Genomic DNA, 54603 nt, shown 5'->3' with positions numbered 1-54603 from the left:
GGCCATTCGGCGGGAGCCGGACGGTCAGCCGATGACCCGGTACCCCTCCGCACGCAGCGCCGCCTCGACCTCTTCGCAGTGGCGGGGGCCCTTGGTCTCCAGGTGGAGGTCGACCTCCACCTCGGTGAGGCCGAGGCGCGGATCGGTGCGCACATGGCTGATATCGAGCACATTGGCGTCGGCCACCGTCAGCGCGGCCAGCAGCGTGGCCAGCGCCCCCGGCCGGTCGGTGAGCCGCAGCCGCAGGCTCAGGTAGCGGCCGGCGGCGGACATCCCGTGGCGCAGAACGCGCTGCAGCAGCAGCGGGTCCACGTTGCCGCCGGAGAGCACCGCCACCACCGGTCCCCTGAAGGCCTTCGGGTCGCTCAGCAGCGCCGCCACCGGGCTCGCCCCGGCGGGCTCCACCACCAGCTTGGCCCGCTCCAGGCAGAGCAGCAGCGCGCTGGAGAGCTCGTCCTCCGTGACCGTGCGGACCTCGTCGACCAGCTCCTCGATCAACGCGAACGGGACGTCCCCCGGACGCCCCACCTTGATCCCGTCCGCCATCGTGACCGGATCGTCGAGCGAGACCGGGTGCCCGGCGGCGAGCGAGGGAGGGTAGGCGGCGGCGCCCTCGGCCTGGACACCGACGATCCGGATGTCCGGGCGCAGCGCCTTCACCGCGACGGCGATCCCGGCCGCGAGCCCGCCGCCACCGATGCCGACGACGATGGTACGGACCTCCGGGCACTGCTCCAGGATCTCCAGCCCCACCGTGCCCTGGCCCGCGATGATGTCGGGGTGGTCGAAGGGGTGGATGAAGACCGCGCCGGTCCGGGCCGCGTACTCCTGGGCGGCGGCCAGCGTCTCGTCGACGACCTGTCCGTGCAGCCTCACCTCGGCCCCGTACTCCTGCGTGGCGGCGACCTTGGGGAGCGGTGCCCCGACGGGCATGAAGACGGTGGAGCGGACGCCGAGGAGCGAGGAGGCGAGCGCGACGCCCTGGGCGTGGTTCCCGGCGCTGGCGGCGACGACCCCCGCGGCCCGCTCCACCGGGGTGAGGCCGGAGATCCGCACGTACGCGCCGCGCAGTTTGAAGGAGCCGGTGCGCTGGAGGTTCTCGCACTTGAGGTGGACGGGGGCGCCGACCAGCTCGGTCAGATGGCGGCTGCCCTCCAGAGCGGTCGCTCTGGCCACCCCCGCCAGCATTTTCTGCGCGCCCCGGACGTCGTCGAGGATCAGGGCCGGGTGTCGGGCGGTCGCGCGGAACATCATGGTCGCAAGTCTGGCAGCTCGGAGCGGTCCCGGCAGACTCGTCTCAGGCGGCCTGCGGTGGTGTCCGCGGGTTTGTGCGGCACTGGTACGCGTTGCCCCGGGGCCGCGTACTCTGTCCCCCACTCCATCCGACACCGTATGAAGAGAGCCCCCGGCCATGCCCCCTCAGGACATGACGACTGCTGCGTCTCCTTCCGGGGGCACCGCCCCCGAACACCCGGGTCCCGACCGCCTGCTGGACTCCCTCCAGCACCAGGTGGCGGTCTTCGCCCGCCGTGCCGAGCAGACCCGCCTCGGCGGTGTCGGCCAGGTCCGCAACTCCATGGACCGGGCGGCCTACCTGCTGCTCAACCGCCTGGACAAGGAAGGCCCGATGGGCGTCAAGGCGCTGGCGGCCGGGATGGGGATCGACTCCTCGACGGTGACCCGGCAGGTGGCCCCGCTCGTCGACACCGGCCTGGTCAAGCGCACGTCGCACCCGGAGGACGGCCGGGCGGTCGTGCTCCAGCTCTCCCCGCGCGGCCAGGCCCGCCTGGAGGAGGTGCGCGCCTCGCGGCGCGAGCTGATGTCCCAGGTGACCGACGGCTGGACGCAGGAGGAGCGGGACACCTTCTGCACGCTGCTCACCCGGTTCAACGGATCGCTGGCGGCCCGGCAGGCCGCGCACCAGCCGCAGCAGAACGACTGAGACCGGGCGGTACGTAGGTGAATGGGCCCGGGGTCGCGGACCTCCGGCCCTGTCCGGCCTCTTGACCCCGAAGCCGCCCCGGGCTCGGATGAGGTCCATGCGAGAGCGGCAGACCCACCGGGACCGGCTCCGCGCCCAGGAGTTCGAGGCCTTCGTGGCGGGCGCGGGCGGTCGGCTGCTGCACACCGCGACGCTGCTCACCGGCGAGCCGATCGCACCGGCGGGCACGGGGGCCCGGGCCGAGCGGCTGCTCTGCGCGGCGCTGGCCCGGACGTACGCGGAGTGGGACCGGCTGCGCGGCGAGGACCCGTACGACCGCACCCGCCAGGAGCTGGCGGTCCGCTTCGCCCGCGAGTCCTGGCGCCACCGCCGCCCGCTCGGCGGCGTACTGGACCGGCTCGCGCCGCTGGAACGGCTGGTGCTGGTGCTGCGCCTGCACGAGGAGGTCGGCGAGGACCGGACGGCGGCGCTGCTGGGCCTGCCGGCCGATCGGGTGCGGGTGGTCTGCGACCGGTCGGTCGCGACGCTGAGGTCGGCGGGCGGACCACGGGGCGACGGCGGGACGACGGGGCGGGACCAGCGCGGGGACCGCGGAGCGGCCCCCGGGGTGGCGCCGTGATTCCGGGCGCGGGCCGGGACCGGAAGGTGGACGAGGTCCGGCGGATGCTGGAGGGGCCCCACCCTCGCGTTCCGGTCGATCTGGCCGAGCGGGCCCGGCGGCGGGGTGCCCGCCTGCTGCGGCTGCGGCGCGGGGTCCGGCGTACGGCCTGGTGGCTGGCGGGGGCGGGGTTCGCCGCGTTCCTCGTCTGGGCGGGGATCGAACAGCCGTGGCTGCCGGAGCCGGCGGAGGTGACGCCGCCCCTGGAGGGGTGGTGAAGCTCTTGGGGCTCCGGGGAAACCGGCCTACCCTGGAGGAGCCGGTCGTCGTACGAGCCGAGGAGGCCGTCATGACACGGAAGATCGCCGACTGTCGCAAGTACCCGAGCGAGATGGACTGCTCTCTGGCCATCTCCGGTGAGGAGGACGAGGTCGTCCGCGCCGCGAGCGAGCACGCCGTGTCCGTCCACGGTCACCAGGACAGCCCCGAACTGCGGAGTCAGATCCGGGACATGCTGGAGGACGAGAAGGTCAGCGTGTGACCGTGCGGGCGCCCGCCGACCGGCGGGCGCCCGGGTGCGCCTGGCCGGTCAGCCCAGGGCCTGCGTGAGGTCGGCGACCAGGTCGTCGCCGTTCTCGATGCCGACGGAGATGCGGACCAGGTCGGCCGGGACCTCCAGGAGGGAGCCCGCCACGGAGGCGTGCGTCATCCGGCCGGGGTGCTCGATCAGCGACTCCACACCCCCGAGGGACTCACCGAGCGTGAACAGCTTCGCCCGGTTGCAGACCTCGACCGCCGCGTCCTCGCCGCCCGCGACGCGGAAGGAGACCATGCCGCCGAAGGCCTTCATCTGCTTGGCGGCGACATCGTGGCCGGGGTGCTCGGGCAGGCCCGGGTAGAGGACCTGGGTGACCTTGGGGTGGCGGGTCAGCAGCTCGGCGACCTTGGTGGCGTTCTCCGTGTGGCGGTCCATGCGGACGGCGAGGGTCTTGATGCCGCGCAGCACGAGCCAGGCGTCGAAGGGCCCGGAGACCGCGCCCATGGCGTTCTGGTGGAAGGCCAGCTCGTCGGCCAGCTCCGGGTCGCCGACGACGAGCGCGCCGCCGACGACGTCGGAGTGGCCGCCCATGTACTTGGTGGTGGAGTGGACGACGACGTCCGCGCCGAGCGCCAGCGGCTGCTGGAGGTAGGGCGAGGCGAAGGTGTTGTCGACGACGAGGCGGGCCCCGGCGTCGTGCGCGACCTGGGCGACGGCGGCGATGTCGGTGATGCCGAGCAGCGGGTTGGAGGGGGTCTCCACCCAGACCGCCTTGGTGCGCGGGGTGACGGCCGCCCGGACCGCCGCCACGTCCGAGGTGTCCGCGACCGAGAACTCCACGCCCCAGCGCGCGGCGACCTTGGCGAAGAGCCGGAAGGTGCCGCCGTAGGCGTCGTTGGGGATGACCACGTGGTCACCGGGGGTCAGCAGCGTACGCAGGAGGCAGTCCTCGGCGGCGAGGCCGGAGGCGAAGGCGAGGCCCCGACGGCCGCCTTCCAGGGCCGCCAGGTTCTCCTCCAGGGCCGTACGGGTCGGGTTGGCGCTGCGGCTGTACTCGTAGCCGCCGCGCAGTCCGCCCACGCCGTCCTGCTTGTACGTGGACACCTGGTAGATGGGCGGCACCACGGCGCCGGTGAGGGGGTCGGCGGTGTTGCCCGCGTGGATCGCGAGAGTCTCGAAGCTGTGCTGGTCGCTCATGGCCCCGAGCGTAGTTCGTCGCAAGGTCCCTTACCGGCCACTCGCCGCTCCGGGGACAATGGGTCCATGGAGATTCTGTTGTTCCTGCTCGCGATGTGCATGCTCGCCGCGATCGTCGGCCCCTGGGTCATGCGCCGGCGGGGCGGTATCCGCCAGGTCGAACCGGGCTCGCCCGACGCGGCGGACCCCGACACGTACGGCTTCGCACGCCAGGAGGAGCTGGACGTCCGGATGCCGGGCCCGGACCGGGACCTCCTGGACGTCCTCGACGTCGTGCAGGCCACCCAGGACTGGCGGGCCGCCTCCCAGCTCCTCGCCGGTACGCCGAAGGAGGGCGAGGAGCGCTGGCAGCGGGTGCAGGCCTTCGCGGGCGCGGCCTCGCTGGAGCTGGCGCAGCAGCCGGGGAAAGGCGGCTCGTGGCTGCGCGCCTGGCGGGCCGAGGCCCCGAAGGACGCGGGCGGGGCGGCGGTGCACGCGGAGTTCCTGGTGCAGCAGGCGTGGCGCTCCTCGTCCGTGGGGAGCGACGACTTCCGGATCATCCTGGAGGAGGCCCGTACGGTCTGCGGCGAGGCGGCCCTCCTCGCCCCCGGCGACCCGGTGCCGTACATCGTGGAACTGGCGGTGGCCCGCGGCCTGAACTACACCCCCGAGCAGTTCGACCGGCTCTGGGCGAAGATCATCGACCGGGCCCCGGCGCACATGGGCGCGCACATCGCGGCGCTGCACTTCCACTGCGAGAAGTGGCACGGCTCGCGCCAGGACGCCGACGCGTTCGCCACTGCCGCCGCCGCCCGCGCCCCGCAGGGTTCGCTGCTGGCCGCGCTGCCGCTCTTCGCGGTGTACGAGCACCTGCCGGAGGTCAACCTGGTGCAGGGCTTCTACCGCAGCCAGGTGGTGACCAAGGCGGTGGAGGGCGCGATGTACGCCGTCCACTCGGCCCGCCCCGACGACCCGATGCTCGCCCACGTCCGCCACCTGCTGGTCCTCTTCCTGGTCCACATGGAGCGCTGGTCGGAGGCGATGCACCAGCTGGTCCGCGTCGACGGCCACGTGGGCGCGCTGCCCTGGACGGCGGAGACGGACCCGGCCGCGCAGTACACGGTCTACCGGGCGCTGGCGGTGGCGGGCTACGAGGCGAACGGCGGCTCCCCGGCGACGCTGCCGCACTGAGGCGTCGCGGCCCCCGCCCGGGCCCCAGGGCTTCACGGCCGCTGAGCCGCACTCCGCCTGCGGCCCCGCCCGGAATCCGGGCGGGGGCCACTTTGTTGTACGAAGCGAACCCGACCGACCCCGGAGGAGCCCCCGCATGTTCCTGAACAGCCGCACCCCCCAGCTCCCCACCCCGGAGCAGGCCCTGCGCGGCCGCCCCGTCCCCGAATTCGCCGTCCCCTCCCGCCACACGGTCCTCGGCAACCCGCTGGTGGGCCCGTACCCGGAGGGCCTGGAGGTGGCGGACTTCGCGCTCGGCTGCTTCTGGGGCGCGGAGCGGAAGTTCTGGCAGACGGAGGGCGTCTGGACCACGCTGGTCGGCTACCAGGGCGGGTACACGGAGAACCCCACGTACGAGGAGGCCTGCTCGGGCCTGACCGGCCACACGGAGGCGGTCCGGGTCGTCTTCGACCCGGCGGTCGTCTCGTACGGGGAGCTGCTGAAGCTGTTCTGGGAGTCCCACAACCCCACCCAGGGCTTCCGCCAGGGCAACGACGTGGGCACCCAGTACCGCTCCGCGATCTACACCCACTCCCCCGCCCAGGCGGCGGCGGCGGACGCCTCCCGCGAGGCGTACCAGAAGGTCCTGACGGCGGCCGGCCACAAGGAGATCACCACGGAGATCCTCCCGGCGCAGGGCCGCCCGTTCTGGCCTGCTGAGGCGTACCACCAGCAGTACCTGGACAAGAACCCGGACGGCTACTGCGGCATCGGCGGGACGGGCGTGGCCTGCCCGATCGGCGTCGCCGAGGCTCCTGGGGAGTGAACGACGCCCCTCTCCCCGACCCGGCGCACGAGCGGCTGACCCGGCTCTGGCATGCCCACAGGCCTGCCGGGCCGATGCTGCCGTGGGAGCTGAAAACGGTCTACGGGGACCGCTGGGTGCGCTTCCACAGCCTGCCGGAGTCGAAACGCTACGCGGAGGATGAGGCCGAGTACGCGGTCCTCCTCAACCGGTACAACACGGTCCTCGACGACCTCTTCTCGGACGGCGAGGCGTACGTGGTGACCACCGACTGGGCCGACCCGTCCGAGCCCACGGACTGGTCGGCCCACGCGCCGCCCTCCACCCGGAGGGCACGCTGTGGACCACCCTGGACGACACCGACGACCCGGATCAGGCCTTCCACACCCGCTGGTACTTCTACGCCGACCGCCGCCCCTGGCAGCACGGCTGCCTGGACCCGCTCCTCCGCGCCGTCGCTGACGACACGCTGCCCGGCATCTTCGTGACGGACACCGAGCTCACACGTATCCACCATCCGTACGACGGCGGCGCGGACGTTATCCTCCCCACCCCCGAGGAAAGAGACCGCCTGCGCAACCGCCACTCCGCCTGGCTGTCCACGCACCCCTCGGGCTACTGATCAGGACGGGGCGTAGCCGTAGACCCGCTTCCCGTCCAGATGGAGTTCGTACGGGCCCCAGCAGTCTGCGGCGAGCGTGGCCACTCGGGCGCCACAGGGACAGGCACGGTTGAGTCCGCTATCTCCGGACGGTCCGCAGCATCCGCTGCTGTTTTCCCAGTCCGGCAGAGGCTGGATGTCGGGCGCATCCCCGGGGTGGATCACGATGTTGTTGCGCGGCCCGGCAGAGATCACTGCCACCCCTTCGACACTCCTCCAGGGGCCACGCGGCTGCGCAGGCCCGCCCTCTTCCTGGTCCGGATGCGGCACGTACGGGGCACCCCATGGATCGGTCTCGATGGCGTAGTGCCCCTGCGGCACCGTGGCCGGCGCCCGCCGACTCTCCTTGTCCCGTTCTTCGTCGTCGGGTGCTGAGGGAACGGCGGGCAGTGGCGTCAGGTCTGGCGTAAGACTGCCGCCACACTTGGCACACAGGAAGAGGGTCATGCTGCCGTTGTACTCGCCGAGTACGTGCCAACGCATCCTCGATTCCAACCGAGACGGCTGCTTTCCTGTTCTGGAAAGGATCAGCGCTTGACCCCACGGCAACCGGCTCGGGAGCATCGAACGCGACAGGCGTACGCCGACATGCGGGGGCAGGGATGCTGCGGAAGCTGTCCGGTGACCCGGAGTGCAGGAACGGAACGTGCCCGACGCTGTGGGGCACCGAGGACGCCAAGGACTACGTGGTCCAGGGGTACGTCATCACCGACCCCGAGCGGCTGGCGCAGCTCGATCTGCCAGAGGGCGAGACCGCCGTCGTGGTCCCGGCCGCAGTGCTGGAGGAGTACTTCCGTGCTCAACGGTGAGGAGTTCGGCCGTCTCTTCGAGACCTTCGAGCGGAGCGCCTTCAGGCTGGAGACTCTCTCCGTCTACAGCGTGGAGGAGGAGCGCGAGGAGTTCGAACGCTTCCTGGGCGGCGGCGACATGGGACCTGGCTGGGACGACAACCCGTGGGTACGGTCGATGACCGACAAGGGCAAGGAGGTCTCGCGTGTCCATGTGCTCAGGTCCCCGCTGACCGACTACCTGCGGTACGAACTGGCCGCCTACCCGGGCAACATCACGGCTGGCGAGACCATCGGCATCATCGACCAGGCTGACCAGGAAGTGGCCGACCTGCCCGATCACGACTTCTGGTTGTTCGATGACCAGGACGTGTACCGGATGCACTACACGCCCGAAGGTGCGTTCATCGGCGCCGACCTGCTTCCTGCCCACTGCCTTGCCGAGTATCAGGACTACCGAGACCGCGCCTTGGCCGCAGCGGTGCCGTTCGCGGACTACTGGGAGCGGCACCGCTGACCGCCGACTCGATCGGGAAAGCCCTGCGGGCGCTGCGCGACGCATCCGGACTCACGGGTGACGCGGTGGCCCGCAGGGCTTCCATGTCTGCCGGGAAGCTCTCGAAGATCGAGACGGGCAAGGTACGACCGACCGTCCAGGACGTGGACCTGGTCCTCACCGCTATAGGCGTGAGCCAGGAAGTCAAGGAAGAGTTCCTGTCGGCAGCCCGCGCCGAAGCCACCGAGGCCACCGCCTGGCGCCTGCTGCGCCGCATGGGCCCGTGGAAGCACCAGAAGACCATCCGCGCCATCGAGGCCGGCACCACCACGCTCAGGCTCTTCCAGGGACAGCTCGTCCCCGGACTCCTCCAGACACCCGAGTACGCCTCCGCCGTCTTCTCCCTGCCTCCGGCCCTGCCGGAGGAGACCAGGACCAAGACCGTGGCGGCCCGCCTCGAACGGCAATCGGTCCTGTACGAGCCGGGCAGGTCCTTCCGCTTCCTGATCTGTGAGCACGTCCTCCGGTGGCGCGTCAGTGAGCCCGTGGTCATGGCGCTCCAGCTCGACCGGCTCGTATCCGTGTCCCGTCTGCCTAACGTCTCGCTGGGCGTCGTCCCGTCCGACCGCCGGATGCCCGACTTCCCCATGACCTGCTTCAGCCTGCACGACGACCGGCTCGTCATCGTGGAAACGTTCCACTCCGAGGTCACCACCCGCGACCCGAAGGACGTCCAGCTCTACCTCGACACCTTCGAACGGTTCGCCGCCGTGGCCGTCTACGGCGACGCCATGAGAGCCCTGGTCGAGGGCATCCGGGACGGATTCTTGCCCCAACAGGAAAGGTCCTAGAACGAGCTGCTCACCGGGTGAAGCATCAGCGGTGCCGACACCCCCGAGGGAGGGAATCCCAGTGAGCAGCCCCAGCACCACGATGGACCCGCCGGTTCACCTGTCCCTTCCTCGCACACCTCCTGCGCCTGCGCCGGGTTGCGGCGTCTGCGCCGCCCTCGCGGAACAGCGCACAGCGGCGTACGGCGCCGGGGACCTGTCCGCCGTCTCGGACTGCAACGTCGAGCTGACCGCGCACCCAAAGAAGCACCCCGGGGCGCGGTAGTGGACATGCAGACCTGGAGAGACGGACGTACAGCGGCTCTGAACGCCTCCGGTGCCATGCGCGAGGTGCTCGCTTCCCTGGGCCTACCGGAGAGCGCCTACGCGGCGATACGGCCGCAGGTGACCCCCGAGGCCAGCCGCTCGTGCACCTGGGCTCGATCCCCGCTGCTCACGTCGAGCAGATCGCAGAGGCGCTGCGAGGCACCCGGACACACCGCGAGCGGGACAGCGGTGCCCTTCCCATCTGAATCAAGGAGGACCAGATGACCGACCTGTACGGACTCGACATCTCCGGAGCTCACTTCAGCAAGGCGTGTGGAGGCAACACCCACCCGGACGGCGAGGCGTGCGTGACCCTCGCGAAGATCGGGCCGGACGCATGGGCGATGGGCGACAGCAAGCGCCCGGACGTCGAGCCGCTGCGCTTCACTACGGCGGAGCTGGACGCGGCGGGGATCGACCCTGCGCGCTTCGACCTCTCCGCCTGATCCATAGCACCACTGAACTGACGGCCCTGCCCTCACGCCGACGGGTGGGGCCGTCGTCATCTCTGGGAACGGAGCGGCAGTGCACCACCACGGCTATGCATGGCTCGGGGAGAAGAAGACGTTCGACAAGGGGAGCAGCCGCAGACCGGCCGGACAGGCCCCGACGGCGACCAGCGAGAAGGAGGTGCACGACCGGCACCGAGAAGCCGTTGCCGTCTTTCCGACTACCGACGTGCCCCCGATCCAGACGGCGCACTGGCTCATGAAACCGCCCTCTGTGATCCGAGGGACATGGCAGGAACCCAAGGAAGCCGGCGAATGGCTGGGGCTCCAACTCGCCGAGTTCGCACCCCGGTTCGCTTCTGAGGAGGATCGGGAAGTGACCAGGCTGGTTCTCCTGGTGAGGGGTGCGGTCGAGCGGCTGACGTGGGGAGGAGACGTATCCCTTGGCCACTACCTGAGTGGCACTGCCTTCCACTCTGTCGCCCTCGTGACGTGCTCCCCGAACCGTGCTGCTCCCGACCTGCCCTGTCCGGCGGGCCAGTGCGTGACAGAGACCCCCGACGAATGCCGGGGGTCTGGGTGAACGCCTGTGCGCCCGTCTCGGGCGCTCTCCTGTGTCGTGAGGTCTCAGCCTGCCGTGCCGGTAAGCGCCCGGTAGACGGTCGCCTGACCTGCACCCAGCGCCTTGGCGATGGCGCCGTAGCTCTCGCCTTCTTCCTTCAGCGCTTGCGCCTGCTTGACCATCTTGGAGTCCATGGCCTTGGGTCGGCCCCCGACCTTGCCTTGTGCCTTGGCTGCGGCGAGTCCGGCTATCGTCCGGCCCTTGGTCAGCGCCCGCTCGAACTCCGCCATGGACGCGATGATCTGGAAGAACAGGCGTCCGTCTGCGGACGTCATGTCCACGGAAGACAGGGCGCCGGTCAAGACCTTGAAGCCCACACCCTTGGCGCGCAACCCGTCAACGATCGTCACCAGGTCGATGAGGGAACGGCCGAGCCGGTCGAGCTTCCACACGCACAGCGTGTCCCCCTCGCGGAGGTAGTCGAGTACGGCTGTCAGCTCGGGCCGGTCGGTGTTCTTCCCGCTGGCCTTGTCCTCGAAGATGCGGGCGCAGCCCGCCTCTGTCAGCGCGTCGCGCTGTAGCTGGGCCTCCTGATCCTCGGTGCTGATACGTGCGTACCCAATGAGGTGACCCGTAGGAGTGATGATCTTCGGCATGAGCCGGACTGCTCCATAACTCGTTCCGAAACGGCAAGCGTTCCAGAACATCGGAAGCGTGAGTTTCCACGGGGGTCGAGCTGAGCGGCCCGTTCGAGACGAACTGGGGCGTCTCCTGCCCGACGGGCCTGGCCCCCGCTCCCACGGACGGCTGACGGCCCACCCGTCGGACTCCCGAGGACCGGCACCACCGCGCCCCGGCGCCCCCGCTGGAGGAAAATCCGGATGCCGGGGGCGGTGCGTGCCGTTTAGGGTGCCCGGATGGCAGCCCTCAGGAAGATCCAGGTCACGTTCGACTGCGCCGAGCCCGAGCGCCTCGCCCGCTTCTGGTGCGAGGTGCTGGGGTATGTCCCCCCGGAGCCGCCGGAGGGGTTCGGGACGTGGGCCGCGTACAACGACTCGCTGCCGCCGGCGGAGCGGGACGCCTGGTTCGCCTGTACCGACCCGTCGGGGGTGGGGCCGCGGCTGTTCTTCCAGCGTGTGCCGGAGGGCAAGACCGCCAAGAACCGGGTGCACCTCGACGTACGGGCCGGGACCGGGCTCGTGGGCGCCGAGCGGCTCGCCACGCTGGAGGCCGAGCGCGACCGGTTGGTGGCGCTCGGGGCGGTGTGCGAGCGCGTGATGGTGGCCGACGAGGAGAACGAGTCGTGCATCGTGATGCAGGACATCGAAGGCAACGAGTTCTGCCTCGACTGAGGCGTCGGGCCGTCGGCGCGGGGCCCCGAGGCCCCTGCGCCGACGGCCGGTGTGGCGCTACGGTGCCCAGGGGCCGAGCATGTCCTTCATCGCGTCCGTCAGGGCGAGTTGCAGCAGCGGGCCGTAGGTGACCCTCCTGACGCCGAGGCGGCGGAAGCGTTCGAGGTCGTGCTTGACGGGGTGGGCCGTGGAGTTGACGGGAACGGAGACCGCCGCCGTCACCGCCCTGAGCAGTTCGTCGTCGTCCTGGATGCGCACCGGGTAGACGCTGTCCGCGCCCGCCTGCTCCATGGCCCGCAGCCGCTCGATCGCCTCGTCGAGGACGCCGGCGGCGTCCTGGGCGTGCACGAAGAGGTCCGTGCGTCCGTTGATCCAGACCGGAACGCCCGCGGCGTCGGCCGCCGCGCGCAGGTCCGCGACGAAGCTCGCGTGCTCCTGCGTGGTGCGCACCCGTCCGCCCTCCGAGTGGACGGTGTCCTCGATGTTGAGGCCGACACCCCCGATCTCGGTGAGCCCGGCGATGAGGTCCGCGGGCTTCTGCCCGTATCCGGCCTCCAGGTCCACGGAGACCGGGATGTCGACCGCCGCGATGATCGGCCTGACGGCGGCGAGCACCTCATCGAAGGTCTGCCCCTCCCGGTCCTCCGCTCCCCGGGAGTCGGCGAGCGGGTGGCTGCCGACCGTCAGCGCGGGGAACCCGGCGGCGGCCGCCGTCCGGGCGGACCAGGCGTCCCAGACGGTGGGAAGCACGAGCGGCTGGTGGTCGGCGTGCAGTTGCCGGAAGCGTTGAGCGCGCTCAACTGTGGTTGCAGAGTCCATGTCGAGGACGGTACCTCCGGATCGGCCCTGACACCCGCTCAGGCCGCCAGCCGGACAGGGCCCATCGCTCCCGGCCCCACCCCGGGGCCCGCCGGGCGACCCGGGTGGCCGGTGCTTCGGGAGCGGGCGGCGGAGAGTCTGATCAGCTCGCCCTGGGCCAGGGCCAGGAGGTCGGCCAGGGTCAGGCCGAGAGCCCGGGCGGCGGCGGCCAGCACCTCCGAGGAGGCCTCCTTGCGGCCGCGCTCCACCTCGGAGAGGTAGGGCATCGAGATCCGTGCGGCGGCGGCCACGTCCTTCAACGTCCGCCCCTGGGAACGCCGTTCCCTGCGCAGCACGTCACCGACGAGGTCGCGCCAGAGCGGCTCCGGGGACGGCGTGGGGCCCGGCGGGGCCGGGAGCGGGCGCAGGGGGACGACGTGGGCACGGGGCTGGTTCGTCTGCGTCTTCGTCGCTCGGGTCGTCACCGCTCCAGCCTAGGAGTACGGGACCGGAAGGGCACGGAGCGGACGTTGCGCTCCCGGCGGATCTGCCGAGGGCGAAGGGGCGTTGACGAACAGTCGGCGGACCGGAGGGGCGTCGGCCCGGCGGGAGTTCCCGCCGGGTCGGCACCTCCGTACGTACGGGGACACCGGCCCGCACGTGGGGTCAGGCCTGCGTCCGTACGCTCAGATCAGCCCCTGAGCCAGCATCGCGTCCGCCACCAGCTCGAAGCCCGCGATGTTGGCGCCCACCACGTAGTTGCCGGGGCTGCCGTACCGCTCGGCGGTCGTGTAGCAGGAGTCGTGGATGTGGCGCATGATCTCCGCGAGGCGCTCCTCCGTGTGGGCGAAGGTCCAGGAGTCCCGGGAGGCGTTCTGCTGCATCTCCAGGGCGCTCGTCGCGACCCCGCCCGCGTTGGCCGCCTTTCCGGGGGCGAAGGCGACGCCCGCGCTCTGGAGGACCTGGACCGCCTCCGGTGTGGTGGGCATGTTGGCGCCCTCCGCGACCGCCTTGACCCCGTTGCGTACGAGTTCCAGCGCGTCCGCCTCGTGCAGCTCGTTCTGGGTGGCGCAGGGCAGGGCGACGTCCACGGGGACCGACCACACTCCCGTGCCGGCGACGAACCGGGCGTGGGCGCCGCGCCGTTCGGCGTACTCGGAGACCCGGCCGCGGCCCGCCTCCTTGATCTCCTTGAGGAGGGCGAGGTCGATGCCCTTCTCGTCGACGACATAGCCGCTGGAGTCCGAGCAGGTGATGACGGTCGCGCCGAGCTGCTGGGCCTTCTCGACGGCGTAGATGGCCACGTTGCCGGAGCCGGAGACCGCCACGGTCTGGCCCTCCAGCGACTCGCCCCGGCTGCGCAGCATCTCGGCGGTGAACAGGACCGTGCCGTAGCCGGTGGCCTCCGTGCGGGCCTGGGCGCCGCCCCAGCCGAGGCCCTTGCCGGTGAGGACGCCGGACTCGTAGCGGTTGGTGATCCGCTTGTACTGGCCGAAGAGGTAGCCGATCTCCCGGCCGCCGACGCCGATGTCACCGGCGGGCACGTCGGTGTACTCGCCCAGGTGGCGGTGGAGTTCGGTCATGAAGGACTGGCAGAACCGCATGATCTCGGCGTCCGAGCGGCCCTTCGGGTCGAAGTCCGCCCCGCCCTTGCCGCCGCCGATGGGCATGCCGGTGAGGGCGTTCTTGAAGATCTGCTCGAAGCCGAGGAACTTCACGATGCCGAGGTTGACGGAGGGGTGGAAGCGCAGGCCGCCCTTGTACGGGCCGAGCGAGCTGGAGAACTCGACCCGGAAGCCCCGGTTGACGTGGATGTCGCCGGAGTCGTCGGCCCACGGCACCCGGAAGATCAGCTGGCGCTCGGGCTCGCATATCCGCTCGATGATGCGGGCGTCCACGAACTCGGGGCGCTGGGTCAGCACGGGTCCGAGCGTCTCCAGGACCTCGCGGACCGCCTGGTGGAACTCCTTCTCGCCCTGGTTGCGCCGCAGGATCTCGGCGTAGAGCGGCTCGATGACACGGTCCGCGGCATCGTGCGAGCGGGCGGAGTCGGTGGCGTCGGGGATGACCGGCATCTGATCAAGACCTTCCGTGGTCGGCTCGTGCGCGTCGGCACCCCCGCACCGGAGGGGCACTCCCGTCCCGGGGGGCGCCTTTGATCCGCCCGGCTGCCCTGGCGGCCGGTGGGTGGGACCGTCGTACGCCCCGATTGTCCCGCGTCATCCGATGATCTTGAACGGCCATCCACATAGTGGCCGTCACGCACGCCTCCGGGGCGGGGCCCCGCCCCTGACAGCCCCGCCCTTCCGCCGAGGCCCCCCTCACAGCCCTTCCTCCGAGAACGGGCGTCGCTCCACCGGAGCCAGGCCCGGCCCCCCCAAAGGTGCAGCGGGAACTCCGCCACCGCCGCCGCACCACTCGCGCACCTGTTCCCGCGAAGGTGAAGGGGCAGTGAAATCGAAGAGAGCGTGGGGGTTACCCGTCAGGAACCACGACACCTCGTCCGACGATCAGCCATGATGCTCCCCATGACGAAGCCGCGGGGGCGTCGGAGAGCGCAACCTCCTTATCAGTCAAGGTTGTTGTACGGAATCGGCCGCATCGCCGCGCCTCCCGCGCCCCTACGTCCCGACCCCTACGGCGCCCCCGGGCGGCAGCCCCGTATCCCGAGAGGCACGGGGGAGACACGCCGCTATCTGGCGGTCGGGCTCGACTGCTACCTGTGCCTGCTGGTCGTCGGTCTGCTGCTGCACTCGTGCCTGAACGCGGCGGACGCGGGGGTGGGGCGGACTGCCGCGGTGCTCCTCGCCCAGCTGACCGTGCTGTCCTTCGCCAACCAGGTGCTGCTCACGATGGCCGTACGGGCGAGCGCCGGAAAGCTGATCATGGGTGTACGGGTGATCCGGCTGCCCGACGCGGGGCGGCCGGAGTTCCGCCGCCTGGTGGTGCGCTGGCTGTACGGGCTGTTCTGGCTGCCTCTCCAGCCCTGGCGCCACCTCCGCCGGGCGACCGCCGAGCCCCCGCCCCATAAGCGCCTGGGCGGCTGTCCCCGGGCCGCCGCCGCGCACCCGGACCTGGCGGGCGTGCGCCAGGTGCACCGCGGCGACCTGCGGTCCTACCGGGAGGCGGTGGCGCGGCGCCGTGGCTCCACCGGAGGGCCGTCCCGGTCGCAGGGACCGAACCGCCCACCATCATCAGCAGGGGCGTCATCCCTGGGCGCGTCATGGTGCCGCAGGCCGGCGCCGTTGGGTCGGACCGCACCGCCGGCCGAGGGCCGGGGGCAGCGGGCCGAAAGCTGAGGGCGTCTCCTCGATCCGCCACCGGGCCGCGGCAGGGGCGCCTGCCGCCCTCCGCGCCTCCCCCGCCGCTGCTACCCCGCCGCCCGGTCCCGCGCCGCCCGCATCGCCGCCGCCGTGGCCGACGCGTCGTACTCCGGGCCGACGCCCGGCACGATCACCATGTCGCCGTCGAAGTGCCGGGTGCGCAGGGGCAGGATCTCCTGATAGGCCGGGGAGGCGTACCAGGCACGGATCTCCTCGACACCGGGAAAGGCCACCAGCACCAGCGCCCCCGGCCACTTCCCCTCCACCACCTCCACCTCGGCCCCGTGGACCAGGAAGCGGCCTCCGTAGGGCTCCATGGTGGCCTGGATGCGCTCGATGTAGCTCAGCACCTCGTCGTGGACGGGGCCGTCGGCGGGGCGCAGGTGGGCAAGGGCGTACGCGGTCATGGTGCGGTCCTCTCGATGTCGGCGTCGGGGGGGCGTCGGACGGTGGCCCCGCCACGTCTCCGGGTTACGTCTTCGATGCTGCCGGGCGGGGCGGCGGGCGTCGATTACCTCGGAGGTCATGGCCGACGGCAGCGGCTACGCCGAAGGCGGCGGCCCCCGGGACGTTCCGAGGTGCCGCCGCCTTCGACGCGGGGAGAGGGGAGTCAGGGGATCAGACGGCGGAGCCGGCCTTCCACTGGGCCCAGTCCATGTTCCAGCCGTTGAGACCGTTGTCCGGCTTGATGGTCCTGTCCGGGGAGTTCTTCACGATGACCACGTCGCCGATGAGCGAGTTGTTGTAGAACCACGCGCCCGGGGCGTTGGGGTCGTTCGCGCCCTTCACGTCGGCGAGACCCACGCAGCCGTGGCTGGTGTTGGCGGTGCCGAAGATGCCCTTGCCCCAGTAGTTGCCGTGGATGAAGGTGCCCGAGGTGGACAGGCGCATCGCGTGCGGCACGTCCTTGATGTCGTACTCGCCCTTGCCGGTGTCATCGGTGAAGCCGACGGTGGCGCCGTTCATCCGGGTCTCCTTGTACTTCTCGGAGATCACCATCTGACCGTTGTACGTGGGGGTCTCGGGCGAGCCGGCGGAGATCGGGATGGTCTTGACCGTCTTGCCGTCGCGGGTGACCGTCATCATCTTGGACTTGGCGTCGACGGTCGAGACCTGGTTGCGGCCGACCTTGAACGTAACCGTCTTCTGCTGCACGCCGTACACGCCGTCGGCGCCCTCGACGCCGTCCAGTGCCAGCTTCAGGGTGACGGTGGAACCGCCCTGCCAGTAGCTCTCCGGGCGCAGGTCCAGGCGCTGGTTGTTGAACCAGTGCCCGACGACCTCCTGGCCGCTGCTGGAGGTCACGGTGATACCGGCCTGGACGGCCTTGCGGTCCGTGATCGGCTTGTTGAAGTTGATCGAGACGGGCATCCCGACGCCGACCGTGGAGCCGTCCTCGGGGGTGAAGTTCCCGATGAAGCTGTTGTCGGGCGAGACGGTGGTGAAGGAGCTGTTCTCGTAGGCCTGGCGGCCCTTCGCGTCCTCGGCCGTCGCCTTGATCTTGTACGTGGTGGAGCGCTGCAGCGGTCCGGCGGGCTTCCAGCTGGAGCCGTCGGCCGCCAGGGTGCCCTCGACCGGCTTGCCCTCCGCCGTGGTCATGGCGACCTCGGTCAGCTTGCCCTTGGTGACGGAGATCCGTGCCGCGTTGTTGATGCTGGCGTTGGTGGCGCCGTTCTTCGGCTCGATGGCTATCTGGGCTTCGGAGGCCTCCTCGGCCGCGGCCTTGTCCACCTCCTGCGCCTGCGACGACTCCGAGCTGCCGGCGCCCGTCTTCTTGTCTCCGCCGTCGTCGGTACAGGCCGAAAGCACCAGCACGCCGCCGAGCAGTGCGGACACGGCCGCGAGGCCCCTGCGCCGCTTGCTGTCCGTCATCACACGCTTCTCCATCGTTGCCGATTCCCCAAGATCCCCGGACGGGGCCGCCAGGCGGCGATTCCCCGTCAGTGTGTGAAGAACACCTGGAACGGACGCTCCGTTCCGCATCCACCAGGGATGTGGGGAACACCACTCATCGACGCGGCCGTGCCGACGGTGGTTCCCGCCACCGGGCCCGGACACGCGCCGCCGCACAGCGCGGCCCCGGTCCGCGGTCCAGCGGGGCCGGGGCCGACGTCTTCACACGTCAGGCCCGCTGTGCGAGGTCACCGTCCTCGCCGTCATTCCTCCCATTGTGCGCGACCGTGTCGCCATACCCCTCCTCGTCGTCCCCGGTGCCGGTGGGGAAGGGACCGTCCTCGTCGTCGTCCCAGTCCTCCGCGTCGGGGTCGTACTCGACGCTCTCGCTGCTCCACGAGGCCTGGGCGAGCTCGACCCCGGGCACCTCGCCGACCAGGTCGAACGGGTCGATCAGCGAAGCGAGTGCCTCTGCTCCGTCTGCCCGGACCGCGGCCTCGGCATGCATCCGCTCCTCGGCACTGTCGCTCTCGGTGATACCCGCCACGGGTTCCCCGTATTCGGCGGCGATGGATTCCAGAGCCGTGCCGGTGAGGGCGTCGAGATCGGTGATCTCCAGCACCATCTCCACGCGAACGCGAACAAATCCGGATGTCTCTTCTGTGGTCATGGTGCGGAGCGTAGGGGTCGGCCAGGCGGCGACTTTCCTCCGACCCGCCGCTCTGCTTAGCATCGGCCCACGGGGCTAACTCATGGTTGTCACAAGGGGATCGAAACTGTGTCCGTCACTCGCCGCACACTCCTGACCGCCACCGCCTCGGGAACGCTGCTGACCGCGCTCTGGTTCGTCCCGTCCGCCAACGCGACCGTCGAGCCCGCCGCCCGGCCGGCCGCTCGGGGCGCCGCTCCGGCCGCCGGCGAGGACACCGCTGCCGCAGGCCCCCAGCTCGCGGAGACCGGCCCGGGCGTCGACACCACCCCGTATCTGATCGGCGGCACGGCGCTGCTCGGCATCGGGGCGGGGTTCGTCGCCTACTCCGTGCGCCGCGGCGGTACGCGTCCGGTGATCTGAACCCGTACGCGTACCTGAACCCGTGAACGCGTACACGTACCGTTACGGAGAAGAGGGCTGCCGCACCCCCCGATGCGGCAGCCCTCTCGCGTTCCGGAATCGGACCGGACCGGAACCGGCGTCACGTGACGCGGCGCGACTCAGGCCAGCGGCCCCGTGACCGGCTCCACCGCGGCCACCAGGCGCCCTTCCCGCACGAACGCGTCCGCGGCGGCCAGGTCCGGCGCCAGGAAGCGGTCCGGGCCCGGCCCCTCGGCACCGGCGGCCCGCAGCGCTGCCACGGCGGCCTGCGAGGCGGGGGCGGGGACGAGTCCCTCGGCGGCGCGCAGTTCGACGGCGCGGGTGGCCGCGTACAGCTCGACGGCGACGATCCGGGTCAGGTTGTCCACGGCGGTACGGAGCTTGCGCGCGGCCGACCATCCCATGGAGACGTGGTCCTCCTGCATCGCGGAGGACGGGATGGAGTCGGCGGAGGCGGGGACCGCGAGCCGCTTCATCTCGCTGACCAGGGCGGCCTGGGTGTACTGGGCGATCATCAGGCCGGAGTCGACCCCGGCGTCGTCCGCGAGGAACGGCGGCAGCCCGTGCGAGCGGTTCTTGTCGAGCAGCCGGTCGGTGCGGCGTTCGCAGATCGAGCCGAGGTCGGCGGCGACGATCGCGAGGAAGTCCAGGACGTACGCGACGGGCGCCCCGTGGAAGTTGCCGTTGGACTCGACCCGGCCGTCGGGCAGGACCACCGGGTTGTCGACCGAGGAGGCCAGCTCGCGGCCCGCCACCACGGCCGCGTAGTCGAGGGTGTCGCGTCCGGCGCCGTTGACCTGGGGGGCGCAGCGCACCGAGTAGGCGTCCTGGACCCGGGGCGCGTCGTCCTGGTGATGGCCCGTCAAGCCCGAACCGGCCAGCACCCGCAGCATGTTGTCCGCGCTGGCGCCCTGACCGGGGTGCGGGCGGATGGCGTGCAGTTCGGGGGCGAGGACCTTCTCCGTGCCGAGCAGCGCCTCCAGGGAGAGGGCGGCGGTGATGTCGGCGGAGGTGTAGAGGTTCTTCAGGTCGGCGAGGGCCATGACCAGCATGCCGAGCATGCCGTCGGTGCCGTTGAGGAGGGCCAGGCCCTCCTTCTCGGCCAGCTCCACCGGCGCGATGCCGTGCGCGGCGAGCAGTTCACCGGCCGGGCGGACCGTGCCGTCGGGGCCCTCCGCCTCGCCCTCGCCCATGAGGGTGAGCGCGCAGTGCGAGAGGGGCGCGAGGTCGCCGGAGCAGCCGAGCGAGCCGTACTCGTGGACGACGGGCGTGATGCCCGCGTTGAGCACGTCCGCCATGGTCTGGGCGACCTCGGGGCGTACGCCGGTGTGACCGGAGGCGACCGTCTTGAGCCGGAGGAACATCAGCGCGCGGACGACCTCGCGCTCGACGCGGGGGCCCATGCCCGCCGCATGCGAGCGGACGATGTTGCGCTGGAGCTGGGCGCGCAGTTCGGTGCTGATGTGGCGGCTGGCGAGTGCACCGAAGCCGGTGGAGACGCCGTAGACGGGCTCGGGCTTGGCGGCGAGCGCGTCCACGATGAGGCGGGAGGCGGCGAGTGCGTCCACGGCGGCGGTGGAGAGCTCGACCCGGGCGCCGTGGCGGGCCACGGCGACGACGTCATCGGCGGTGGTTCCGGACGTCCCCACCACGACAGTGTGCATATCCATATTCAGCAGCGTACGGATTGAAACCCGCTATGTCACTAGTCGTCGCACAGAGGGCCCCTTACCTCCCCGCCCGCCGCCGGGACGCCGTTCGGTCCCGGCGGGTGCGGCGGGCGGGGCGGGTCGGGGCGCCTTCCGCCGCCTCAGCGACAGGCGGCCACGTTGTCCGCCGTGCCGGGCCGGGCAGCGGCGCGCACCTCGGCGAAGTTGCCCGCGAAGGCGTCGTACACGGACGGAGTGGTGATGCGGAGCATCGCCTCGTCGTTGTCGCGCAGGGCCGGGCCGCTCCAGTTGTGACTGCCGGTGAAGACCAGCTTCTGGCGGACGCCGGCGTACATACCGTCGATCATCAGGTTCTTGGAGTGGACGATCCGGTTCGGCGTATCGGGGTTCGCGTCATGGTCGTGCTGGTAGCAGCGGGTGGTGAGCCGGGTCTGGCCGTGGAGGGCGTTCCATGTGCCGGTGTCCGTCTCGCTGTAGACGATGTCGACGGTGCAGCCGGCCGCGGCCAGGGAGCGCAGCTTGTCCGCGACGGCCTGGCGGGTGATCTTCAGCATCGCGACCCGGACGGCGGTGCGGTGGGTGCCGTTCGCGTCGCTCCAGGTGCACCCGACGTTGTCCAGCGTGTTGACGACCGTGTCGGTGTCGGCGGTGCTGCCCGCCCGGGGGAAGAAGTACACCTTGTAGGCGCCCGCGTTCGCGTGGGTGTAGCTCCAGTCGCCGCGGTTCTGCTTGGCCAGCTTGGCGAAGTAGGCCGTGTACGCGGTGTACAGCTCGGCGTTGCCCGCCACGCCTACCGCGCTGTTCCAGTAGCGGGAGTAGTTCGACGGCGTGAGGTTGGACGTGGTCTGGAAAACCACCTGCCGGGCGGCCCCGCCTCCGAGGCTGCTGAAGAGCAGGAACTTGTTGTGGTTGATGCCCGTACCGGTGGAGCCGAGGCAGGACGTGCCGCTGCGGCACAGCGTGACGTACGAGGCGCGGCTGATGTCGGTGCCCAGAGCGGACTTGAGGACGTTGTACGCGGCGGGGTGGTCGAGCGACGTGCTGTTCAGCACGACGCGCACGTTGACGCCCCGGGCCGTGTGCGCCGCGGCGAGGTCGTCGGCGATGGCGGTGTCCCAGAAGTGGTACATCGCCATCTGGACGGTGGAACCCGCGTCGGCGGCGGCGATGAGCGCACGCACCCGGTCCTTGATGGAGTTCTGCTGGGCCGGGTCGGCCGACGTGGGGTCGTTGAAGAGCGGGCCCATGGGCGGCACGGGGACCGCGGCGGCCATGGCGGACCCGTCGGCCGGAGAGGCGACGGCGGACTGCTGGCCTCCCGCCGCCCCCAGGGCTCCGGCCGCTGTCAGCAGGGCCAGACCGGCGGCGAAGAGGCGTCGGCGTACTCCTGAGAACAAGGTTCCCCCCTGTGATGTCCGCGCACTGACGTGTGCCGGTGCGCACGTATGGAAAGCACAGGATTCTGCCAGCTCGTCAGGTGTCGTCCCGTACCGCATGCCGGGAGCTGCATGCGGTACGGAACGACAGAATTCAGGGGCGGTTGCCGCGCAGCCTGCGGCGGTCGTGGGCCGACTTCGGCGGGGAGTCCGCGAGCCGGACGACCTCGCCGTCCCGCCCCGCCACCACCGGCCGCAGCGAGCGGGCGGCCTTGGCGCGGTACTGCGCGGCGTCCGCCAGCCGGAACAGTCGGCGGGCCGAGCGCACCGGCCCGATCGGGTCGCCGGTCGACGCGACCCCGCAGGCCACCCCGTTGCCCAGCTCGATCACCGCCGCCCGGTCGCACAGCTCGGTGGCCACGCCCACCACCTCGTCCGCCGGGGGCCCGTCCGCCACCAGGCAGAACTCGTCCCCGCCGAGCCGGGCCGCCAGCGCGTCCGGCAGCATCGCGCCGCAGCGGGAGAGCACTGAGCCGAAACGTTCCAGCAGGCGGTCACCGACCGCGTGCCCATGGGTGTCGTTCACCGCCTTGAGGCCGTTGAGATCGCAGACGACGAGGCTGACCACAACCCCCGCCGTGCGGTGCGCCTCGATCGCCTCGTCGAGCCGGATATCGACGGCCCGGCGGTTGGCGAGGCCGGTCAGCGGGTCGGTGAAGGCCAGCTTGCGGACCTCCTCCAGGCGTTCGGTCTGGGCGATCCCGGAGGCCACGACGGCGGCGAGCACGGTCGCGAAGTCGGCGTCGTCCCGGTCGAAGACCGGCTTCCCGGCCTGCCGCGCCACATACAGCTCACCCCAGGCCCGCCCGTGCAGCACGATCGGGGCGACCACGCAGCAGCCCCGGCCGCGCCGGCGCAGCGCCGCCACCCGCTGGTGGCAGTACGGCCGCGCGCCGCGCGCCGGGCCGCCCGCGCCGGGCAGGCCGTCGGCGGTCTCCACCCAGGCGTCGGGCTCCCCGCCCCCGGCCCACCGCTCGTGCAGGAACTCGGTGATCTCCGGGAACTCGTGGACCGGGTAGGCCTCCTCCTCGGGGAACTCCTCCTCCCCCTCGGCCCGCTGCCCCGCGTTGACCAGGACCCGCAGCCTGCCCCGGTCCCGCTCCCACACGGAGAGGGCGGCGAAGCTGCCGCCCAGCGCCTCGCAGGCCCCCCGTGCGGCCGCCCGCCACGACTCGCGCGGCGTGTAGGCCGCGGCCATCGCCTGCGCCAGCGAAACCACGGCCCGCAGCCGGGCATCCTTTTCAACCATTCACCTAGTTTAGGTAGTTTTGTTCCTTTTTGATCAATTTGATGCGCAACTAATCTCCGGCGTCACGCGGCGGGCCGCCCGGGGCGTGCGGAAGCGGTCACTCACCCGGCCACCGCGGGCTCCGCTTCTCGTTGAAGGCGGCCACACCTTCCGCCCGGTCGCCGGAGAAGGCCACCGACCGCCAGGCCGCGTCCTCCACCTCCAGGCCCGCCCGCAGGTCCAGCCCGTGCCCCAGCCGCAGCGCCTTCTTGGCCGCCCGCAGCCCGACCGGCGAATTGGCGGCCATCCGGGCCCCCAGGGCGAGGGCCTCCTCCCGGTCCCGCCCCGCCGCCACCAGCTCGTCCACCAGCCCCAGCTCCCGCGCCTCGGCCGCCTCCACCCGCCGCGCGGTGAACACCAGCTCGGCGGCGCGGGCCGCCCCCACCCGACGCGGCAGCAACTGTGTACCGCCGCCGCCCGGGATGACGCCCACGGACACCTCGGGCAGCCCGACCACCGCGGTGGCGTCGGCCACGATCACATCGCAGGCGAGGGCGAGTTCGAAGCCGCCGCCGAGAGCGAAGCCGTGCACGGCGGCGATCGTGGGCATCGGCAGCTCCAGGACGCCGGTGTAGGCGGCCCGGGCGGTGGGCCGCTGACGCACCAGCTCGGCGTCGGTGAAGGAGTTCCGCTCCTTGAGGTCGGCGCCCACGCAGAAGGCCCGCTCATGGCTGGAGGTGAGCACGGTGACCCGCGCGTCCCGGTCCGCGCCGAGCGCCTCGCAGGCGGCGGCGAGGGAGCGAGCCATGTCGGTGGAGACGGCGTTCATGGCCTTCGGCCGGTCGAGCACCAGCTCGGCCACATGCTCCCGGCCCTCGTGACGCCGTACGACGACGAACTCCCCGAACCGCTGCTCGGACGTGACGGTCATGACTGCACCCCTGTCGGTCGACTGCCGGTGGACGTCACCCGCGCGCACCGGGAAGTCCGGTCGGCGCCGGTTAACGAGCGTTACCGACACGGATCCTAGACAGGGCCCACGGGAAACCGACAGGGACTGCCGGGTACGGAGACGTGGGAGATCCCGTGCGGGGGCGCAAGGAATCCGGGTCCCGGGACGGAGAGGACCCGGCGCGGAGACGCGAGGAATCCGGGTGCGGGATCGCAGAAGGCCGGGTGCGGGGGCGCGAGGAATCCGGGTGCCGAGACGGAGAAGGTGGAGCAGGGCTGACGGACTCAGGACCCCGTCTTCCCCCGTCGGGCCAGCAGCCACGGCTCCACGACCCCGAGCCCGCGGACCGGCCGCTGCCACATCGGCTGGAGACCGAAGCGGTACGTGGGCAGCGGCGGCTCCTCCACCACCTCGCGGCCTTCCTTCTCGGCCAGCCGGGCCCGCTCGGCGGCGGCCGCGGCCTCCTCGGCGGCCTGGGCCTCCGACTCGGGGGCCTCCCCGTGGCGGACCAGCTCCTTGGCGAACGCCCCGTCGACCAGGACGGCGTCCTTCGGAGCTATGGAGGTGAGCCGGCTGGCCAGGTTCACCGTGGTGCCGAAGACATCGCCCATCCGCGTGGTGACCGTGCCGAAGGCGATGCCGACGCGCAGGGCGGGCATCGTCTCGTCCTGGGACATCGCCTCGATCAGCCGGAGCGCTATCTCGGCGGCGGTGCCCGCGTCGTCGGCGGCGAAGAGGACCTCGTCACCGAGGGTCTTGATCAGCCGGCCGCCGTGCGCGGCGACCAGGTCGGCGGCGGTGGTCTCGAAGGACTCGACCAGCTCGCCCAGCTCCTCCTCCTCCAGCCGCCGGGTCAGCCGGGTGAAACCGACGAGGTCCGCGAAGCCGACGGCCAGGCGCCGGTCGACCATCTCGTCGTCGTCCGCCGCCTGCACGACCCGCCCGGTCGCGGCGGCCAGCTGGCGCCGCCACACGTAGACGAGGAACTCCTGGAGCTCCGGCAGCAACAGCTCGACCAGCGGATACGTGACTTCCGTACGGGTCATTCCCGGCTCGGGCGGCTCGGTGAGCCCCTCCAGGAACGAGTCGATCTGCCACTCGGCCAGCCGGGCGGTGGTCTGCCCGGTCGAACGGGCGACCTGGATCGCCATCGGCTCACTCAGCAGCCCGGCCTCCACCAGACCGGCCAGTCGGCGCAGCGCCAGCACGTCGGCCTCGGTGAGCGCCTTGGCCTGGCCGATGTCCGCGAAGCCCATGGCCCGCCAGAAGCGGGAGGCCAGGTCCATGGAGACCCCGGCGGTGCGGGCGGCCTGGAAGGGGGTGTAGCGGCGGTCCGCCCCGAGGATCAGGGCTTCGAGGCGGATCGCGAGAGGGTCGTCGGTCGGTTCGGCCGTGTGGTCGACCTCGTGATGCGGGGTGGCATGGACCGAGGAGTCCGGCGGGGGCTCCTCACCCGCGCCGGACGTGGTGTCGCCGACGGTCACCAGCCGCCTCCTGCCCGTTCCCTGCGCACTGCCTGCCGATCTGTCGTCGATCTGTCGCCGATCGCCTCGACAACGATCTGTCGCCGGATCGCCTCAACAATACGGCAGATGTGCCCTAGCTCACGTCCCAGGTTGCCCGATACGGGTGCGTCGCGCGTGACATCTGCCGGATAGGCGCTATGCGCCCCTTCTCCGGACCGCACGCGCCGATGACCGGACAAGGGCCCTCATGTCAGGCCGCCCTCCGTGCCCCGCAGATGCACGATGTCGCCCGCCGAGACCGGCTGCTGGAGTCCGTCCCCGGTGGAGAGCACCAGCCGCCCGTCGCCGTCGATGGCGACGGCATCCCCGACCAGGAAGTCCCCGCCCGGCAGCTCGGCCCGCACGGCCCGGTCCAGCGTCGCGCACCCGGCCGCGTACGCCGCCTGGAGCCCGCTGGCCGCCGCGTCGCCGTCGGCCGCCCTCCACTCCCCGTACCAGTGCTCCAGCGACCGCAGCACGGCCCGCAGCAGCGTCTCCCGGTCGGTGGAGACGGCCCCGGCGAGGGCCAGCGAACCGGCGGTGGGGGCGGGCAGTTCGTCCGCGCGGAGCGAGACGTTGACGCCGAGGCCGACGACGATGCCGTTCCCGGCGAACTCCCCGAGGATGCCGCCCGCCTTGCGCTCGACGCTCTCCACGTTCACCAGAAGGTCGTTGGGCCACTTGAGTGCCGTGTCGACGCCCGCCGCCTTGGCGAGGCCGGTGGCGGCGGCCACCCCGGCGAGCAGCGGCACCCACCCCCACCGCTCCACGGGCACGGCGTCGCCGGGCTCCAGGTAGACCGAGAAGAACAGCCCGGAGCGGGGCGGCGCGGTCCAGCTCCGCTCCAGTCGGCCGCGCCCGGCGGTCTGCTCCTCGGCGACCAGGACCGCGCCCTCGGGCAGACCGCCGGAGCGGGCGCGCTCCGCGAGGTCGGAGTTGGTCGAGCCGGTGGTCTCCACGACCTCCAGCTCGCTCCAGAGGCCGTCCGGCCGCAGCAGCCCGCGGCGCAGGGCGGTCACGTTCAGGGGCGGCCGGTCCAGGTCCGACCAGCGGTTGTGTGGCGCATCCGGTGGTGTCATGCAAGCCACCCTAGGTGTGGCAAAGGACGCACTGCCTTTCCGGAGAGGCGCCGATACCCTACGAGTCAGTAGCCGGAGAGTTACGTATCAGAGTTGCGCGACCACAGGTTACGAGCCAGTAGCCACAGAGCCGGACAGGCGACCGGTCCGTCCCCCCGTGACCGCCACCGATCGCCGTCCCCGTGATCAGGCAGGGAGCCGCCCCCCGATGTCCGAGCCGCAGAGCGACATCCACACCACCGCGGGCAAGCTCGCGGACCTGAGGCGCCGCATTGACGAAGCGACGCACGCGGGTTCGGCCCGCGCGGTCGAGAAGCAGCACGGCAAAGGCAAGCTGACCGCCCGTGAGCGGGTCGAGCTGCTGCTCGACGAGGGCTCCTTCGTGGAGCTCGACGAGTTCGCCCGGCACCGCTCCACCAACTTCGGCATCGAGAAGAACCGCCCGTACGGCGACGGTGTCGTCACCGGGTACGGCACGGTCGACGGCCGCCCGGTCTGCGTGTACTCGCAGGACTTCACCATCTTCGGCGGGTCGCTGGGCGAGGTCTACGGCGAGAAGATCGTCAAGGTCATGGACTTCGCGCTGAAGACCGGCTGCCCCATCATCGGCATCAACGACGGCGGCGGCGCGCGCATCCAGGAGGGTGTCGTCGCGCTCGGCCTCTTCGCGGAGATCTTCCGCCGCAATGTGCACGCCTCCGGGGTGATCCCGCAGATCTCGCTGATCGTCGGCCCGTGCGCGGGCGGTGCGGTCTACTCCCCCGCGATCACCGACTTCACGGTGATGGTCGACCAGACCTCGCACATGTTCATCACCGGCCCCGACGTCATCAAGACGGTCACCGGTGAGGACGTCGGCTTCGAGGAGCTGGGCGGAGCCCGCACGCACAACACCACCTCCGGGGTGGCGCACCACATGGCGGGCGACGAGAAGGACGCCATCGAGTACGTCAAGTCCCTGCTCTCCTACCTCCCTTCGAACAACCTCTCCGAGGCGCCGGCCTTCCCGGAGGAGGCGGACCTCACGATCACCGACGAGGACCGGGAGCTGGACACGCTCATCCCGGACTCCGCGAACCAGCCGTACGACATGCACACCGCGATCGAGCACGTGCTGGACGACGCCGAGTTCCTGGAGACCCAGGCGCTGTTCGCGCCGAACATCATCACCGGCTTCGGGCGCGTCGAGGGCCACCCCGTCGGGATCGTCGCCAACCAGCCGATGCAGTTCGCCGGTTGCCTGGACATCAACGCCAGCGAGAAGGCGGCCCGCTTCGTCCGCACCTGCGACGCGTTCAACGTCCCCGTCATCACCTTCGTGGACGTGCCGGGCTTCCTGCCGGGCGTGGACCAGGAGTACGGCGGCATCATCCGGCGCGGCGCCAAGCTGATCTACGCCTACGCGGAGGCCACGGTCCCGCTGATCACCGTGATCACCCGCAAGGCGTTCGGCGGGGCGTACGACGTGATGGGCTCCAAGCACCTGGGCGCCGACCTCAACCTCGCCTGGCCGACCGCGCAGGTCGCCGTCATGGGCGCCCAGGGCGCGGTGAACATCCTGCACCGCCGCACCATCGCGGCCGCCGAGGACCCGGACGCGAAGCGCGCCGAGCTGATGGCGGACTACGAGGACACGCTGCTCAACCCGTACGTGGCGGCCGAGCGCGGCTACGTCGACGCCGTGGTCATGCCGTCGGAGACCCGGGCCCACATCGTGAAGGGGCTGCGTCAGCTCCGTACGAAGCGGGAGTCCCTGCCCCCGAAGAAGCACGGCAACATCCCGCTGTAGCCGCCCGCCCTCCCACAGAGAGGTCTGCCCATGATCAGGGTCGTACGGGGCAACCCGACCCCCGAGGAACTGGCCGCCGCCCTCGCGGTGGTCCAGGCCCGCGCCGCGGCGGGCGCCGCCGTGTCGTCCGGTGCGCCGAACCCGCCCGAGCAGTGGTCCGACCCGGGCCGCATCGCCCGCACCGGCCGCCTCCGGCCGGGCCCCCGGGCCTGGGCCCGGACGTACTGGCCGGCCTGAACCGGACGGTGGGCGCCGGTGCTCTTGAGTACCCGTACTCAGGCGTGTCGGCGCCCCACGCAGCAGGATCGGAACCATGCTGTGGTCCGACCCCGAGAACAAGCCGCCGAAGGATCTGCGCGACGCCCAGGACATGATGCGCCGCGCGGGCTTCGTGCTCGCGCTGGCGATGCTGGTGGCGATGTTCGTGCTCGGCTCCCGTTGAGACCGGCGGGGAAGGGCTCCCGCCGAGACCGCCGAGACCGCCGGGCGGATCGGGGGTACGGGACAGGGGCGAGGGCAGGGGCAGGGGCGCGGCCCCCTGGGCACCGGACCCCGACGACGGGCGCCGGACCTCTTCTACGATGGCCGGTATGACTGATCAGCGCCGCCTCGTGCTCGCCTCCGCCTCCCCCGCCCGCCTCGGCCTGCTCCGCCAGGCGGGTTTCGCCCCGGAGGTGATCGTCAGCGGGGTCGACGAGGACGCCCTGAGCGCCCCGACCCCCGGTGAACTGGCCCTGGTCCTCGCCCGGGCCAAGGCGGCGGCCGTCGCGGAGCGGCCGGAGGCGACCGGGGCCCTGGTCATCGGCTGCGACTCGGTCCTGGAGCTGGACGGCGAGGCGCTGGGCAAGCCGGCCGACGCCGAGGAGGCCACCGCCCGCTGGAAGGCGATGCGCGGCCGGTCCGGCATCCTGCGGACGGGCCACAGCGTGATCGACACCGCCTCGGGGCGTACGGCCTCGGCGACGGCGTCCACCGTCGTACGGTTCGGGGAGCCGAGCGACACGGAGGTCGCCGCGTACGTGGCGTCCGGCGAACCGCTGCACGTGGCGGGGGCGTTCACGCTGGACGGCCGCTCGGCGCCGTTCGTCGACTCCATCGAGGGCGACCACGGGAACGTGATCGGCCTCTCGCTGCCGCTGCTGCGCCGCCTGCTGGGCGAACTGGGCATCTCGGTAACGGAGTTGTGGGCCTGAGAACGCCCCTGCACGCAGGTTCCCGCCGGCCCCGGCGGCTCAGGCGGCGGCCGGGGCGGCCGGGGCGGCCTTCCCGTCACCCGTACGGTCATCGCCGCCGGGATCGGGGCCGTACGCCAGAAGAGTGAGGACGAGCAGGGCCAGCACCACCATCATGAAGGCGAAGGCGCCCCACCCCGCCAGCCCCACGGTCACCGCGCCGAGCACCCCGTGGACCACCGCGCAGCCGATCAGCGCGATCCGCCCGAACCGCCCCGGCGCCCGGTCCCGGACCCCGGCCAGCAGCGGGATCAGCCCGCACCCGACGAGCAGCAGTGCCGAGGCCCCGCCCAGCGCCCAGGTCCCGGTGGTCATGGCCTTCGGGTCCATCCCCGCCAGGGACATGTTCTGGTTCTCGGTGACCGTGGCGAGGACGGCGTTGACGGCGAAGATGCCCACGGCCTCCCCGAACAGGACGAACGCGGTCACGATCGCCACCGCTCTGCTCAGCACGGCGCCTCCCCTGATTGCCTGCCCTGCCACCAGCCCTGTTACCTGCGGTATGCGCGTGTCGGGGACCTTACTCACCGGTATCCCCTCGGACAAGGGGTCGGACCGGGCCGTACGCCGGGCAAAGAATCCCTCGGGCGTTCGTAGGGACCCCACAAAGAAACGCCGTAAGGCGTTGACCCCACAGACAGAGACCTGCACCACACCGGGTGGCTACTGTGCGGTGGTACAACCCGGCGTACCGTGGTGCCACAAGGGATTTCACTGCTGGGCCAAGCCTCGGATCACACTCCGTGTGGGCAAGCTCACCATTGGGGACGGGTCGTAGCGCCGTGTCGGTAGTCCCTAAACTCAGCTTGTTTCCAGGAGGGAGTCATCGTGCGCAAGGTGCTCATCGCCAACCGTGGCGAAATCGCTGTCCGCGTTGCTCGGGCGTGCCGGGATGCGGGGATCGCGAGCGTGGCGGTCTACGCCGATCCGGACCGGGACGCGTTGCACGTCCGGGCCGCCGACGAGGCGTTCGCATTGGGCGGTGACACCCCGGCCGCCAGCTATCTGGACATGGCCAAGGTGCTCCAGGCCGCCGCGGACTCCGGCGCGGACGCCATCCACCCCGGGTACGGGTTCCTGTCGGAGAACGCCGAGTTCGCCCAGGCCGTGCTGGATGCCGGGCTGACGTGGATCGGCCCGCCGCCGCAGGCCATCCGGGACCTGGGTGACAAGGTCGCCGCCCGCCATATCGCGCAGCGCGCCGGTGCCCCGCTGGTGGCCGGCACCCCGGACCCCGTCTCGGGTTCGGCGGAGGTCGTGGCGTTCGCCGAGGAGCACGGGCTGCCCATCGCGATCAAGGCCGCCTTCGGCGGTGGCGGGCGCGGGCTGAAGGTGGCCCGCACGCTGGAGGAGATCCCCGAGCTGTACGACTCCGCCGTGCGCGAGGCCGTGGCCGCGTTCGGGCGGGGCGAGTGCTTCGTGGAGCGGTACCTGGACAAGCCCCGCCATGTGGAGACGCAGTGCCTGGCCGACACCCACGGCAACGTGGTCGTCGTCTCGACCCGTGACTGCTCGCTCCAGCGCCGCCACCAGAAGCTGGTCGAGGAGGCTCCGGCCCCCTTCCTGTCCCCGGCGCAGAACGAGGAGCTGTACGCGGCGTCCAAGGCGATCCTGAAGGAGGCCGGGTACGTCGGCGCCGGCACGGTGGAGTTCCTGGTCGGCCTGGACGGCACGATCTCCTTCCTGGAGGTCAACACCCGTCTCCAGGTCGAGCACCCCGTCACCGAAGAGGTCACCGGCATCGACCTCGTACGCGAGATGTTCCGCATCGCCGACGGCGAGGAGCTGGGCTACGGCGACCCGGCCGTGCGCGGGCACTCCTTCGAGTTCCGGATCAACGGTGAGGACCCGGGCCGCAACTTCCTGCCCGCCCCCGGCACCGTGACGACGTTCGCGCCGCCGACGGGCCCCGGGGTCCGCCTGGACGCGGGCGTCGAGTCCGGCTCCGTGATCGGCCCCGCCTGGGACTCCCTCCTGGCCAAGCTGATCGTCACCGGCGCCACCCGGCAGCAGGCGCTCCAGCGGGCCGCGCGTGCGCTGGCGGAGTTCCAGGTGGAGGGCATGGCCACCGCCATCCCCTTCCACCGGGCCGTCGTCACCGACCCGGCCTTCACCGCGGACCCGTTCACCGTCCACACCCGGTGGATCGAGACGGAGTTCGTCAACGAGATCAAGCCGTTCGCGGCGCCCGCCGGTGCGGACGAGGAGGACGAGGCCGGTCGCGAGACCGTCGTCGTCGAGGTCGGCGGCAAGCGCCTGGAGGTCTCGCTGCCCTCCTCGCTGGGCATGTCCCTGGCCCGTACGGGCCTCGCGGCCGGTGCCAAGCCGAAGCGCCGCGCGGCGAAGAAGGCCGGTTCCGCGGCCTCCGGCGACTCCCTCGCCTCCCCGATGCAGGGCACGATCGTCAAGGTCGCCGTCGAGGAGGGCCAGGAGGTCAAGGAGGGCGACCTCGTCGTCGTCCTGGAGGCCATGAAGATGGAGCAGCCGCTGAACGCTCACCGCTCCGGCACGATCAAGGGGCTCACCGCCGAGGTGGGTGGTTCCGTCTCCTCCGGCGCCCTGATCTGCGAGATCAAGGACTGACGGCTCGGAAGTCCGTACGGGAACCGTACAGAGGGGCCCGCCCGGCGTCGCCAGGACGCGGGGCGGGCCCTTCCGCGTGTCCCCGCACCCGTCCCGCGTACACGTTCCGGACCGTTCCTCACCCCTGCGCGGTCGGTGGCATCCTGGACCCACGAGAGGTGCTCGGACGGAGGGAGGGCGGGAGCCATGGGAGGGCCGATCTCGACTCAGACGGGCGCGGCACGGGCGCCGGAGCGGCCGATGCGCGCGGACGCCCGCCGCAACCACGCGCGGCTGCTCGGCGTGGCCCGTACGTCCTTCGCCGAGCACGGCACCGACGCGTCCCTGGAGGACATCGCCCGCCGGGCGGGCGTGGGCATCGGCACCCTCTACCGCCACTTCCCCAACCGCCACGCCCTGATGAACGCGGTCTTCCAGGACGCCCTGTGCTCCCTCCTGGACCGTTCCCGGGAACTGGCGGGCGCGGAGGCCCCGTGCGGGGCGCTGGTGGAGTGGCTGGGCGCGATCGTCACCCACGCGGGTGAGTACCGCGGCCTGGCCCGCGCGCTCATGTCGGCCTCGCAGGACGAGAGTTCGGCTCTCGCCCAGTGCCATCTGCCGTTGCGCGAGGCGGGGGCGGGGCTGCTGCTGCGGGCGCAGGAGAGCGGGGCGGTGCGGGCGGACGTCTCGATCGACGACCTGCTCCAACTGACGAACGCGATCGCCCTGGCCGCCGAACAGTCCCCTCACGATCCGGAGTTGGCGGGCCGGTTGCTGCGGTTGACGTTGCGGGGGTTGAAGTAGGGGGCGGGGCTCCGCTCCCGGCCCCGTTGATCGGACGGGGAGCGGGGCCCGGTGGGCAGCACCCCCCCGACCCGGGCCTACCTCCGCCGCAGGTCCGCCACCCGGGCCCGTTCGCCCGTCGACGGCGGTTGGTCGGAGGAGAGGGCGGACGCGCTCCGCAGCTGCGGCCCGAGGCCCCCGGCCCGGCCGGTCGTCCGGCGCTGGCCCGGCAGTGGCATGTCGCGGCGGGGGCGGCGCTCCCCGGACGGGCCGACGGACGTGTCCGCGTCGGGGCCCGCCACCGTGACCTCCACGCCCTGGTCCGCCAGGGCCTGGAGTTCGGCGGCGGCGCGCTCGTCGTGGAGCGGGGGTTCGTCCGTGACGAGGCGGGTGATCAGCTCCGTGGGCACCGTCTGGAACATGGTGTCGGCGCCGAGCTTCGTGTGGTCGGCCAGGACGACCACCTCCGCGGCGGCCTGCACCAGGGCCCGGTCGACGCTGGCCGAGAGCATGTTGGAGGTGGAGAGACCGCGCTCCGCCGTGAGACCGCTCCCGGAGAGGAAGGCCCGGGATACCCGCAGCCCCTGGAGGGACTGCTCGGCCCCGCTGCCCACCAGCGCGTAGTTGCTCCCGCGCAGGGTCCCGCCGGTCATGACGACCTCCACCCGGTTGGCATGGGCCAGGGCCTGGGCGACCAGCAGCGAGTTGGTGACCACGGTCAGCCCGGGGACCCGGGCCAGCCGGCGGGCCAGCTCCTGCGTGGTCGTACCGGCGCCGACCACGATGGCCTCGCCCTCACCGACCAGAGAGGCGGCCAGGTCGGCGATGGCCGTCTTCTCCGCGGTGGAGAGATGGGATTTCTGCGGAAAGCCGGACTCCCGCGTGAATCCGCCCGGCAAGACCGCACCGCCGTGCCGGCGGTCGAGGAGTCCTTCTGCCTCCAGTGCCCGCACGTCCCGCCGTACGGTCACTTCGGAGGTCTGGACGACGCGGGCGAGCTCACGGAGCGATACCGCCCCGTTGGCGCGCACCATTTCGAGGATCAACTGACGACGTTCTGCAGCGAACACGAAACTGACAGTAACCTGGCCGTCGTTGAGTTTTCAGCAGTTTGCGCCGAATAACGGAAGTTGTTCATGCGGCGGTCACGGAAGTGGTATAGGGGCCTCCGTAGTTGTCCGGGGGCGATCGCGGAGCGGCCGTCGTACCCGCCCGGACTGCCGGGAGTTGCCGGGCGTTGCCGCGATTGCCCGGCCACCTCATGGGCTCCGCAGAGCCGCCACAAGGCCTCCGCGCCGGCCCGGTCGGCCCGCGCGAAGGCCCGTACAAAGGCCCCTACGAAGGCCTGTACGCGGTCTTGACCCGGCGTCAGCCCTCGTCCGTCAGCTTCCGGGTGTGCAGCTGCCGGGCCACTTCTGCGATCGATCCGGACAGCGACGGGTAGACGGTGAACGCGTTTGCGATCTGTTCCACGGTCAGGTTGTTGTCGACCGCGAGCGAGATCGGATGGATCAGCTCGCTGGCGCGCGGCGCTACGACACAGCCGCCGACCACGATCCCCGTGCCGGGACGGCAGAAGATCTTGACGAAGCCGTCGCGGATGCCCTGCATCTTGGCGCGCGGGTTGCGCAGCAGCGGCAGCTTGACCACCCGGGCGTCGATCCGGCCCGCGTCCACGTCGGCCTGGCTGTAGCCGACGGTGGCGATCTCCGGGTCGGTGAAGACGTTGGCGGAGACGGTCTTGAGGTTGAGCGGGGTCACCGCGTCACCGAGGAAGTGGTACATCGCGATCCGGCCCTGCATCGCGGCGACGGAGGCCAGCGCGAAGACCCCGGTGACGTCACCGGCCGCGTAGACGCCGGGGGCGCTGGTGCGCGAGACCCGGTCGGTCTGGATGTGGCCGGACTCCTTCAGCCGTACCCCGGCCTCCTCCAGGCCCATCCCCGCCGTGTTGGGGATCGCGCCGACCGCCATCAGGCAGTGCGATCCGGTGATGACCCGGCCGTCGGCGAGGGTCACCTCGACCCGGTCGCCGACGCGCTTGGCCGACTGGGCGCGGGAGCGGGCCATCACGTTCATGCCGCGGCGCCGGAAGACCTCCTCCAGCACGGCGGCGGCGTCCGGGTCCTCGCCCGGCAGCACCCGGTCGCGGGAGGAGACGAGGGTGACGCGGGAGCCGAGCGCCTGGTAGGCCCCGGCGAACTCGGCGCCGGTGACACCGGAGCCGACCACGATCAGCTCCTCGGGCAGCTCGTCGAGGTCGTAGACCTGGGTCCAGTTCAGGATGCGCTCGCCGTCGGGCTGCGCGTCCGGGATCTCGCGCGGGTGGCCGCCGGTCGCTATCAGGACCGCGTCGGCGGTGAGCCGTTCCTCGGTGCCGTCGGCGGCGGTGACGACGACCTCACGGGAGCCGTCGGCCGCCTGGAGCCCGTCGAGCCGGCCCCGGCCGCGCATCACCCGGGCGCCGGCCCGGGTGACGGAGGCGGTGATGTCGTGGGACTGGGCGAGCGCCAGGCGCTTGACCCGCCGGTTGACCTTGCCGAGGTCGACCCCGACCACCCTCGCCGCCTGTTCTCTGTGCGGGGTGTCGTCCGCGACGATGATTCCCAGCTCCTCGTAGGAGGAGTCGAAGGTGGTCATCACCTCGGCCGTGGCGATCAGGGTCTTCGAGGGCACGCAGTCGGTGAGTACCGAGGCTCCGCCGAGGCCGTCGCAGTCGACGACGGTCACCTCCGCGCCGAGCTGGGCGCCCACCAGAGCCGCCTCGTAGCCGCCGGGGCCGCCGCCGATGATCACGATCCGGGTCACGAAAAGTCCGCCTCGCGTGGGTGTCAACCCCACGGCCGCCTGCCGCCCCGGCCGGGGGTCCGGGGGATCGCCCCGGAGGAATGCAGTACGTACTTCATTGTCCCGCACGCGCCAAACAGATTCGCCCCGGGGCCCTCCATACGGGAGCCGGGGCCCCGCCCGTACGGAATCGGCCCCGCCCGAACGGCCCTCCGAGCCTCCGTCGGCCCGCCCTCGACCGGGGGCTTCGTCACAGGAACCGGCACTCCCGCGCCCCCCTCCCGTACCCTCGGTCCCATGTCGCTCTACGCCGCGTACGCCGGCAACCTCGACGCGCGGCTCATGACCCGCCGCGCCCCGCATTCCCCGATGCGCAGCACCGGCTGGCTCAACGGCTGGCGGCTGACCTTCGGCGGGGAGCAGATGGGCTGGGAGGGGGCGCTGGCCACCGTCGTGGAGGCACCGCGCTCCCAGGTCTTCGTCGCGCTGTACGACCTGGCGCCGATGGACGAGGACTCCATGGACCGCTGGGAGGGCGTCGGGCTCGACATCTACCGGCGCATGCGCGTGCGCGTGCACACCCTGGAGGGCGAGGAGCCGGCCTGGATGTACGTGCTGAACGGGTACGAGGGCGGCCTGCCCTCCGCCCGCTACCTGGGCGAGATCGCGGACGCGGCCGAGTCCGCGGGCGCCCCCCACGACTATGTGATGAACCTGCGCAAGCGCCCCTGCTGACCGGGACCGCCGGACGCGAGCCGGTCTCGGACAGGATCCGAGCAGGGCCCGGGGGCCGTCTTCGTGCGAAGCCACAAAGACTTCCGGCGAGTCTTTGCACCAGGATATCTACGCGCGTAGGCATTCAGCGGTTACGCTCTTCCGCGTGAACGCATCAGTTATTCCGGACAACATCCAGGGCGACCCGTACGCAGCCGCTGCCGGGGCCGCCGCCCGCCTGCGCGAGCTGACCGGCGCCGAGACCCATGACGTCGCCCTGGTCATGGGCTCCGGCTGGGCGCCCGCGGGCGAAGCACTCGGCACCCCGGAGGCCGAGTTCCCCGTCACCGCGCTCCCCGGCTTCCCGGCCCCCGCGGTCGAGGGCCACGGCGGCACGATCCGCTCGTACAAGATCGGCGGCAAGCGCGCGCTGGTCTTCCTCGGCCGCACGCACTACTACGAGGGCCGCGGCGTCGCCGCCGTCGCCCACGGAGTCCGTACGGCGGTGGCCGCGGGCTGCCGGACCGTCGTCCTGACCAACGGCTGCGGCGGCCTCCGCGAGGGTATGCGCCCCGGCCAGCCGGTGCTGATCAGCGACCACATCAACCTCACGGCGACCTCCCCGATCGTCGGCGCCAACTTCGTCGACCTGACCGACCTGTACTCGCCGCGCCTGCGCGCGCTGTGCAAGGAGATCGACAGCACCCTGGAAGAGGGTGTGTACGTCCAGTTCCCCGGCCCGCACTACGAGACCCCGGCCGAGATCAACATGGTCCGTGTCCTGGGCGGCGACCTGGTCGGCATGTCCACGGTCCTGGAGGCCATCGCGGCCCGCGAGGCGGGCGCCGAGGTGCTGGGCCTCTCCCTGGTCACCAACCTGGCGGCGGGCCTCTCCGGCGAGCCTCTGAACCACGAGGAGGTCCTCCAGGCGGGCCGCGACTCGGCGACGCGGATGGGCGCCCTGCTGGCCCGGGTGCTCGACCGCATCTAGGCGGTACGCCGCAGGGGACCGGGCCCGTCCGAAGTTCGAGGACCGGGCCCGCCCCGGCTCCCCCTCCGTCCCGGCTGCTCGTCCAGCCGGTCCGGCGTTCTGCTGCTCTTCCACCCCGCCCGGCTGCCCCTCCACCCCGCCCGAATCCCCTTTCCCCTTCCACCCCGTCCGGCCGCTCCTCCAGCCCCGTCCGGTGTCCGAGGACGGGGGTCCGGGGCGGAGCCCCGGTTTCGGGAAGGGGCGGGGTGGGGAACAGCCCGCGCAGCGCCCACCCGCGCCCACCCGCGCCCACCCGCGTACTCGCCCCCGCCCCACCCCTCTCCGCCCCACCACCCCCGCCCCACGACCACCGCAACCCCCGAAAGGCGGCCCCCGTGCAGCACGACCTCATCGCGCAGGCCAGGACCTGGCTGGCCGAGGACCCCGACCCCGAGACCCGTGACGAGCTGGGCGCCCTCATCGCGGCGGGCGACACCGACGAGCTCGCCGCCCGTTTCGCGGGTACCCTCCAGTTCGGCACGGCCGGGCTGCGCGGCGAGCTGGGGGCCGGTCCCATGAGGATGAACCGGTCCGTGGTGATCCGGGCGGCGGCGGGCCTCGCCGCGTACCTGAAGGCCCAGGGCCAGGACGGCGGCCTCGTCGTCATCGGCTACGACGCCCGCTACAAGTCCGCCGACTTCGCCCGCGACACCGCCGCCGTGATGACCGGCGCCGGACTCCGCGCCGCCGTGCTTCCCCGGCCGCTCCCCACCCCCGTACTCGCGTACGCCATAAGGCACCTGGGCGCCGTCGCCGGGGTCGAGGTCACCGCCAGCCACAACCCGCCCCGCGACAACGGCTACAAGGTCTATCTCGGCGACGGCTCGCAGATCGTGCCCCCGGCCGACGGCGAGATCGCGGCCGCCATCGCCGCGGTCGGCCCGCTGGCGGACGTCGTCCGCCCCGAGGACGGCTGGGAGACCCTCGGCGAAGAGGTCCTGGAGGCCTATCTCGCCCGTACGGACGCCGTCCTGGCCGCCGGCAGCCCTCGTACCGCACGTACCGTCCACACCGCCCTGCACGGCGTCGGCACCTCCGTGCTGACCGCCGCCTTCGCTCGGGCCGGGTTCCCCGCGCCGGTGCTCGTCACCGAGCAGGCCGAGCCCGACCCCGCCTTCCCCACCGTCGCCTTCCCCAACCCGGAAGAGCCCGGCGCGATGGACCTCGCCTTCGCCACCGCGCGCCGGGCGGCCCCGGACCTGATCATCGCCAACGACCCGGACGCCGACCGCTGTGCCGTCGCCGTGCCCGACACCTCCGTCGAGGGCGGCTGGCGGATGCTGCGCGGTGACGAGGTCGGGGCGCTGCTCGCCGCGCACCTGGTGGAGCGGGGTGTGAGCGGCGTGTTCGCGGAGTCGATCGTGTCGTCGTCGCTGCTCGGCCGGATCGCGGAGAAGGCGGGCCTCGGCTACGAGGAGACGCTGACGGGCTTCAAGTGGATCGCCCGGGTGGACGGACTGCGGTACGGGTACGAGGAGGCGCTGGGCTACTGCGTCGACCCCGAGGGCGTCCGCGACAAGGACGGCATCACCGCAGCGCTGCTCGTCGTCGAGCTGGCCTCCGTCCTGAAGGAGCAGGGCCGTACGCTGCTGGACCTGCTGGACGACCTGGCGCTGGCCCACGGCCTGCACGCCACCGACCAGCTCTCGGTGCGGGTGGAGGACCTGACGGTCATCGCGGACGCCATGGCCCGGCTCCGCGAACAGCCGCCGACCACCCTCGCCGGTCTCGCGGTCACCTCGGCCGAGGACCTGTCGCAGGGCACGGCCGCGCTGCCGCCCACGGACGGGCTGCGCTACCAGCTGGAAGGCGCCCGGGTGATCGTCCGCCCGAGCGGCACCGAGCCGAAGCTGAAGTGCTACCTGGAGGTCGTGGTCCCGGTCGCGGACGCCGCGTCACTGCCCGCCGCGCGGGCCCGGGGCGCTGAGCTGCTCGCCGGGATCAAGCGGGACCTGGCGGCGGCCGCGGGGATCTGAGCCGTACGGCCGTACGTACGGGACACGGGAGAGGACCGGCCCCGGCAGAAGTGCCGGGGGCCGGTCCTCTCCTGCGAGGTCCCGCAGAGTCCTGAAGAGTCCTACGGAGTGCGCGGGGCCTCTCAGCCCGTCGTCCACAGGACCACGAACAGCACGACCCCCGCCACCGCCGGCGCGATCACCTCGTACGCCCAGCGCACCGAGCCCGTCGTGGCACCGGCGTCCCCCTTCGGGTCGCCCGCCCGCTCGGCCATCTCCCGCAGCTCCATGATCGTCTGATCGGCCGCCGCGACAGGCGGGGCCGTGTGCCGGTGGGCGTCGGCGCCCGCGCCCGGCGAGAAGCGGCCGTAGGCGTCCTTGTGCGGCGCACGGGCCGCCGCGCGCGAGGCGCGCTTGCGGTCGCGCAGGGAGACGGGGATGGCCCACAGCTGGTACTTGGTACCGCCGACGGCGATCAGCTCGGAGGAGTACCCGGCCCGGACGTCGGCCACCTCGGTCCAGGGCAGCTGGATCGTCCGGAACGGGTTGCGGACACGGATCCGCTCGGCGTTCACGGAGACGACGGGCCGCAGGGTGAACGCCACGATCAGCGGCACGGCGGTGAGCAAAGCGGCGAGGGCCAGCCACGGCGCCTGCCCCTCGCCCCGGACCAGGGCGTCCCCGGCCATCACCCCGACCAGGGCGAGGAGCAGCACCCCGCAGACCAGCGCGGAGGTCGAGCGGTGGGTCCGGTCGGCGTACTGCGGCTCAGCGGGGGGCGTGGGGCTCGTCATGGGGCCGATTGTGCCTGACGGATCCGGAGGACGGGCCTTCGCCCTGCGCCCGCGCCTCCACCGGAGGCCGCCGGACCTGTGGCGGTACGCACGGTCGGGCCGTACCCCTGTACAGGCCGCTACGCGCGTAGATATGCTCCTCTGGTGACCATGCCCACCACTGCTCCCGCATTCGCCGACGCGACCGCGTCCGACAGTGCGCTGCGCCGCTTCCTGTTCGGGTTGCCCGGCGTCGACGCCGTCGGCCTCGAAGCGCGCGCCGCCGCCCTCGGAACCCGCTCGATCAAGACGACGGCCAAGGCGTACGCCATCGATCTCGCCATCTCGATGATCGACCTGACGACGCTGGAAGGCGCGGACACCCCGGGCAAGGTCCGGGCTCTCGCCGCCAAGGCCGTCCATCCCGACCCGCTCGACCGCACCACCCCGCGCACCGCCGCGGTCTGCGTCTACCCCGACATGGTCGCCACCGCCGCCGCCTCGCTCGCCGGTTCCGGCGTGAAGGTGGCGTCCGTGGCGACCGCCTTCCCGGCCGGCCGGGCCGCGCTGGACGTCAAGCTGGCGGACGTCCGTGACGCCGTGGCGGCCGGGGCCGACGAGATCGACATGGTGATCGACCGGGGGGCCTTCCTCTCCGGCCGGTTCCTGAAGGTCTACGAGGAGATCGTGGCCGTCAAGGCCGAGTGCGGGACCGCCCGCCTCAAGGTGATCTTCGAGACCGGCGAGCTGTCCACGTACGACAACATCCGCCGCGCCTCCTGGCTCGGGATGCTGGCGGGCGCGGACTTCATCAAGACCTCGACCGGCAAGGTGGCCACCAACGCCACCCCGGCCAACACCCTCCTGATGCTGGAGGCGGTCCGGGACTTCCGGGCGCAGACCGGCGTGCAGATCGGTGTGAAGCCGGCCGGCGGCATCCGCACCACCAAGGACGCGATCAAGTTCCTGGTGCTGGTGAACGAGACGGCGGGCGAGGACTGGCTGGACAACCACTGGTTCCGGTTCGGCGCCTCCAGCCTCCTCAACGACCTGCTGATGCAGCGCCAGAAGCTCAGCACCGGCCGTTACTCCGGCCCCGATTACGTGACGGTGGACTGATAAGCCATGGCATCCGCATTCGAGTACGCACCGGCGCCGGAGTCCCGCTCCGTCGTCGACATCGCCCCGTCCTACGGGCTGTTCATCGACGGTGAGTTCACCGAGGCCGCCGACGGCAAGGTCTTCAAGACCGTCTCGCCGAGCACCGAGGAGGTGCTCTCCGAGGTCGCTCAGGCGGGCGCGGCGGACGTGGACCGGGCCGTGAAGGCAGCACGCAAGGCGTTCGAGAAGTGGTCGGCGCTGCCCGGCTCCGAGCGCGCCAAGTACCTGTTCCGCATCGCCCGGATCATCCAGGAGCGCAGCCGTGAGCTGGCCGTCCTGGAGACGCTGGACAACGGCAAGCCGATCAGGGAGACGCGCGACGCGGACCTCCCGCTGGTCGCCGCGCACTTCTTCTACTACGCGGGCTGGGCCGACAAGCTGGACCACGCGGGGTACGGGTCGAACCCGCGCCCGCTGGGCGTGGCCGGGCAGGTCATCCCGTGGAACTTCCCGATGCTGATGCTCGCGTGGAAGATCGCCCCGGCGCTGGCCACGGGGAACACGGTGGTGCTGAAGCCCGCCGAGACGACCCCGCTCAGCGCCCTGTTCTTCGCGGACATCTGCCGCCAGGCCGGGCTGCCGAAGGGTGTCGTCAACATCCTCACCGGTTACGGGGACGCGGGCGAGGCCCTCGTCACGCACCCGGACGTGAACAAGGTCGCCTTCACCGGTTCGACCGCCGTCGGCAAGGCCATCGCGCGGTCCGTCGCGGGCACGGAGAAGAAGGTCACCCTGGAGCTGGGCGGCAAGGGCGCCAACATCGTCTTCGACGACGCCCCGATCGACCAGGCCGTCGAGGGCATCGTCACCGGCATCTTCTTCAACCAGGGCCAGGTCTGCTGCGCGGGCTCCCGGCTGCTGGTCCAGGAGTCGGTCCAGGACGAGGTGCTGGACGCGCTGAAGCGCCGGCTCTCCACGCTGCGGCTGGGCGACCCGCTGGACAAGAACACCGACATCGGCGCGATCAACTCCGCCGCGCAGCTCGCCCGGATCACCGCCCTGGTGGAGACCGGTGAGGCGGAGGGCGCGACCCGCTGGAGCGCCCCCTGCGAACTGCCGTCCTCGGGCTACTGGTTCGCGCCGACCCTCTTCACCGACGTCACCCAGGCCCACACGGTCGCCCGTGACGAGATCTTCGGCCCGGTCCTCTCCGTGCTCTCGTTCCGCACCCCGGACGAGGCGGTCGCCAAGGCCAACAACAGCCAGTACGGCCTCTCGGCCGGCATCTGGACGGAGAAGGGCTCCCGCATCCTCGCGGTGGCGAACAAGCTCCGCGCGGGTGTCGTCTGGGCCAACACGTTCAACAAGTTCGACCCGACGTCGCCGTTCGGCGGCTACAAGGAGTCGGGCTACGGCCGCGAGGGCGGCCGCCACGGCCTGGAGGCGTACCTCGATGTCTGACCAGAACCGTCTTGGCGTCTTCAAGACCTACAAGCTGTACGTCGGGGGCAAGTTCCCCCGCTCCGAGAGCGGCCGGGTGTACGAGGTGACCGACTCCAAGGGCGCATGGCTGGCCAACGCGCCGCAGTCCTCCCGCAAGGACGCCCGGGACGCGGTCGTGGCCGCGCGGAAGGCGTTCGGCGGCTGGTCGGGCGCGACCGCGTACAACCGCGGCCAGGTCCTCTACCGCGTCGCGGAGATGCTGGAGGGCCGCAGGGAGCAGTTCGTCCGCGAGGTGGCCGCGTCCGAAGGCCTGTCGAAGTCCAAGGCGGCGGCCGTGGTCGACGCGGCGATCGACCGCTGGGTCTGGTACGCGGGCTGGACCGACAAGATCGGCCAGATCTCCGGCGGGGCCAACCCGGTCGCGGGCCCGTATCTCAACCTCTCCACCCCCGAGCCGACGGGCGTGGTAGCGGTCCTGGCGCCGCAGAAGTCGTCGCTCCTCGGCCTGGTCTCCGTGATCGCCCCGGTGATCGCGACCGGCAACACGGCGGTCGTCATCGCCTCGGCGGACGCCCCGCTGCCCGCGCTCTCGCTGGGCGAGGTGCTGGCCACCTCCGACGTTCCCGGCGGCGTGGTCAACATCCTGTCGGGCGCCACGGCGGAGCTGGCGGCTCCGCTCGCCGCCCACCAGGACGTCAACGCGATCGACCTCACCGGCGCCGGTGCCGAGCTGGCCAAGGAGTTGGAGATCGCGGCGGCGGACAACCTGAAGCGGGTCCTGCGCCCGCTCCCCGCCGAGGCCGACGACGCGAACGCGTCCACCGACTGGCTGGCCGTGCCCGGCACGCACCGGCTGACGGCGTTCCTGGAGACCAAGACGGTCTGGCACCCGACGGGTGCGCTGGGCGCCGCGGGTTCGTCGTACTGACGTAGCCACGGGCGCGTCGTCCTGACGCTCGCGCCCGGTCACGGAGGGGCCGCCCCCACACCGACAGCGTCCCACACGCTGGGGGGCGGCCCCTCCGTCCCGCGTCCTGCCGTACGCGACCGGCGTCAGCCCGTGACGAGCTGGGTGAGCGCCCCCACCACCGGCAGGTCACTGATCGCGCCGCCGCTGGTGAGGGGGTCGGTGAGCACGGCGGTCGACACCGGCTGGAAGTCGGCGACCTGGGTGCCCACCGCGTTGTCCAGCGGGTCCACGCCGGTCTTGGCCAGCGGGTGCAGCTGGAGCTCGGTGACCGGCCGGATGCTGTTGGTCAGCGAGGTCCCGAGCGCGCTGGTCACCGCGGGCCCGGCGCTCTCGGTGACCGCCTCCACGGCGGTGACGCCCTGCTCGGGGATCTCCGCGACCGGAGGCAGCTGGGGAAGGGCCTGGGCGGAGCCCGCACCCGCCCCCAGCGCCGCTCCCAGCGCGGTCACGGTCAGACCGGCGCGCAGCAGGGCGCGCCGTTCGGGCTTGCGTGCGTGAAGTGCCATGTTTCCACCTGATCGACCTGGTCGGGTAATCGTGCGTACGCGCAGAGTAGTTGAGGTGTGATGCTGGATACCAACAAGAGGCCCGGGTGGTCCCCTGCGCGGGTCAATGCCTCACACTTCTGTTCTGTGAGTCCCAGTTCCCCTCCGCCCCCGACCCGCGTCGTCCTGCTCGCGGGCCCCTCCGGCTCCGGCAAGTCCGTCCTGGCCGCCCGCACCGGTCTCCCGGTGCTGCGCCTGGACGACTTCTACAAGGAGTACGACGACCCGACGCTGCCCCGGGTCCCCGGCTCCACCGACATCGACTGGGACTCGGCCGGGTCCTGGGACGCGGACGCGGCGGTGGCGGCCATCGCGGAGCTGTGCCGCACGGGCCGGACGAACGTGCCGGTGTACGACATCGCCACCAGCTCCCGTACGGGCACCGAGGGCTTCCGCATCGAGCGCTCGCCGCTCTTCGTGGCCGAGGGCATCTTCGCGGCGGACATCGTGGCGCGCTGCCAGGAGCTGGGTCTGCTGGCGGACGCGCTCTGCCTGCGCGGCCGCCCCTCCACCACGTTCCGCCGCCGCCTGGTCCGGGACCTGCGCGAGGGCCGCAAGTCGGTGCCGTTCCTGCTGCGGCGCGGCTGGCGCCTGATGCGGGACGAGCGGCGCATCGTGGCCCGCCAGACGGCCCTGGGGGCGTACCCCTGCGCCAAGGACGAGGCGCTGGGCCGACTGGCGGCAGCGGCGGCGGGGCGGTGCCGGCGGGTGACGGTGCCGGAGTAGCCGCCTCAGCCGGCGGAGGAGGAGGCGGGGGCCGCGCAGCCGAAGGTCTTGGCTGCGGCCTTCATGAAGGGGGCGACGTACGCGTCCCGCTTCGGCAGGTCCTCGTGGCGCTTGCTCGCCTCCAGGTACTGCTGCCCCGACTCCACGGCCAGGTAGAGAGCGCCGCCGTCCGCGCAGGACAGGATGCGTCCGGGACCCCTGTCCACGATTTCGGCTTCCCGGCCGCCCGGCGCCGTGCCCTGGGTCGTTCCCGGGAACTTCCGCATGGCGGCGATGAGCAGCGGGTCGCGGGAGGCCGTGTACTTCATGAAGCCGTCCGCACGGACAAAACCGCTCGCTTCGTCGTCCAGGGTCAGCTTGCAGGACCACAGGTCGGCGGGGGCCTGCTGCCCCTCTTCGAGCACCTTCGTCCCTGCGGGCACCTGGCCTCGCACGGTCAGGCCGTCCAGGCCGCACACCTGTCCTTCGGAGACCGGGCGGGCGGCGTCGGAGCGGGGGGACACGAGCGCTCCGGGCTTCTCGGGCAGGTCACCGCACCGGGTCCGGGCCGCGATGGTCCGTACGGTGTCCGTGGCCAGGGCGGCGAAGGCGGTGCGGTCCGCGGCCGGTTCGGTGATGCTGAACTCGGCGACCACCGGCCGGTCGGTCCAGCACTTCTCGGGCAGCATGACCCACGCCTTGTACGCGTCGACCCCGCCGGTCACCTCGCCGCTGAAGAACGAGGCGCCCGGCGGATAGGGCTCGCTCTCGAACGCCATTGGATCGTAGCCCCGTACGCCCCAGAGCCGAACCGTCAGCCGGCTCTCGCCGGAACCGAGGACGACGGACGACTTCTCGATCCTGCACGTCGTGTCCGTCAGGTCGTCGTCCAGCCCGTCCCCTTCGGCATCCAGGCGCCCGGCCCCCGGAAGTACCGCGTCCGCCTGCTCCGCCGACACGAGCCCCCCGCAGAGCCGTTCCGCCGTCAGGATGTTGGTGTTGCGCCAGGCGTGCAGCAGCCCCGCGACCACCACGATCACGGCGGCCACGACCGCCCAGACCTTCCACGCCGGACGCGTACGGCCTGCTGCTCCTGCTGTGCTCACGTGCTCACTTCCTGGTCCGCAGGGCCGAATACGCCTCTTCACGGCCGGTGATGTAGCTCTGCTTGGCCTCGCCCTTGGCGTTCTCGGCAGCGTCGGAGCCCTTGGCGTCGCGGGTGTCGGACCAGCCGTCGATGAGGTTGTTGGTGCCCGCGATGCCGCCCGCCGTCTCGCGGCTGACGTCGGCGCGTGCGACGTTCTCCTTCTCGGTGATGACGTCCTTGGACCACTCGTAGGTGGCGGCGTCCACGGCACGCTGCGCGACATCGCCGAACGTGGGGATCGTGTTGGCCAGTGCCCCGACGCCGTGGTACGCGTACCGCGCCTGATCGTTGATCTTGCCGACCTCGGCGTCGCGGACGTCGAGGATCATGTCCGTGCCGATGGCGTTCATGCCGCCGAGGGCCTCGCCCACATGGCGTGCCCGGTTGTCCCAGCTGGTGACGTTCTCGGTCAGGGCGGACTGGGGCACCTGACGGCCGGTGTCCAGGTACTCGGCCGCGTAGCCGCGCTGGCTCTCGTAGAGAGTGTCGAAGACGCGGATGGGCTCGCCCTTCTCGTTCTCGCCGGCCACCCCGTCGGAGACTCCGCGCATCACCCGCAGCAGGCTCTCCTTGCTGTTGGTGATGGAGGCGTTGTCCCCGGAACCGGAGACGTCGTCCTGGCCGACCGGGCTGTTCGGGGCGTAGCCGCCGAGGATGGCGTGGGTGTCCTGCGTGTAGTCGTTCAGTGCCCGGCCGAGCGGGGCCTTCAGCGCCTCCGGGATGCTGTCGCCCTCGGCGCCCTTGTCCAGCGTCGCGATGATGCCCTGCATGACGCGGGCCTGACCCTCGCCATGGGGTCCCGGCCTGCCCAGCGGCGTGCCCGGTTCGTGCCCGGTCGCCCCGGCCTCCAGCGCGAGCCCCAGGCCGTGGCGGCTGAGCGGGTCGTCGTTGGTGATGACCGTGCGGCCGGCCACGATGTGCTGCTTCGGCCACTCCCGCGCGTCGTCCCCGTTGCCCACCAGGTAGTCCAGGTGCGCCTGGCCGTGCTCCAGCTTCGGGTCGAAGAAGGCGGTGGCGGCGTCGGGGTTCTTGCTCATCACGCCGAGCAGGCTGTCGAGCGCGTCGGCGCGGCCCTCGCGGTGGTTGCCGCCCCACTGCTCGAAGATGGTCCGGTTGTCCTTCTCGGCGGCGATCATGTCGTGGCCGAGCTGGTTGAGGAACTGGTCGTCGAACGGCACGTCGGCGCGGGTCATCATCTCGACGAACGGGCGGTAGCCGTACATCGGGTTGGTCTTCGAGTCGAAGTTCTTGGCCCCGGCCTCCTTGAGGCCCTCGGTGAACTTCTTGTAGAACGCGCCGTCGGGGCTCTTCAGCCAGGCCTCGTACTTCGCGGAGCCGGGGCCCGCGTCGACCATCGAACCGGGGACGTGGGTGGCCGTGGCCACGGTGTTGGCGAGGCCGCCGAGCAGCTTGGTGTACTGGTTCGCGGAGGAACCGCCCTCCCGTTCCCGGTCGGACATGACGTCGCTCAGTTTGACGATGCCCTCGGGGCCCAGCCGGTTCAGCAGGGACTTGGCGAAGGTCTTGTCGCCGGCCTGGTCCCGCATCGCCCGTTCCATCTCGGCGAGGTCGGCGTCGGAGACCTTCTTGCCGTCGAGGAGCCGCTTGGCGATCTCCTCGGTGTTGCGCAGCTCGTACTCCTCGATGTCACCGAGGGGCTTGCCGTTGAAACCGTTCGTCGTGCCGTCCGTGGCGTCGGTGTCCTTCACGACCGCCTTGAGCGCGATCTCCACACCGGCGTCCGCGTCCGTGATCTGGGCGACCAGCCGGTCGATCCGCCGCTGCCACGAGGCGACCGCGTCCCGCACCGACTTCTGGTAGTCCGGGTCGTGGTGGTACGCGTTCCGCGAGCCCTCGCTCAGAGTCGAGGTGTCGAAGGTGACCCTGCCGCTGTCCGAGACCTTCATGTCGGCCTTCAGGGCGTCGGCCCGCGCTGTCTGGAGGTTCTTCTTCAGCTCCGTGAACTGCGTGTGCGCGTCCCGGAGCAGCGAGGCTATCGCCTTCGCTTCGGCCTGGGCGTTCTTGTACTCGTTGAGCGTGACGCGGAACCGGGCGTTGGCGGCGTCCGCGCTCTGGCCGATCCAGGTGCGCTCCAGAGTGATGCCCTGGACCTCCTTCTCGTACTCCTTCGCGCGCTTGTTGAACTCGCCTGCCATCCCCGTCCACTTGGCCGCGGCCGTGGTGAGAGCGGAGAGGTCCGTCGTCATGATCTCGTGATAGGTGGGCATGCCCTTGTCCCCGTTGTCCGCAGTGCCTGGTGAACGCGCTGGGCCGCAGCCCTCGACAGCCCTCAGTAGCCGTCCAGCGGCGAGATGGCACGGAACTGCTGCCGGGTGATCAGTTCGGCTCCACCGAGGTGCAGCCGGGCGCCGCTCAGCGCGTTCTCGTCCGCCTCCAGCCGCTTCAGCATGGCCTGCACCTGCTCGCCCCAGGTCTTGTGCGCGTTCTTCAGCGCGCGTGAGGTGACCCAGCCGTCGCCGTCCTTGGCACCGAACGCCTTGACCGCCGCCGAGGTCTCCTCGTCCGCGTGCTCGCCGTCCTTCTTGGTCCCGGGCCTGATCCGCGTACGGATGGCCTCGGCCGCGGCCTTCTTCTGCGCCGGGGTGGAGGCGAGGGAGGGGGCTCCAGGGGCGAACGGCGGGCCGTAGCCGGGGGCGTAGGGGCCCTGGGTCGGGCCGTTCGGGCCCTGGCCGGGGGCGTAGGGGCCGTACACGGGCGGTGGGGAGGATTCGGACGGGACCTCGTTGAGCTGCATCGAGACCGGCTCGGCTCCCTCTGCGGATGCCGTCGTCCCGTCGGCTGTCTGACTGCTCAACTCGGCCCCCATAAGTCATCTCGAACGTCTGCGCCGGATCGTGATCCGGTCACCCTAACAAGCGCTTTTTCCGCCAGGCCCGCATGGCGAACGGGGCCGTACAGGACCCCCCGGCCCGTACGACCCCGCTCTGATTCCCCCTGTGGCCTGCGCCTCCCCCGAAGCGACCGGCCGTTCCCCCGTGTTTCCCCCGGACCCCCTCGGATCCCGTTTTCACTGTTCCCCCGTGGTTCCCCCACATCTCCCCCGTGGGTTCCCCGCTTCTCCCCCGTAGCCCCTGCCTCCCCCGAAGCAGCGGCCGTTCCCCCGTAGCCTCAGGCCACCAGCTCGCCGAAGGACTCCTGCTCGTCACGGCCGAAGCTGAGGACCTCGTCCTCGCGCAGCCGGCGGAGGGACCGCCAGATGCTCGACTTCACCGTGCCGACACTGATGTCGAGGATCGACGCGATCTCCGGGTCGGTGCGGCCCTCGTAGTACCGCAGGACCAGCATCGTGCGCTGGAGCTCGGGCAGCCGGGCGAGCGCCTGCCAGAGCACCGCGCGCAGCTCCGTACCGCGCATCGCGTCCGTGTCACCCACCGTCTCCGGCAGCTCCTCGGTCGGGTATTCGTTCAGCTTGCGCCTGCGCCAGGCGCTGATGTGCAGGTTGGTCATGGTGCGGCGCAGATAGCCGCCGACGGCCGCCTTGTCGCTGATCCTGTCCCACGCCCGGTACGTCGAGAAGAGGGCGCTCTGCAGCAGGTCCTCGGCCTCGAACCGGTCGCCGGTCAGGTGGTAGGCGGTGGCGTACAGGGAGGCCCGCCGCTCCTGGACGTAGGCCGTGAACGCCGCTTCGGCGTCCCCGCTCTCCGTCCGGGCGCGGTCCCCCGTGACCTCCCCGTACGCGCTTCCCCCGTTGCCCCCCGCTGCCCCCGCGTCCCCCGTGGGTGCGTCCACCACCGTCATGTACGGCTTGCGCGACTGCTCCGCGGCCGACGGCGACGACGGGTGCTGACGCCCGGCGCCCCGAACACGCCCCCGCACTCCCCCGAGCTCCCGGCTGCGCTCCAGCAGGGAGGTACCCCCCGTGCCGCCGGACTTCTCGGTGCTCCGGCCGATGTCGTGGAGACGCGTGACAACTGCGCTTGAGCCGGTGCCGCTGTGCAGTGCGTTCATCTCGCGCCCCCTATCGGTGGAGATCGTTGGAGTCCGTCTGGGTGATGCGTGCTGCTCTTCCCCGCTGCCCAAGAGCTTGCCGGGGCAGTTTCATGGCGCTGTCCGCCGACTGTCACAGGCCTGTCACAGGGGCGGTGGCGGCCGTATCGGGCAGCTGTGCGGGGCCACAGGTCGAACTGAAGCGCCCCCATGGGCCAGAATGACGCTCGTGCCTTTCCTGTTGCTGATCGAGGACGACGACGCCATCCGCACGGCCCTCGAACTCTCGCTGTCACGCCAGGGCCACCGTGTGGCCACCGCGGCGACGGGAGAGGACGGCCTGGAGCTGCTGCGCGAGCAGCGCCCGGACCTGGTCGTGCTGGATGTGATGCTGCCCGGGATCGACGGTTTCGAGGTGTGCCGGCGGATCCGCCGCACCGACCAGCTGCCGATCATTCTGCTGACCGCGCGCAGCGACGACATCGACGTCGTGGTGGGACTGGAGTCCGGCGCGGACGACTATGTGGTCAAACCCGTCCAGGGCCGGGTGCTGGACGCCCGGATCCGGGCGGTGCTGCGCCGCGGTGAGCGGGAGTCGACCGACTCCGCGACCTTCGGCAACGTGGTCATCGACCGGTCCGCCATGACCGTGACCAAGGGCGGGGAGGATCTCCAGCTCACGCCGACCGAGCTGCGGCTCCTGCTGGAGCTGAGCCGTCGGCCCGGCCAGGCCCTCTCCCGGCAGCAGCTGCTGCGGCTGGTGTGGGAGCACGACTACCTGGGCGACTCGCGGCTGGTGGACGCCTGTGTGCAGCGGCTGCGCGCGAAGGTGGAGGACGTGCCGTCCTCCCCGACCCTGATCCGTACGGTACGGGGCGTGGGCTACCGGCTGGACTCGCCTCAGTGACGGAGAGGACCAGGCGGTCCATCCGGGCGGGGCTCCGGTGGACCAGTCTGCGGCTGCGGCTCGTCGTGGTCTTCGCCCTGGTGGCGCTGACGGCGGCGGTCTCCGCCTCGGGTATCGCGTACTGGCTCAACCGCGAGGCCGTGCTGACCCGGACACAGGACACCGCGCTCGACGACTTCCGACGGCAGATGCAGGACACGGCGGCCTCGCTGCCGGTGCGGCCGACCAAGGACGACCTCCAGCGGGCCGCCGGGCAGATGGCGTCCGGCGGGCCCGGCTACAGCGTGCTGCTGGAGGACGAGCGCGAGCGGGGCAAGCCGATCGTCGGCTACTCCGACCTGGACACCTTCACCCGGGCCCACGTACCGGACTCGCTCCAGAAGCAGGTGGCCCGCAAGCAGCCGCTGACCGCGAACAACGAGCACGAGTACCACCTGTTCTGGCAGCGTACGAGCATCTCGGGCACCCCTTACCTCGTCGCCGGTACGCGGATCATCGGCGGCGGCCCGACCGGGTACATGCTCAAGTCCCTCGACCAGGAGCGGCAGGACCTCAACTCGCTGGCCTGGTCGCTGGGGATCGCCACCGCCCTGGCCCTGATCGGCTCGGCGCTGCTGGCCCAAGCCGCGGCGACGACCGTGCTGCGGCCGGTGCAGCGGCTCGGTGACGCGGCCCGCAAGCTGGGCGAGGGCAAGCTCGACACCCGGCTCACGGTCTCCGGTACGGACGAACTCGCCGATCTCTCCCGCACGTTCAACAGGACGGCCAGCTCGCTGGAGAAGCGGGTCGCGGACATGAGCGCGCGGGAGGAGTCCAGCCGACGGTTCGTCGCGGACATGTCCCACGAGCTGCGCACCCCGCTGACCGCGATCACGGCGGTGGCCGAGGTGCTGGAGGAGGAGGCGGACAGCCTCGACCCGATGATCGCCCCCGCCGTGCACCTCGTGGTGAGCGAGACCCGGCGGCTGAACGACCTCGTGGAGAACCTGATGGAGGTGACCCGCTTCGACGCGGGCACCGCGCGTCTGGTCCTGGACGACGTGGACGTGGCCGACCAGGTCACCGCGTGTATCGACGCGCGGGCCTGGCTGGACGCGGTGGACCTGGACGCGGAGCGCGGCATGATGGTCCGGCTCGACCCGCGCCGCCTGGACGTGATCCTGGCCAATCTGATCGGCAACGCCCTCAAGCACGGCGGTTCGCCGGTGAACGTGAAGGTGCGGACCGAGGGCGAGGAACTGGTCATCGAGGTACGGGACCACGGTCCGGGCATTCCGGAGGAGGTGCTGCCGCATGTCTTCGACCGCTTCTACAAGGCGAGCGCCTCCCGGCCGCGTTCGGAGGGCAGCGGACTGGGCCTCTCCATCGCCGTGGAGAACGCGCATATCCACGGCGGAGACATCACGGCCGCCAACTCCCCGGAGGGCGGGGCGGTCTTCGTCCTGCGTCTCCCGCGCGATGCCTCGAAACTGACGGGCGGCGGAGGCGGCACGCAGGGCGCGGCGGACAAGGAGTCCGACGGGCGGCGGAGCGAGGACGACGGGGGCCCCGGCGATTCCGGGAACGCCCGGGGTCCTGAAGGCAAGAACGGGGACGGTGGGGTGTCATGACGGGTGCGGTCCGGCCGACGGCGGCGGATTCGTCCCGGCGGCCGAGGCGCGCGCCGGGGGTGCGTGGGCTCGACCGGTCCGGCGTGCGGGGGCCCGACCCGGCGGTGGTGGGTGGGGCCGAGGCGCGTCGGGTGCACGGCGTACGGCGTACGGTCGCCGGGCTCGCCGCCGTCCTGGCGGCCTTCGCCCTGGCCTCGGGGTGCGGGATCCGGACCACGTCCGTGCCGGTGGACGCCGGGGCCGCACCCTCCCGGGTGCCGTGCAAGCTGCCCTCCGCCGACGTCACGACCCGGTCGCCGGACAGTGTGGCGGCCCCCGTGTACCTGGTGTGCGCCTCGCAGTTGGTGACCGTGGAGCGGCCGGTGCCCGGCGGCCCGGCCGGCGACCCGGACCCGCTGGTGGCCGCCCGTGCCCTGCTGGACCAGGTGCAGCAGGCACCACCCGAGACCGAGCGGCGGGCCGGGTTCTCCACGGCGGTCCCGGCCGGGCTGCGGGTCGAGAAACCCCGGACGGGTGACCCGGCGGGCACCCTGCGGCTGAGCAGCCAGCCCGAGGACCTGTCGGCGGAGGCGCTGGCGCAGCTGGTGTGCACGTACGCGGAGAACAAGGCGCTCGTGACGGACGGCTCGGTGGTGCTGGGCGGCCCGGGGACGTACCCGCCGCGCGGCTACCTCTGCACCTCGCAGACGAAGTCCCGGCCGCAGGACGTGACCACACCGGACGTGCTGGGACGCGACTGAAGCCCGACGAAGGCCGCCGCGAGGCCAACGGGGCCGATGTCACGGAACCGATCCGCCCGGCCGCGGCGTCTTGGTGGGCGTGCGTCAAGGTTCGGACGGTCAGGCCGTCATCCACTTCCGCGCGGCGGGTGTCACTCTCCTCCTCGCGCATCTGCTGTTCGTCGGGTGGCTGACGCTGCGCCCGCTGGACGTGCCCTGGACCGCCGCCGCCAACTTCGAGCCGCTCGCCTCGATCAGGGCCGACCTCGCGCTGGGGCCCGCCGAGGCCGTGCGCCGGATCGGCGGGGCGCTTCTCCTGCTGGCCCCGCTCGGGGTGCTGCTGCCGATGGCCGGGGGGCGGGTCTTCGTCTCGCCGTGGGTGTCGCTGCTGCGGACGGTGGCGGCCGGGGCGCTGATCTCGCTCGCCATCGAGCTGGGCCAGACCGGGGTGGCGGGGCAGGTGGTCGACATCGACTCGGTGCTGCTGAACACCACGGGGGTGGTGGTGGCGCACCTGCTGGTCGTGCCGGTCTGCCGGGCGCGGCTGCGCCGCCGGGGAGTGCCGGGCGTACGGGACCTTCCCCGGTACCGGCAGGAGACCCGCCTGCGGGATGAGGCCCCTGGGGGCTCGACCCCGACGATTTCCAGGGTCGGCATCGCCCCGTAGAGCGATGCTTTGTCCCCCTTCGCGGACGCATGATGGATACATCGGGGGCAGAACAGAGCCGCTGCCGCCGCCAGCGTCTGTCCGCCGGTTCCCGCCGTTGCCCGGAGGGCGGCGGACGGGAGTCGTCAGACAGGCCCCACGGTTCACGTCTCGCGAAGGAGCCCACCATGGCCGCACTGGTCCGCCCCACCGAAGGACGCATGATCGGCGGGGTGTGCGCGGGGCTGGCACGGCGCTTCGGCACCTCGGCCGGCACCATGCGCGTCATCTTCGTCGTCTCCTGCCTGCTGCCCGGCCCGCAGTTCCTGATCTATCTGGCGCTGTGGGCTCTGCTGCCCTCGGAGAAGTCCGCCTCGTCCACGTCTGCCTGGTGACGCGACCGGCCACGGGGCGGTGGCAGCACAAGGGGGGGGGGGGGGGGGGGGGGGGGGGGGGGGGGGGGGGGGGGGGGGGGGGGTGGGGGGGTTGGGGGGCTGGGGGGGGGGGGGGGGGGGGGGTTGGGCCCGGGGAGGGGGCAGAGGGGGGGGAGGGGGGGGCTGCCTCCG

At 71.8% G+C, this 54603-nt stretch carries 56 protein-coding genes and 2 pseudogenes; 33 read left to right on the top strand and 25 right to left on the bottom strand.

Annotation, left to right across the window (positions count from 1 at the left end; genetic code table 11):
• Nucleotides 1–24: 24 nt before the first annotated feature.
• A complete protein-coding gene (ilvA, locus tag AC0682_RS14080; protein ID WP_478532984.1) occupies nt 25–1254 on the bottom strand; it encodes a threonine ammonia-lyase in 1230 nt (409 codons plus the stop codon).
• 157 nt (nt 1255–1411) lie between these two features.
• On the opposite strand from ilvA, the gene AC0682_RS14075 reads away from it, so the two are divergent.
• The 4 genes from AC0682_RS14075 to AC0682_RS14060 all read left to right on the top strand — a co-directional run bounded on the left by AC0682_RS14075 (nt 1412) and on the right by AC0682_RS14060 (nt 3081).
• Nucleotides 1412–1942, top strand: a complete 531-nt coding sequence (locus AC0682_RS14075) for a MarR family winged helix-turn-helix transcriptional regulator (protein ID WP_478532983.1) — start codon at nt 1412–1414, stop codon at nt 1940–1942.
• Nucleotides 1943–2039: 97 nt separating this feature from the next.
• Nucleotides 2040–2561, top strand: a complete 522-nt coding sequence (locus AC0682_RS14070; RefSeq protein WP_478532981.1) for a SigE family RNA polymerase sigma factor — start codon at nt 2040–2042, stop codon at nt 2559–2561.
• 44 nt (nt 2562–2605) lie between these two features.
• Nucleotides 2606–2818, top strand: a complete 213-nt coding sequence (locus AC0682_RS14065; protein ID WP_478533042.1) for a hypothetical protein — start codon at nt 2606–2608, stop codon at nt 2816–2818.
• Between the two features lie 71 nt (nt 2819–2889).
• Nucleotides 2890–3081, top strand: a complete 192-nt coding sequence (locus tag AC0682_RS14060; protein ID WP_478532980.1) for a DUF1059 domain-containing protein — start codon at nt 2890–2892, stop codon at nt 3079–3081.
• 48 nt (nt 3082–3129) lie between these two features.
• Here AC0682_RS14060 and AC0682_RS14055 read toward each other — a convergent pair whose 3' ends face one another.
• The gene (locus AC0682_RS14055) at nt 3130–4275 is read right to left on the bottom strand and encodes a cystathionine gamma-synthase (protein ID WP_478532978.1); all 1146 of its coding nucleotides are present in this window, start codon (nt 4273–4275) and stop codon (nt 3130–3132) included.
• Between the two features lie 66 nt (nt 4276–4341).
• Between AC0682_RS14055 and AC0682_RS14050 the strand changes: the two genes are divergently transcribed.
• From AC0682_RS14050 to AC0682_RS14040, 3 genes and pseudogenes are all read left to right on the top strand, one after another.
• Nucleotides 4342–5445 carry a hypothetical protein gene (locus AC0682_RS14050; RefSeq protein ID WP_478532976.1) on the top strand — a complete coding sequence of 368 codons (1104 nt, stop codon included), beginning with the start codon at nt 4342–4344 and terminating at the stop codon, nt 5443–5445.
• Between the two features lie 136 nt (nt 5446–5581).
• Nucleotides 5582–6250, top strand: coding sequence for a peptide-methionine (S)-S-oxide reductase MsrA (gene msrA / locus AC0682_RS14045; RefSeq protein ID WP_478532975.1), 669 nt, complete (start codon nt 5582–5584; stop codon nt 6248–6250).
• Between the two features lie 74 nt (nt 6251–6324).
• A pseudogene (locus tag AC0682_RS14040) lies at nt 6325–6851 on the top strand (DUF3885 domain-containing protein).
• Here the strand turns inward: AC0682_RS14040 and AC0682_RS14035 are convergent.
• Nucleotides 6852–7337, bottom strand: coding sequence for a hypothetical protein (locus AC0682_RS14035; RefSeq protein ID WP_478532974.1), 486 nt, complete (start codon nt 7335–7337; stop codon nt 6852–6854).
• A 155-nt stretch (nt 7338–7492) separates the two neighbouring features.
• Here AC0682_RS14035 and AC0682_RS14030 point away from each other — a divergent pair, with 155 nt between their 5' ends.
• From AC0682_RS14030 to AC0682_RS14010, 5 genes are all read left to right on the top strand, one after another.
• A complete protein-coding gene (locus AC0682_RS14030; RefSeq protein ID WP_060178883.1) occupies nt 7493–7699 on the top strand; it encodes a hypothetical protein in 207 nt (68 codons plus the stop codon).
• Nucleotides 7686–8195 (top strand): DUF6879 family protein, encoded by a 510-nt coding sequence (locus AC0682_RS14025; RefSeq protein ID WP_478532972.1) that lies wholly within the window; start codon nt 7686–7688, stop codon nt 8193–8195. Before AC0682_RS14030 ends, AC0682_RS14025 begins: the two co-directional genes overlap by 14 nt.
• A 23-nt stretch (nt 8196–8218) precedes the next feature.
• Nucleotides 8219–9025: a helix-turn-helix domain-containing protein gene (locus AC0682_RS14020; RefSeq protein WP_478533040.1), complete on the top strand. Its 807-nt coding sequence runs from the start codon at nt 8219–8221 to the stop codon at nt 9023–9025.
• A gap of 527 nt (nt 9026–9552) precedes the next feature.
• Complete coding sequence (locus tag AC0682_RS14015; protein WP_478532970.1) at nt 9553–9777, top strand: DUF397 domain-containing protein; 225 nt, start codon at nt 9553–9555, stop codon at nt 9775–9777.
• 79 nt (nt 9778–9856) lie between these two features.
• Nucleotides 9857–10363, top strand: coding sequence for a hypothetical protein (locus AC0682_RS14010; protein ID WP_478532968.1), 507 nt, complete (start codon nt 9857–9859; stop codon nt 10361–10363).
• Nucleotides 10364–10407: 44 nt separating this feature from the next.
• Here the strand turns inward: AC0682_RS14010 and AC0682_RS14005 are convergent, their stop codons facing one another.
• A complete protein-coding gene (locus AC0682_RS14005; RefSeq protein ID WP_478532967.1) occupies nt 10408–10998 on the bottom strand; it encodes a recombinase family protein in 591 nt (196 codons plus the stop codon).
• 261 nt (nt 10999–11259) lie between these two features.
• Here AC0682_RS14005 and AC0682_RS14000 point away from each other — a divergent pair, with 261 nt between their 5' ends.
• A complete protein-coding gene (locus tag AC0682_RS14000) occupies nt 11260–11694 on the top strand; it encodes a VOC family protein (RefSeq protein WP_478532966.1) in 435 nt (144 codons plus the stop codon).
• Between the two features lie 57 nt (nt 11695–11751).
• On the opposite strand, the gene AC0682_RS13995 is transcribed toward AC0682_RS14000, so the two are convergent.
• From AC0682_RS13995 to gdhA, 3 genes are all read right to left on the bottom strand, one after another.
• Nucleotides 11752–12513, bottom strand: coding sequence for an isocitrate lyase/PEP mutase family protein (locus AC0682_RS13995; protein ID WP_478532965.1), 762 nt, complete (start codon nt 12511–12513; stop codon nt 11752–11754).
• A 38-nt stretch (nt 12514–12551) separates the two neighbouring features.
• Entirely contained in the window at nt 12552–12977 is a 426-nt protein-coding gene (locus tag AC0682_RS13990) for a helix-turn-helix domain-containing protein (protein WP_478532964.1), read from the bottom strand.
• 201 nt (nt 12978–13178) lie between these two features.
• Nucleotides 13179–14567 (bottom strand): NADP-specific glutamate dehydrogenase, encoded by a 1389-nt coding sequence (gene gdhA, locus AC0682_RS13985; RefSeq protein WP_254811823.1) that lies wholly within the window; start codon nt 14565–14567, stop codon nt 13179–13181.
• 507 nt (nt 14568–15074) lie between these two features.
• Here gdhA and AC0682_RS13980 point away from each other — a divergent pair.
• A pseudogene (locus AC0682_RS13980) lies at nt 15075–15638 on the top strand (RDD family protein); the annotation flags it as partial.
• A gap of 224 nt (nt 15639–15862) precedes the next feature.
• On the opposite strand, the gene AC0682_RS13975 reads toward AC0682_RS13980, so the two are convergent.
• The 3 genes from AC0682_RS13975 to AC0682_RS13965 form a co-directional block, all read right to left on the bottom strand.
• Nucleotides 15863–16222 carry a DUF1330 domain-containing protein gene (locus AC0682_RS13975; RefSeq protein WP_478532963.1) on the bottom strand — a complete coding sequence of 120 codons (360 nt, stop codon included), beginning with the start codon at nt 16220–16222 and terminating at the stop codon, nt 15863–15865.
• 211 nt (nt 16223–16433) lie between these two features.
• Nucleotides 16434–17702, bottom strand: coding sequence for a L,D-transpeptidase (locus AC0682_RS13970; RefSeq protein WP_478532961.1), 1269 nt, complete (start codon nt 17700–17702; stop codon nt 16434–16436).
• A gap of 235 nt (nt 17703–17937) precedes the next feature.
• Nucleotides 17938–18333, bottom strand: coding sequence for a hypothetical protein (locus AC0682_RS13965; RefSeq protein ID WP_478533038.1), 396 nt, complete (start codon nt 18331–18333; stop codon nt 17938–17940).
• Between the two features lie 153 nt (nt 18334–18486).
• Here AC0682_RS13965 and AC0682_RS13960 point away from each other — a divergent pair, with 153 nt between their 5' ends.
• A complete protein-coding gene (locus tag AC0682_RS13960) occupies nt 18487–18780 on the top strand; it encodes a hypothetical protein (RefSeq protein WP_478532959.1) in 294 nt (97 codons plus the stop codon).
• 140 nt (nt 18781–18920) lie between these two features.
• On the opposite strand, the gene hutH is transcribed toward AC0682_RS13960, so the two are convergent.
• From hutH to AC0682_RS13930, 6 genes are all read right to left on the bottom strand, one after another.
• Complete coding sequence (gene hutH, locus AC0682_RS13955) at nt 18921–20471, bottom strand: histidine ammonia-lyase (protein WP_478532958.1); 1551 nt, start codon at nt 20469–20471, stop codon at nt 18921–18923.
• A 140-nt stretch (nt 20472–20611) separates the two neighbouring features.
• Entirely contained in the window at nt 20612–21868 is a 1257-nt protein-coding gene (locus tag AC0682_RS13950; RefSeq protein WP_478532956.1) for a phospholipase D-like domain-containing protein, read from the bottom strand.
• A gap of 133 nt (nt 21869–22001) precedes the next feature.
• The gene (locus tag AC0682_RS13945) at nt 22002–23156 is read right to left on the bottom strand and encodes a GGDEF domain-containing protein (protein WP_478532954.1); all 1155 of its coding nucleotides are present in this window, start codon (nt 23154–23156) and stop codon (nt 22002–22004) included.
• Between the two features lie 97 nt (nt 23157–23253).
• Entirely contained in the window at nt 23254–24066 is an 813-nt protein-coding gene (locus tag AC0682_RS13940) for an enoyl-CoA hydratase/isomerase family protein (RefSeq protein WP_478532952.1), read from the bottom strand.
• A gap of 305 nt (nt 24067–24371) precedes the next feature.
• Nucleotides 24372–25571 (bottom strand): adenylate/guanylate cyclase domain-containing protein, encoded by a 1200-nt coding sequence (locus tag AC0682_RS13935; RefSeq protein ID WP_254811825.1) that lies wholly within the window; start codon nt 25569–25571, stop codon nt 24372–24374.
• Nucleotides 25572–25798: 227 nt separating this feature from the next.
• Nucleotides 25799–26671, bottom strand: a complete 873-nt coding sequence (locus AC0682_RS13930; protein WP_478532951.1) for a biotin--[acetyl-CoA-carboxylase] ligase — start codon at nt 26669–26671, stop codon at nt 25799–25801.
• A 208-nt stretch (nt 26672–26879) separates the two neighbouring features.
• Here AC0682_RS13930 and AC0682_RS13925 point away from each other — a divergent pair, with 208 nt between their 5' ends.
• From AC0682_RS13925 to AC0682_RS13910, 4 genes are all read left to right on the top strand, one after another.
• Nucleotides 26880–28460 (top strand): acyl-CoA carboxylase subunit beta, encoded by a 1581-nt coding sequence (locus AC0682_RS13925; RefSeq protein ID WP_478532950.1) that lies wholly within the window; start codon nt 26880–26882, stop codon nt 28458–28460.
• Nucleotides 28461–28490: 30 nt separating this feature from the next.
• Complete coding sequence (locus AC0682_RS13920) at nt 28491–28697, top strand: acyl-CoA carboxylase epsilon subunit (RefSeq protein WP_254811828.1); 207 nt, start codon at nt 28491–28493, stop codon at nt 28695–28697.
• 76 nt (nt 28698–28773) lie between these two features.
• The gene (gene mmpB / locus AC0682_RS13915) at nt 28774–28902 is read left to right on the top strand and encodes a morphogenic membrane protein MmpB (RefSeq protein WP_302885869.1); all 129 of its coding nucleotides are present in this window, start codon (nt 28774–28776) and stop codon (nt 28900–28902) included.
• Between the two features lie 139 nt (nt 28903–29041).
• On the top strand, nt 29042–29653 hold the full coding sequence (locus AC0682_RS13910) for a nucleoside triphosphate pyrophosphatase (RefSeq protein ID WP_254811829.1): 612 nt from the start codon (nt 29042–29044) through the stop codon (nt 29651–29653).
• A gap of 39 nt (nt 29654–29692) precedes the next feature.
• Here AC0682_RS13910 and AC0682_RS13905 read toward each other — a convergent pair whose 3' ends face one another.
• On the bottom strand, nt 29693–30145 hold the full coding sequence (locus AC0682_RS13905) for a hypothetical protein (protein WP_478532948.1): 453 nt from the start codon (nt 30143–30145) through the stop codon (nt 29693–29695).
• 375 nt (nt 30146–30520) lie between these two features.
• Between AC0682_RS13905 and AC0682_RS13900 the strand changes: the two genes are divergently transcribed.
• Nucleotides 30521–32275: an acetyl/propionyl/methylcrotonyl-CoA carboxylase subunit alpha gene (locus AC0682_RS13900; protein WP_478532947.1), complete on the top strand. Its 1755-nt coding sequence runs from the start codon at nt 30521–30523 to the stop codon at nt 32273–32275.
• A 240-nt stretch (nt 32276–32515) separates the two neighbouring features.
• On the top strand, nt 32516–33058 hold the full coding sequence (locus tag AC0682_RS13895; protein ID WP_478532946.1) for a TetR/AcrR family transcriptional regulator: 543 nt from the start codon (nt 32516–32518) through the stop codon (nt 33056–33058).
• 77 nt (nt 33059–33135) lie between these two features.
• Here AC0682_RS13895 and AC0682_RS13890 read toward each other — a convergent pair whose 3' ends face one another.
• Nucleotides 33136–34107 (bottom strand): DeoR/GlpR family DNA-binding transcription regulator, encoded by a 972-nt coding sequence (locus AC0682_RS13890; RefSeq protein ID WP_478532945.1) that lies wholly within the window; start codon nt 34105–34107, stop codon nt 33136–33138.
• Between the two features lie 298 nt (nt 34108–34405).
• On the bottom strand, nt 34406–35845 hold the full coding sequence (locus AC0682_RS13885) for an NAD(P)H-quinone dehydrogenase (protein ID WP_478532944.1): 1440 nt from the start codon (nt 35843–35845) through the stop codon (nt 34406–34408).
• A 276-nt stretch (nt 35846–36121) separates the two neighbouring features.
• Here AC0682_RS13885 and AC0682_RS13880 point away from each other — a divergent pair, with 276 nt between their 5' ends.
• The 3 genes from AC0682_RS13880 to AC0682_RS13870 all read left to right on the top strand — a co-directional run bounded on the left by AC0682_RS13880 (nt 36122) and on the right by AC0682_RS13870 (nt 39544).
• Nucleotides 36122–36559, top strand: coding sequence for a gamma-glutamylcyclotransferase family protein (locus AC0682_RS13880; protein WP_478532943.1), 438 nt, complete (start codon nt 36122–36124; stop codon nt 36557–36559).
• A gap of 145 nt (nt 36560–36704) precedes the next feature.
• Nucleotides 36705–37529, top strand: a complete 825-nt coding sequence (locus AC0682_RS13875) for a purine-nucleoside phosphorylase (protein ID WP_478532942.1) — start codon at nt 36705–36707, stop codon at nt 37527–37529.
• Between the two features lie 374 nt (nt 37530–37903).
• Complete coding sequence (locus AC0682_RS13870) at nt 37904–39544, top strand: phospho-sugar mutase (protein WP_478532940.1); 1641 nt, start codon at nt 37904–37906, stop codon at nt 39542–39544.
• Between the two features lie 122 nt (nt 39545–39666).
• On the opposite strand, the gene AC0682_RS13865 is transcribed toward AC0682_RS13870, so the two are convergent.
• Nucleotides 39667–40317, bottom strand: a complete 651-nt coding sequence (locus tag AC0682_RS13865; protein ID WP_478532939.1) for a PH domain-containing protein — start codon at nt 40315–40317, stop codon at nt 39667–39669.
• A gap of 150 nt (nt 40318–40467) precedes the next feature.
• Here AC0682_RS13865 and deoC point away from each other — a divergent pair, with 150 nt between their 5' ends.
• The 3 genes from deoC to AC0682_RS13850 are packed head-to-tail and all read left to right on the top strand — an operon-like array spanning nt 40468 to nt 43768.
• Nucleotides 40468–41415 carry a deoxyribose-phosphate aldolase gene (gene deoC, locus AC0682_RS13860; protein ID WP_254813200.1) on the top strand — a complete coding sequence of 316 codons (948 nt, stop codon included), beginning with the start codon at nt 40468–40470 and terminating at the stop codon, nt 41413–41415.
• Between the two features lie 6 nt (nt 41416–41421).
• Nucleotides 41422–42858, top strand: a complete 1437-nt coding sequence (locus tag AC0682_RS13855; RefSeq protein WP_254811831.1) for an aldehyde dehydrogenase family protein — start codon at nt 41422–41424, stop codon at nt 42856–42858.
• Nucleotides 42851–43768: an aldehyde dehydrogenase family protein gene (locus AC0682_RS13850; protein WP_478532937.1), complete on the top strand. Its 918-nt coding sequence runs from the start codon at nt 42851–42853 to the stop codon at nt 43766–43768. Before AC0682_RS13855 ends, AC0682_RS13850 begins: the two co-directional genes overlap by 8 nt.
• Before the next feature lie 125 nt (nt 43769–43893).
• Here the strand turns inward: AC0682_RS13850 and AC0682_RS13845 are convergent, their stop codons facing one another.
• Nucleotides 43894–44316 carry a hypothetical protein gene (locus AC0682_RS13845; protein WP_478532935.1) on the bottom strand — a complete coding sequence of 141 codons (423 nt, stop codon included), beginning with the start codon at nt 44314–44316 and terminating at the stop codon, nt 43894–43896.
• Between the two features lie 60 nt (nt 44317–44376).
• On the opposite strand from AC0682_RS13845, the gene AC0682_RS13840 reads away from it, so the two are divergent.
• Nucleotides 44377–45081: a uridine kinase gene (locus AC0682_RS13840; RefSeq protein ID WP_478532934.1), complete on the top strand. Its 705-nt coding sequence runs from the start codon at nt 44377–44379 to the stop codon at nt 45079–45081.
• 5 nt (nt 45082–45086) lie between these two features.
• Here the strand turns inward: AC0682_RS13840 and AC0682_RS13835 are convergent, their stop codons facing one another.
• The 4 genes from AC0682_RS13835 to AC0682_RS13820 form a co-directional block, all read right to left on the bottom strand.
• The gene (locus AC0682_RS13835) at nt 45087–46109 is read right to left on the bottom strand and encodes a hypothetical protein (protein WP_478533037.1); all 1023 of its coding nucleotides are present in this window, start codon (nt 46107–46109) and stop codon (nt 45087–45089) included.
• Nucleotides 46110–46170: 61 nt separating this feature from the next.
• On the bottom strand, nt 46171–48435 hold the full coding sequence (locus tag AC0682_RS13830) for a WXG100 family type VII secretion target (protein ID WP_478532933.1): 2265 nt from the start codon (nt 48433–48435) through the stop codon (nt 46171–46173).
• Nucleotides 48436–48497: 62 nt separating this feature from the next.
• The gene (locus tag AC0682_RS13825) at nt 48498–48962 is read right to left on the bottom strand and encodes a hypothetical protein (RefSeq protein WP_478533035.1); all 465 of its coding nucleotides are present in this window, start codon (nt 48960–48962) and stop codon (nt 48498–48500) included.
• A 374-nt stretch (nt 48963–49336) separates the two neighbouring features.
• Nucleotides 49337–50176, bottom strand: a complete 840-nt coding sequence (locus AC0682_RS13820) for a SigE family RNA polymerase sigma factor (protein WP_478532932.1) — start codon at nt 50174–50176, stop codon at nt 49337–49339.
• A gap of 208 nt (nt 50177–50384) precedes the next feature.
• Here AC0682_RS13820 and afsQ1 point away from each other — a divergent pair, with 208 nt between their 5' ends.
• The 5 genes from afsQ1 (at nt 50385) to AC0682_RS13795 (ending at nt 54432) form a co-directional block, all read left to right on the top strand.
• Nucleotides 50385–51062 carry a two-component system response regulator AfsQ1 gene (afsQ1, locus tag AC0682_RS13815; protein WP_078533099.1) on the top strand — a complete coding sequence of 226 codons (678 nt, stop codon included), beginning with the start codon at nt 50385–50387 and terminating at the stop codon, nt 51060–51062.
• Complete coding sequence (locus AC0682_RS13810) at nt 51059–52672, top strand: ATP-binding protein (protein ID WP_478532930.1); 1614 nt, start codon at nt 51059–51061, stop codon at nt 52670–52672. Before afsQ1 ends, AC0682_RS13810 begins: the two co-directional genes overlap by 4 nt.
• A gap of 131 nt (nt 52673–52803) precedes the next feature.
• Entirely contained in the window at nt 52804–53412 is a 609-nt protein-coding gene (locus AC0682_RS13805; protein WP_478533034.1) for a hypothetical protein, read from the top strand.
• A 79-nt stretch (nt 53413–53491) separates the two neighbouring features.
• A complete protein-coding gene (locus AC0682_RS13800; RefSeq protein ID WP_478532928.1) occupies nt 53492–54058 on the top strand; it encodes a VanZ family protein in 567 nt (188 codons plus the stop codon).
• 167 nt (nt 54059–54225) lie between these two features.
• The gene (locus AC0682_RS13795; protein WP_478532927.1) at nt 54226–54432 is read left to right on the top strand and encodes a PspC domain-containing protein; all 207 of its coding nucleotides are present in this window, start codon (nt 54226–54228) and stop codon (nt 54430–54432) included.
• Nucleotides 54433–54603: the final 171 nt, after the last annotated feature.

This window comes from Streptomyces sp. NPDC043746, from assembly GCF_056436485.1.
Note: the sequence above shows the minus strand (reverse complement) of the source record. Positions and strands in the feature narration are given on the sequence as shown.

What these genes read in the sequence shown, in the direction of transcription:
- AC0682_RS13925 (WP_478532950.1), top strand. Translation starts at nt 26,880, where the DNA reads ATGTCCGAGCCGCAGAGCGACATCCACACCACCGCGGGCAAGCTCGCG.
- AC0682_RS14060 (WP_478532980.1), top strand. Translation starts at nt 2,890, where the DNA reads ATGACACGGAAGATCGCCGACTGTCGCAAGTACCCGAGCGAGATGGAC.
- AC0682_RS14055 (WP_478532978.1), bottom strand. Translation starts at nt 4,275, where the DNA reads ATGAGCGACCAGCACAGCTTCGAGACTCTCGCGATCCACGCGGGCAAC.
- AC0682_RS13850 (WP_478532937.1), top strand. Translation starts at nt 42,851, where the DNA reads ATGTCTGACCAGAACCGTCTTGGCGTCTTCAAGACCTACAAGCTGTAC.
- AC0682_RS13840 (WP_478532934.1), top strand. Translation starts at nt 44,377, where the DNA reads ATGCTGGATACCAACAAGAGGCCCGGGTGGTCCCCTGCGCGGGTCAAT.
- mmpB (WP_302885869.1), top strand. Translation starts at nt 28,774, where the DNA reads ATGCTGTGGTCCGACCCCGAGAACAAGCCGCCGAAGGATCTGCGCGAC.
- AC0682_RS14075 (WP_478532983.1), top strand. Translation starts at nt 1,412, where the DNA reads ATGCCCCCTCAGGACATGACGACTGCTGCGTCTCCTTCCGGGGGCACC.
- AC0682_RS13855 (WP_254811831.1), top strand. Translation starts at nt 41,422, where the DNA reads ATGGCATCCGCATTCGAGTACGCACCGGCGCCGGAGTCCCGCTCCGTC.
- AC0682_RS14005 (WP_478532967.1), bottom strand. Translation starts at nt 10,998, where the DNA reads ATGCCGAAGATCATCACTCCTACGGGTCACCTCATTGGGTACGCACGT.
- deoC (WP_254813200.1), top strand. Translation starts at nt 40,468, where the DNA reads ATGCCCACCACTGCTCCCGCATTCGCCGACGCGACCGCGTCCGACAGT.
- AC0682_RS14065 (WP_478533042.1), top strand. Translation starts at nt 2,606, where the DNA reads ATGCTGGAGGGGCCCCACCCTCGCGTTCCGGTCGATCTGGCCGAGCGG.
- AC0682_RS14000 (WP_478532966.1), top strand. Translation starts at nt 11,260, where the DNA reads ATGGCAGCCCTCAGGAAGATCCAGGTCACGTTCGACTGCGCCGAGCCC.
- AC0682_RS13795 (WP_478532927.1), top strand. Translation starts at nt 54,226, where the DNA reads ATGGCCGCACTGGTCCGCCCCACCGAAGGACGCATGATCGGCGGGGTG.
- AC0682_RS13865 (WP_478532939.1), bottom strand. Translation starts at nt 40,317, where the DNA reads ATGACGAGCCCCACGCCCCCCGCTGAGCCGCAGTACGCCGACCGGACC.
- AC0682_RS13945 (WP_478532954.1), bottom strand. Translation starts at nt 23,156, where the DNA reads ATGGTTGAAAAGGATGCCCGGCTGCGGGCCGTGGTTTCGCTGGCGCAG.
- AC0682_RS13910 (WP_254811829.1), top strand. Translation starts at nt 29,042, where the DNA reads ATGGCCGGTATGACTGATCAGCGCCGCCTCGTGCTCGCCTCCGCCTCC.
- AC0682_RS13895 (WP_478532946.1), top strand. Translation starts at nt 32,516, where the DNA reads ATGCGCGCGGACGCCCGCCGCAACCACGCGCGGCTGCTCGGCGTGGCC.
- gdhA (WP_254811823.1), bottom strand. Translation starts at nt 14,567, where the DNA reads ATGCCGGTCATCCCCGACGCCACCGACTCCGCCCGCTCGCACGATGCC.
- AC0682_RS13830 (WP_478532933.1), bottom strand. Translation starts at nt 48,435, where the DNA reads ATGCCCACCTATCACGAGATCATGACGACGGACCTCTCCGCTCTCACC.
- hutH (WP_478532958.1), bottom strand. Translation starts at nt 20,471, where the DNA reads ATGGATATGCACACTGTCGTGGTGGGGACGTCCGGAACCACCGCCGAT.
- ilvA (WP_478532984.1), bottom strand. Translation starts at nt 1,254, where the DNA reads ATGATGTTCCGCGCGACCGCCCGACACCCGGCCCTGATCCTCGACGAC.
- AC0682_RS14070 (WP_478532981.1), top strand. Translation starts at nt 2,040, where the DNA reads ATGCGAGAGCGGCAGACCCACCGGGACCGGCTCCGCGCCCAGGAGTTC.
- AC0682_RS13995 (WP_478532965.1), bottom strand. Translation starts at nt 12,513, where the DNA reads ATGGACTCTGCAACCACAGTTGAGCGCGCTCAACGCTTCCGGCAACTG.
- AC0682_RS13880 (WP_478532943.1), top strand. Translation starts at nt 36,122, where the DNA reads ATGTCGCTCTACGCCGCGTACGCCGGCAACCTCGACGCGCGGCTCATG.
- AC0682_RS13940 (WP_478532952.1), bottom strand. Translation starts at nt 24,066, where the DNA reads ATGACCGTCACGTCCGAGCAGCGGTTCGGGGAGTTCGTCGTCGTACGG.
- AC0682_RS14015 (WP_478532970.1), top strand. Translation starts at nt 9,553, where the DNA reads ATGACCGACCTGTACGGACTCGACATCTCCGGAGCTCACTTCAGCAAG.
- AC0682_RS13845 (WP_478532935.1), bottom strand. Translation starts at nt 44,316, where the DNA reads ATGGCACTTCACGCACGCAAGCCCGAACGGCGCGCCCTGCTGCGCGCC.
- AC0682_RS13965 (WP_478533038.1), bottom strand. Translation starts at nt 18,333, where the DNA reads ATGGTGCTGGAGATCACCGATCTCGACGCCCTCACCGGCACGGCTCTG.
- AC0682_RS13970 (WP_478532961.1), bottom strand. Translation starts at nt 17,702, where the DNA reads ATGGAGAAGCGTGTGATGACGGACAGCAAGCGGCGCAGGGGCCTCGCG.
- AC0682_RS13820 (WP_478532932.1), bottom strand. Translation starts at nt 50,176, where the DNA reads ATGAACGCACTGCACAGCGGCACCGGCTCAAGCGCAGTTGTCACGCGT.
- msrA (WP_478532975.1), top strand. Translation starts at nt 5,582, where the DNA reads ATGTTCCTGAACAGCCGCACCCCCCAGCTCCCCACCCCGGAGCAGGCC.
- AC0682_RS14050 (WP_478532976.1), top strand. Translation starts at nt 4,342, where the DNA reads ATGGAGATTCTGTTGTTCCTGCTCGCGATGTGCATGCTCGCCGCGATC.
- AC0682_RS13825 (WP_478533035.1), bottom strand. Translation starts at nt 48,962, where the DNA reads ATGCAGCTCAACGAGGTCCCGTCCGAATCCTCCCCACCGCCCGTGTAC.
- AC0682_RS14030 (WP_060178883.1), top strand. Translation starts at nt 7,493, where the DNA reads ATGCTGCGGAAGCTGTCCGGTGACCCGGAGTGCAGGAACGGAACGTGC.
- AC0682_RS14035 (WP_478532974.1), bottom strand. Translation starts at nt 7,337, where the DNA reads ATGACCCTCTTCCTGTGTGCCAAGTGTGGCGGCAGTCTTACGCCAGAC.
- AC0682_RS13930 (WP_478532951.1), bottom strand. Translation starts at nt 26,671, where the DNA reads ATGACACCACCGGATGCGCCACACAACCGCTGGTCGGACCTGGACCGG.
- AC0682_RS13920 (WP_254811828.1), top strand. Translation starts at nt 28,491, where the DNA reads ATGATCAGGGTCGTACGGGGCAACCCGACCCCCGAGGAACTGGCCGCC.
- AC0682_RS13975 (WP_478532963.1), bottom strand. Translation starts at nt 16,222, where the DNA reads ATGACCGCGTACGCCCTTGCCCACCTGCGCCCCGCCGACGGCCCCGTC.